Raw genomic sequence first — 57671 nt, forward strand, 5'->3', positions numbered from 1 at the left:
CCAGTGGTGGTCCATCGGTTGACGGTTTTGCCGTCTTCGGTTTTTTCGACGAAGTTGGCGTCACGGTCCGCCTTCATCAGTTTGGCGATGCGGTTGAGCGCTTCATCCCACGACATCGGCGACCAGTCGCTCGCACCTGGTGCGCGGTACTTCGGCGCCAGCAGGCGGTTGGGGGAGTGAATGAAGTCGATCAGGCTCGCGCCTTTCGGACACAGGGTGCCGCGGTTGACCGGGTGGTCGGCATCGCCTTCGATGTGGATGATGCTGGCCGAGGCGTTCTTGGCGCCGTCGCCCAGGCCGTACATCAGCAAGCCGCAACCGACGGAGCAGTAGGGGCAGGTGTTGCGGGTTTCGGTGCTGCGCGCCAGCTTGTATTGGCGGACTTCGGCCAAAGCCGTCGCCGGTGCAAAGCCAAGCAGCGCGATACTCGAACCCGCGATGGTCGCGCCAGTCACCCGAAGGAACTGGCGTCTCGACATCTGGTTCATGGTGTCCTCTCTTAGTCTAGTGACCGCTTGAGTTTACACCGAGCACAATTGAAACGTGCGTTCCGATTTGTATTAATTGTTGCTATTCGGCCAGAAGTGCCTTTTGGTATAGCGCATTTGATAATCTTGATGCTACTTATAGCAACGTTTCAACTTGCTGTAATCATAAAAATGGCTGGCGGGGGCGATTCTGGCGTCGTTGCAGGCGCTTTTGAAGTCCATTTCTTTTTCGTTGTACAGCATGCGCACCAGCGTGCGGCCGGCTGCATTTTTATACACATCCCACTGGATATTGGCGGCCATCGGCGCCACTTGCGCACCGCGCCACGGACTGGTTTCGTAACTATAGGTTGCGGCGCGCGGCAGCTGCCCGGACATGCCGGGCAGGCCCAGGGCGCTGGCAAACGGGATGACGATTTCTGCGTGGGCGAAGCGCAGCTTGGCGGCGTGCGACAGGTCGCCGTTGGCGATGGTGTCTGTCTCGGCGAAGAAATCGTCGAGCAGCGCACCTGCCATGCGCCAGGTGACGTCGCCGTTTTCCGCGATGCCCGGTCCCTTTTCGTAGAAGGCGATGGCGTCTTCCGCCTCTGCATACACGCGTGCCTGTTCGGCCGGGACGTAGCGCGTGAAGTCGGCTTTGAGTTCGGTCTGCATGTCGGCCGCCGCCGCATACAGTTCGTACAGCGCGAGTGCGGCGTCAGTGATGCTGGCGATTTTCATTTCGCCATCGCCGGTCAGGTCGCTGGTGAATTTGCCATCGGCGCTGGTGTAGCTGCGCGTGCCCGTGTTGGCCGCGCTGCGCTGGCCCCGGTCCAGCGCCTCAATGAAGGTGGGTGTGAACAGGCGTTCCAGCGTGGCGCGCGCCGTTGCTTGCAGGCGCGGTTGCGCGTGGACGGCTGCCTCGCGCGCTTTCAGCTCATCGCTTTTGGCCCAGCGCTGGTAGGCCAGGCTGGACTCCGTCACCAGCGTGTCCTGTTTGGTATTCAGCTTATGGAAGTAGAGCTGGAAGCGGTCGATGCTGGCGTCGATGAGCGGTTCCAGCGTGGGCTGCTGCTTCACCAGCGAGCGGCCGAAGAAATAGCCGCTATCCACGGCGCGGTCCTTGCCGGAGGTGACGATCAGCACGCGCCGCTTGGCCGCTGGTGCATCGCGGAACAGCTCCGGCAGGCGCGCACGCAGGCGCTGGGCCAGTTGCGTGTGCTCGGCCACGCCCTGTGCGGTCTCATTGCCATAGCCAGCCTTGGTGATGCCCGCCACGCCGTAGCCCAGCAGCGCATTGGCCTGCATCATCTGCTCCAGGTCCGGACCCAGCATGCGGCCCAGCGGCGTCAGCGCATCCTCGTTGGCGGCCAGCTGCCACAGGTTGTACAGCGCCAGGTCGGTCTTGAAGCTGCTTAGCCCGCGCGAGCCATGGCGGGCCAGCATCTGCGTGTACACCGCCTTGTAGCCGGACGGCGCCGCCTCGTAGCTGGCGCTGGCCTGCTGCGGCGCATACGGCGTCTTGGTTTGATAAAACTGCTCGCCGTAAGCGTTCAACAGCAACAAGGATAGCGCGGCGCCAGCCGCAAGGCGGTATGGTTTCATACCTTAGAAGTCTACGCGAACATTGACGCTTGCGGTGCGCGGTGCGCCGATGTTCAGGTAATTCTCCTGGTAGTAGGTCCAGTATTTGCGGTTGGCGATGTTGGAGATGTTGGCGCGTACGCTGATCATCTTGCCGAAATAGCGGTGACGGTAGTTGAAGCCCGCGTCAAACAGCGTGTAGGCCGGCAGCGTGTTCACATTGGCGGCATCCATCGGCAGCTCGCCCAGGTATTGGCTACCCACATGCAGCGCCAGGCCTGGCAGCACTTCACGCCAGGTTGCCTGCACCGACGCCTGGCGGCGCGGGGCGCCAACGGCACGCTTGCCGCTGTAGCCTTGCGCGGCATTTTCCAGTGTTGCATCCAGCAGCATGATGCCGCCTTCGATCGACACATTTTTCGCCGCCTGCACCACGGTATTGAATTCCGCGCCCTGATATTTGGTTTCGCCATCCATCACGAACACATTGGCTGCATTGGTGTACTGCGCGCCACGCTTGATGCTGAACAGCGAAGCGGTGGCGTTCCACCAGCTACGTTCCGTCTTCACACCCACTTCCGACTGCTTGCTCTTGATCGGCGCAAAAGTCTGGTTGGCGTTGAGCGTGGACGTCGGCGCGCTGGCCGACTGTTCCAGCGCTTCCACGTAGCTGGCGTACAGCGTGGTGTCGGCGGCTGGCTTGTACATCAGGGCCACGGTTGGCGTGGTCTTGTTGGCCGGGTAGCTGGCGGTGACCGTGCCCTTGGTCGAGTAGGCGACATCGCTGTAGCGCGTGTAGCGTGCGCCGGCGACGACCGACCAGCTGTCGTTCAGCTTGAGCGTATCGCTGGCAAACACGGCTTCCTGGCGCGTGGCTTCGTCCTCGTAGGTGCCGCCGCTGTAGTTGATGTTCGCGACGCTCATGATGTTGGGCGCGTACAGGTTGCCGGTGCCGATATAGGTTTTTGGCGTGGCGACCGAGGACGTCGACACCAGGTTCTGCGACATCACGCCAAATACCACCTCATGCACCAGGCCTGCGGTGTTGAACTTGCCGTTGACGGTGGCCTGCACCTGGTCAAAATGGTAGCCGTGCAGCTCCGATGTAACGCGGTCCTTGTAGTCGCCGTTGTTGGCGGTGATGTAGTACTGGTCCTTCTTGTACACGCGCGTCGAATCCGAGGTGCGGTAGGATGCGTTGAGCACCCAGTCCGGCGCCAGAACATATTCGATGCCGGTGGTGGCCAGCGTGTATTCCACATCGCTGCCGGCGCCGATGCTATTCAGTTTGCTCTCGCCATCGATCGGCGATGGCACCTTGAACGATGGCGCGATGATAATGTCGGTACCGCCCACGCTGCGGCGGCGCTGATAGATCGCATCATAGGTCAGCGCCAGATCCTTGGTCACGCGCCACTCCAGGTTCACGCCGGCGGCGTTACGCTTGATCGAACCGCTTTCCTGTTTCAGGTCGCCGTCTTCATGCAGCAGGTTGAGGCGGTAGCCGAAATCGCCTTCTTCGCCCAGGCGGCCGCCCATGTCGATATGCTCCTTGATTGCGCCGCCTTCCTGGTAGCCCATCGCCGCGCTGAAGCTCTGGCTGGTGGTCGGGCGTTTGCTCACGTAGTTGACGATGCCGCCCGGCGAACCGAAGCCGTACATATAGCCGGTCAGGCCTTTCAGCGCTTCTACGCTTTCAAACATCTCCAGCGGCATCTCGGTGCCACGGTTGATGTTGGCCAGGCCGTTGATCTTGTAGCCGTTCAGGTCATCCAGGCGCAGGCCGCGCATCTGGATGGTGGCAGGGTGGGTGGAGATGGGTGGCGAAATTGCCGTCACCGAAGCGTCGTACTTGAGCACTTCGGAAATGCTGGTGGCCAGGCGGTCTTCGATTTCCTCGCTGGAGACAGCCTTGGTGGAGAAAGGCGTATCCAGTTCCGACTTGCGGCCCAGTGCACCGCTGCTGACGCTATCGCCCAGCCGCTTCTTTTCAACCGTGGCCTTCACTTCCACCGTGGACAGCGCGCCGCCGACATCCTCCGCCGCGACAGCGGAAATATGGAGCACACACAGGCCAGCGGCGGCCAGCGCCAGTTGCAGACGGGATGGAGCGAAAGGATTTTTCGAGGACATGGGAACCTGAAGAAGTTGGACGAACGATAAAGCCCAACATCGTAGAGGCTTTATATGACGACCGTATGACGCAGCGACCGTCTCTTCTTCAGGTGGTTGAAGTTTACAGCAGTTTTTCGATATCGCTCAGCGATGGTGGTGACGCGCCTGCGCCAAGGCAGGCGGCAGCGCCGGCCGCTACCGAGAACTGCAGATGCTGCAAGGGCGCAGCGTCTGCACGGTGCATCATGCTCCACGCCAGCGCTGCAATGCTGGCGTCACCAGCACCCACGGTGTCGACCACGTCGATCTTCGGCGCGGGCAGTGACCATGACTGTTCGCCGATGTGCAGCTCGGCGCCGTTGCCGCCTTTGGTGTACAGGTAGGTGGCAGCAGGGTTCCAGCTGCGCAGCTTCTGGAATGCGGGCGCGATATCCTTGGTGCGGAACAGGCCTTCCAGATCTTCTTCAGATACTTTAATCACATCGGCCAGCTCCGTCATGTGGCGCAGCGTGGCGTCGTAGCTGGCGTCCATGAGCAGGCGGAAGTTCGGATCGTAGCTGATGCGCACTCCCTTCAGCTTAAGCTGCTCGGCCAGCGTCACCAGCTTGCCGGCCAGCGGCTGGCGCGCCAGGCTGATACCGCCGAAGTGAACCCACTGGCATCGCGTGATCCAGCCGTCCGGCAGCTGCGCCGCGTCGAAGTGCAGGTCTGCGCTGTCGTCGCCGATGAAGAAATAGCTGGGAGGATCGGTGCGGTGCACGATGGCCAGCAAGGGCGCGCGGTTGTAACGCTGCAGGAAGCGCAGGTCCAGCTGCGCTGCTTCACTGGCGTGCCACAGCGCGTCGCCAAATACATCGCGGCTGATGGCGCCCGCAAACGCGGACGGTTCATCCAGCCTGGCCATGGCGCGCGCCACGTTCCAGGTAGAGCCGCCGGTCTGGCTCAGCCACTGGGTCTGCGCGCCATCCTGCACAATCATGTCGGTCAGCGCTTCGCCCGCTGCTACAAATGACGGAAACATCTCAATCCTTCTTCAATACGTTGAGCACTTCATAGCAGGCGCCCATGGTGTGATAGTCGACTTTGCCGGCCGGGCTTTTCTCGTCGGTCAGCTTGCTGTTGTCGGTGCCGAGGATGCGGTACCAGGCGCCGTACTGGTGATCGACAAAATGCTCCCAGCTGTAGTTCCAGATTTTGTCATACCAGGTCCAGTAGCGCGACTCGCCCGTGCGTGCCGCCAGCAGGGCGGCCGTGGCCAGGCTTTCTGCCTGCACCCAGAAGTATTTGAGATCGTCGCAGATACTGCCGTCCGGCGCGAAGCCGTAGTAAATGCCGCCATGCTGATGGTCCCAAGCCTTGGCCAGCGCCGCATCAAACAGCTCCACCGCGCGCGGCAGCAGCCAGTTGGGATTGTTGGCCAGGTGCGCGCCATGGCGCTCCAGCAGCAGCAACAGCTTGGCCCATTCGGTCAGGTGACCCGGCTGGTAGCCCCATGGACGGAAGATATTGCTCTTGTCATGGCGGTTGTACTCCGTATCCACCGACCAGTCGGCGTGATAGTGTTCCCACACCATATTGTCGGCCAGCGCGGCCTGGCGCACCGTGATGTTGTGCGCCAGCTGTTCGGCGCGCAGCAGGTAGGCGCGGTCGTTGGTTGCTTCAAACGCGGCGATCAGCGCTTCGCATGCATGCATATTGGCGTTCTGGCCGCGGTAGCCGTCGAGGTGCGACCAGTCGGCGCTGGCCTCGTCGGCGTACAGGCCATATTTCGGGTCCCAGAAACGCTGTTCCATGAGCTCAAAGGTCTCGTTGATCCATGGGCCGGCCTGGGTTTCGCCCGCCATCAGTGCGTGACTGTAAGCCAGCAGCACGAAGGCCAGGCCGTAGCAATGGTTGGTGCCGTCGGTGACGTGGCGCTCGCCATTGTTCCAGTCCAGCTGCCAGGCGTAGCCGCCGGTGGCCGGATTGCGATGGGCATTGCGCAGGAAAGACAAGGCATGGCGCAGACGCTGACGATCCTCGACGTCGCCGAACTGCCGCCATGCCATCGCATAGTTAAACACGAAGCGCGTGCTGCTGACCAGATGGCGCGTATGTGCATCGTAGACCGTGCCGTCGTCCTTGTAGAAGTGATACAGGCCGCCGCTGGCGTCGATGCAGCGGCTGTCATAGAACTGCTTGGTGTGGCGGATGTGGTTGAGCAGGGTGGTGCGGGATCGGAAATCAGGGGCCATCTTCAGGTCCGTTTGAAAGTTACCAGGTTCTTGGGGCGCCAGCTGTCGATAACAGTGCTGGCGCGGATGATCAACTCCACCGGTGAGATCTTCTCCACCGGTACGTCGTGCGGGCCATTGAGCAGAAGTTCTACGCCCAATGCGCCCAAAGCTTTTTTGTCGATACGCAGCGTGGTCAGGGGACGGTGTCCCAGCATGGCATTCGAGATGTCGTCAAAGCCGACGATCGCAATATCGTGCGGCACCTTGAGTCCACGCGCCAGGCAGCAGCGCATGGCGACCAGCGCCGCGCTGTCGTTGTAGCAGAACACCGCATCCGGCGGCTCGGGCAGGTCGAGCAATTGCTCCATCGCCTCCCATGCGCCGGTTTCCAGGTCCACGCCATCCGGCATGCAGGCTTCCAGCGCCGGATCGGCAAGGATGCCTTCCCTGAACAGCGCCTGCCGGTAACCAAAGGCGCGCTTGCAGATGCTGTAGTGCGACATCGGTCCGGAGATGAAGCCCACGCGCGTGCGGCCGGTGTCGATCAGGTGTTTGGTGGCCAGGTAGCCGCCCATCATATTGTCCGGATTGACCGAGCTGTAGCCGCGCAGCTGCATGTCGATGAGCACCAGCGGCTTGCCGGTCGCGCGCAGGGCGCCCAGCATCTCAGGCTCGAAGAAGCCGGCGCAGACAATACCGTCGGTGGCGTGCAAAGGAATCTGGTCGATCAGGCCATCGGCCGGACGCACCGCGAGGGAGGACAGCACGATGCCCTGCTTGCGGCAGGCTTCCTCGGCGCCGTGCAGCACGGGCGAATAGAAAGGACTGGCGGCTGCGGTGTCGTGCTGGCGATGCAGCAGAAAGGTCAGGCGGCGCACCCGTTTGGTACGCAGCTTGCAAAAATCGTAACCCAGATTGCGTGCGGTTTCCACCACCATCTGGCGCGTCACTTCGGTCAGGCCGGGTTCATTTTTCAGTGCGCGTGAAATCGTCCCTGCCGATACTCCTGCGACGCGGGCGATGTCTCTGATCGTTATATTGGTGCCCACTTTTGTCTCCTCGCTGTGCAATCAGTCTTGCATAGCCGTCTATGGGCGGTCAAACGATCTGACGATTTTGTCCAGCAGTTTAGCGATGTTTTACTAAACAGGAAGAATCGGGCGCGATGGAAGGGGTTCCGTAGCAGCCTGCAAGGCTTGCCGGGTGTTTAGCGAAAAGCTGCTTACAGCAGTGGAAGGTGGCCCAGCGCGGGCGCCAGCAGCACCATGAGCACACCGCTGAAAATCATGGTCAGGCTGGCGACCGCACCTTCCTGCGGGCCAATGGCGCGCGCCTTGCTCAAGCCGAAGCCGTGGGCTGCCGCGCCATACGGGGCGCCGCGCGCAATCCGCATGCGCAGCGGCAGACGCGCCAGCAGCACCTGGCCAAGCAGCAGACCAAACAAGCCGGTGATGATGACAAACACACCGGTCAGCTGCGCCGAGCCGCCCAGGTGGCGCGTGGCCTCCAGTGCGAATGGCGTCGAAACGGAGCGCGCCAGCAGACTGTGCGCCATGCTGCCGTCCAGCCCAAGCAAGCGGTCCAGCAGCAGCGTGCTGCCCAGCGAGGCAATGATGCCGGCCACGCTGCCCAGGGTGAGCGCCAGCCAGTGCTTTTTCACGAGATCGCGATACTGATAAATCGGCAGCGCAAACGCCACGGTTGCGGGACCGAGCAGCCATGACAGCCAGCGCGTATCGCCAAAGTAGACAGGGAAGGGCGTGGACGAAAGCTGCACCACTGCGATCAGTACGGCGGATGTGGCAATGGCCGGTGTCAGCCAGACGCGCGGATAGCGTTTGTGCAAAGCCTGGTTGGCGTAGAACAGGCCCAGTGTCAGCAGCAGGAACAGCAGCGGCTTCATTGCGGCGCTCCGCGTTGTGCGCGCAGGCGGCGCAGACGGCGGCCGCGTTCAAAGCGGCAGACCCATTCCACGGTAAAGGCGGTAGCCAGCAGCACGCACACAAAGCCCAGGCCAATCGCCGCAAACAGGCGCAGGCCCTCGGCTTCCAGCAGGCCGGTGAACTGCACCACCGACACTACCAGCGGAATAAAGAACAGCAGCATATTGGACAGCAGCCAGTCGGCGCCGTGCTCGATGGCGGCGGGCCGCAGCACGCCGCTTTGCAGCAGCGCCACCATCACAATCAGGCCCACCACGCCGCCGGAAAAGGGCAGTCCGAGCCACGCGGAGGCACAGTCGGCGGCATACCACGCCGCGATCAGTCCCACCACCTGCATCAATGTAAAACCTATGCGTTTCATGGCGCCATTCTAGGTGCGCAAGGATTAAAGATAAAATGAATTAAATTTATAAAAATCATTCTCAATTGGAATAGATCATGGATATCCGCGCGCTGCGCTATTTTGTCGCCGTCGTCGAGCAGCAGAGCTTTAGCCGCGCGGCGGAGCACCTGCACGTCACCCAGCCTACTGTCAGCAAGATGATCCAGCAGCTGGAGCAGTCGCTGGAGCTCACGCTGCTGGAGCGTAGCGGCAAGCGCTTCACCTTGACCGATGCCGGCCAGGTGGTGCTGCAACGGGGCCGCGCGCTATTGGCCATGCACGAAGAAATGGGCGTGGAGCTGGAAGACTTGCAGCAGCTGCGGCGTGGCGATCTGCGCCTGGGCGTGACCCAGCAATCGCATGCTTCACTGGCGCCACTGCTGGCGGCCTATCACCGCCGCCATCCGCACATCGAACTCAAACTGTTTGAAGGCGGCTCGCATGGCATCGAGGCCGATTTGCGCAGCGGGGTGCTGGAGATGGGCACCTTGCTCGACCATCCATCCAACCAGCAGCTCTGGCAGGAATTCGATTCCTTCCCGCTGGTGCGCTCGCCCATGTGTTTGTTGGCGCCCAAGGACTCCGCCTGGCGCAGCCGCAAGCGCGTGGCCTTGCGCGAGCTGGCCGATAGTCCCTTCATCTTCTACGGCGAAGGCTTCGCGCTGAACGAGATCATCGCTGAAGCCTGCCTGCGTGCAGGCTTCAAGCCCCGCATTACCGGCCGCAGTGGTCAATGGGATTTCGTCGCCTCGCTGGTGCGGCTGGGCGTGGGCATCACGCTACTGCCCAAGGTCTTTTGCGACACGCTGACACCGGGCCAGTTCACCATCGCCAAACTGGAAGAACCGGCGCTGGACTGGAATCTGATGCTGGCGTGGCGCCGTGGCGGCCACCTGTCGTTCGCCGCGCGGGCGTGGCTGGACCTGGTGCGCAGCAAACCAACAACAGGTCGCTGACCTTTTTGTTAAGTTTTGTAAGTTTTTCTTACGTAGCGTTGCAGTTGAAAGTTTGTCTATACCCATCGTTGTTAGGAAATGTAATACCAGCTGCATACCAGATTGAGTGAAATCAAGGACTTAGCATTCAACCGGTCGCAAGTGCTGTTACGCAAAATGCAAGCTAGTATGGTCCCATCGTTGTAACGAAAGGGACACAAACATGCATTTCCGCCGGTTGGTTCGACACACACTGCTGCTCGCCATGCTCTCCGCAACGGCCGCCCGCTCTGGCACGCTGGTGATTGAAAGCTGGCGTGTGGACGACAAAACGCTGTGGGAAAAGGTCTTGATCCCGGCGTTTGAAAAAAACCATCCGGGCATCGAAGTCAAGTTCGCACCCACCGCACCAACCGAATACGATTCCAGCCTGGCCGCGCGCCTGGCCGGCGGCACGGCGGGCGACCTGATTGCCTGCCGTCCGTTCGACGTCTCGCTGTCGCTGTACAAAAAAGGTCACCTCGAAAAGCTGGATGGCAAACCGGGCATGCAGAATTTTTCGCCGACCGCCACCGTGGCCTGGCAGACCGATGACGGCAAAGACACGTTCTGCATGCCGGTCGCCTCTGTGATCCACGGTTTTTTATACAACAAGAAGATCTTCAAAAAACTGAACCTGCAACCGCCTAAAACGGTGGACGAATTCTTTACGGTGCTGGAGACGCTGAAAAAGAGTGGCGTCACGCCGCTGGCGCTGGGCACTGCCGACCAATGGGAATCGAGCCAAATGGTTTATACCAATATCGGTCCCAATTTCTGGCGTGGTGAGGAAGGGCGCAAGGCGCTCATCGCCGGCAAAGCCAGGCTGACCGACGCGCCGTTTGTCGAAGCGCTGACGTTTGAGCAGCGCATGGGCACCTACCTGGGACGCGGCGCCAGCGCACAGACCTATGGCGACAGCCAGAACCAGTTTGCCTTGGGCCGCGCGGCGATCTATCCCACCGGCTCGTGGGATATCTCGTACTTCAGCCAGACGCCGGGACTGGAACTGGGCGCGTTTGCGCCGCCGGTGCGCAAGGCGGGCGATGCCTGCTTTATCTCCGACCATATGGATATCGGCATCGGCGTCAACAAGAAAGCCAGGAACAAGGAAGACGCTTACAAGTTTCTGGCATGGGTGGGCTCGCAGGAGTTTGCCGACATCTATACCAACCGCGTGACCGGCTTCTTCTCGCTGTCGAATCATCTGATCTCCGTGCGCGACCCGGTGGCCAAGCAGATGGCGGAATGGCGCAATAGCTGCGCCTCCACCATCCGCTTCAACGCGCAGGTGCTGAACCGCGGCCAGCCCAGCATGGAGAGCGAACTTTGGAATATCAATTCACAGGTGTTGAACGGCAAGCTGGCGCCGAAGGACGCAGCGGCGCGGCTGCAAAACGGTTTTGCCAAGTGGTACAAACCACAGCAAAAGTAGCATCACACGGAAATCCCTCCCCTTGATGAAGTGTGATTCATTGCCGGCGCCGGGCGCGGCGCCGGCCTTTTTTTTAATCGAATTCTGGAGGCAGTCTTGAAGCATGTGGTGAATACGGTGCGGCCCTGGCAGTTGCTGCTGTTTCTGGCGCCGGCGTTGATTGTCTACGGTGTGTTCAGCGCGCTGCCGCTGGTGCAGACGCTGGGACAGGGCTTCTTCAGCGCCGATGATGGTGGCAGTGCGTCCTTTGTCGGCCTAGAGAATTTCCGCACAGTGCTGCTGGACCCCGACTGGTCGGCCGGTTTCTGGAACGCGATGGCCAACAACGCCAAATTCTTCTGCGTCCACATGCTGCTGCAAAATCCGGTCGGCCTGCTGCTGGCGACCTTATTCAGCCTGAAGGGGCTGCGTGGCGCGCGCACCTACCGCACGCTGATCTTTTTGCCGACATTGCTGTCGGTGGTCATCATCGGCTTTATCTGGCAATTGATCCTGTCGCCGCTGTGGGGCGTGGGTGAAAAGCTGATGGGCTTTGCCGGCCTGGCTGATTTCTTCGCGCCGTGGCTGGGCGAAGAGGAGAGTGCACTGACGGCGATTTCCATGGTCTCCGTGTGGCAGTACATCGGCATGCCGATGATGCTGATTTACGCGGCGCTGCTGGCCGTGCCGGATGAAATCGTCGAAGCCGCCCACGTGGAAGGCGCCAGTGCCATGCGTATCTTCTGGCAGATCAAGCTGCCGCTGATCTACCCGACGCTGGGCCTCGTCACTATCCTCACCTTTGTAGCAAACTTCAATGCGTTTGACCTGATTTACTCGATCAAGGGCGCGCTGGCCGGGCCGAATTATTCTACCGATATTCTGGGCACGCTGTTCTACCGCACGTTCTTTGGCTATCAGGCGCAGGTAGGCAATGCCTATCTGGGTTCTGCGGTGGCGACGCTGATGTTCCTTGTGATACTGGCGGGTGTCGGCGTGTACTTTGTCGGCGTGCAGCGCCGTCTGACGAGGTTTGCGCTATGAAGAACCGTCTGATGGTGCACGGCGCCCTGATGGCGTACACGGTGCTGGCGCTGTTCCCGATTGCGCTGATCCTGATTAATTCGGTCAAGACGCGTGAAGCGATTTTTGATGATCCGCTGGCGCTGCCGACCATGGAGTCGCTGACCTTCATCGGCTTCCAGAAGGTCCTGGCCAGCACCAACTTCCTGCTTTACTTCGGTAACAGCCTGGTGGTGACGCTGGCTGCGCTGTTCTGCATCCTGCTGTTTGGCGCCATGGCGGCGTGGGCGCTGTCGGAGTACCGCTTCATGGGCAACCGCGTGCTGACGCTGTTCCTGGCGCTGGGCATCATGATCCCGATTCGCCTTGGTACCGTGTCGATACTGGAGCTGATGGTCAAGCTGGATCTGGTCAACACGCTGACGGCGCTGGTGCTGGTGTACACGGCGCAAGGGCTGCCGCTGGCGGTGATGATCCTGTCCGAGTTCATGCGGCAAGTGCCGACGGAGCTCAAGGATGCTGCGCGTTGCGATGGCGTCGGTGAGGTCAGCATCTTCTTCAAGGTGGTGCTGCCGCTGATCCGTCCGGCGATGGCCACGGTGGCGGTGTTCACCATGATCCCGGCCTGGAATGACCTGTGGTTCCCGCTGATCCTGGCGCCGTCCGACCGTACCAAGACGGTCACGCTGGGCGTGCAGCAGTTTATCGGCCAGTACGTCACGGACTGGAACTCGGTACTGGCTGCGCTGTCGCTGGCGGTGATTCCGATGCTGATTCTGTATGCGCTGTTCTCGCGCCAATTGATACGCGGCCTGACGGCTGGCGCTGTGAAATAAGGAGAGGCCTCAATGGCAGGTGTAAGTTTACAAGAGCTGCGCAAATCGTATGACGGCAAGACCGACGTCCTGGCCGGCATCGACCTGGAGATTGCGCATGGCGAGTTCGTGGTGCTGGTCGGCCCTTCCGGCTGTGGCAAATCCACGCTGCTGCGCATGCTGTGCGGGCTGGAGAACATCACCAGCGGCACCATGAAGATCGGCGACCGTGTCGTCAATCATCTGCCACCGGCGGAGCGTGGCATCGCCATGGTGTTTCAGAGCTACGCGTTGTATCCGCACATGACGGTGTACCAGAACATGGCCTTTGGGCTCAAGGTGGCTGGCAAGGACAAGGCAGCCATCAAGCAGCGTATCGGTGAGGCGGCGGCGATCCTCAAGATCGACCATCTGCTGGAGCGCCTGCCGCGCGAGCTGTCCGGTGGCCAGCGTCAGCGTGTCGCCATCGGCCGCGCCATCGTGCGAGAGCCGCAGCTGTTCCTGTTTGATGAACCGCTGTCCAACCTGGACGCCGCGCTGCGCGTGCAAACGCGCCTGGAGATCGCCAAGCTGCATCGTCAGCTGGATGCCACCATTGTCTACGTCACGCACGACCAGGTGGAAGCCATGACCTTGGGTGACAAGATCGTCGTCATGCATGAGGGGCATATCCAGCAGGCCGGCACGCCGCTGGACCTGTATCAGCAGCCGCGCAACCTGTTTGTGGCGGGCTTCATCGGTTCACCCAGGATGAACTTCCTGGCCGCTACCGTGGTTGACGCCCATGCCCACGGCGTCACGGCACTGCTGAACAGCGGCGAAACCATACGCGCCGCAGTGGACGGCAGCGGTTTGCGCGCCGGGGACAGCATCACGCTGGGCCTGCGCGCGGAGCACATCAGCGAATCGCGCAGCGGTTCGGAAGTTTTCACCGGCGAGGTCAGTGTGGTCGAACACCTGGGCGAAGCCAATTACCTCTACGTCAGCCACGAGGGCAGGGAGGACGTAGTAATACGCGGGGATGGCGAACGCCATGTCGCGCCGGGACAGCGCATAACCTTCTCGGCCGAAAGTACTGCCTTCCACGTGTTTGACGAAAAGGGCCTGGCGCGGCGGCGCCTGCGCCCCGGAAATATGGTATCGGCGCCGCGCGGCTTGGTGCGCAGCGCCTGATATCACAGGAGCTTTTTTACTTTTTAATAAAAACAGGGAGAAGTTGATGAACAAGCCGGTACTCAAGAAAAAAATACTACCTCACGTAATCGCGTTAGCCATGAGCGGTGGCTTTGCCGCTTACGGCCACGCGGCAGAACCTGTCGCGGTTGACGCGCAAGCGCAAGCCAGCGACGCCGTACCGGCTGCAGACGCCAATACCGTGGAAGTGCGCGGCATCCGCGAACGCCTGAAGCGCAACCTGGCCGAGAAGCGCGACTCCGGCAATGTGATCGACACCGTCACGGCGGAAGAAGTGGGCAAGTTCCCGGACAAGAACGTGGCCGATTCGCTGCAACGCGTGCCGGGCATTTCGGTGGACCGCACCTGGGGTGAGGGCCGCGACATTTTCGTACGCGGTACCGACAAGAACCTCAACCTCACGCAGCTGAACGGCCAGGCCGTGGCCTCCGGTTACTGGTGGAAGAACGACTCGCAAAGCCGTGGCTTCAACTACGACATCCTGGCGTCGGAACTGGTGGGCAGCATTGACGTCTACAAGAGCCCATCGGCGGATCTGGACGAAGGTTCGATCGGTGGCCTGGTCAACGTAAAGACCCGCAAGCCATTCCAGCTCAAGTCCTTTGTAGCGCAGGCATCGGTGGAAGCGACCTACAGCGAACTGCCGAAGAAAACCGACCCGCAACTGTCTGGCCTGATCAGCTGGACCAATGACGAGAAAACCTTCGGCGCGCTGCTGGCCATCAGCAAACAGAAACGCACCATGCGCCGCGACGGCCTGGAAAACTTCACCGACTCGACCAAGTACAACATCGTTGACCAGAATGGCGCAGTCACGCCGGGCGCCTACGCCTCGTGGGGCGGCGGCTCGGCCATCTTCCGCCAGGACCGCGAGCGCACCACCGGCAACCTGACCTTGCAGGCGCGCCCGAACGTCAACACCGACATCACGCTGAACTACATGAACTCGGACATGAGCATGGACAACAGCAACCAGAACTACCTGTGGGAAGCAGGTGGCCTGGCCGATGCCAAGGGCAATATCCAGGTCACCAATCCAAAGTTCATCACCACGTCGGACGGTACCAAGGCCCTGGTTGGCGGCACCGTCGGCCCGACCGGCGGCGTGTCGTTCGAGCCTATCTTCCGCCAGTCCTACATCAAGTCGGAAGTGCTGGACCTGGAAGGCACCTACGATGGCGACAACTGGAAATTCCACGGCCAGGCCGGCACCACCAAAGGCTCCGGCGGCAGCGACCATGACCGCAACTTCTGGTTCGTCGGTAACACCCGCACCACCTTCAACATCGCGCCGGACACCTACGAAGTCAAATACCTCGATATGAGCCCGCTGGACCCGACCAAGCTCACGCTGCAAAGCGCGCGTGACTGGGTGCGCCGCATGGAGACCAAGGAGAACTACGCACAGGGTGATCTGACGCTGGACCTGAACGGTGATTTCTTCAAGTCGATCAAGGTTGGCGCCAAGTTCCGCGACACCACGGTGCAGAATCACCGCACCATCGGCACCGCTGGTCCGGGCAGCCCTGGCTGGCAGTCGTTCTCGCTGGCCGATTTGTCCAAAGGCCCTTCGCCGCTCCTGAGCCAGGAAGCGGCCAACGCCGGTTCGCTGACGCAGTACGCATGGGTGGATGATGGCCTGGCCTATTCCAAAGGTTTCCCGATGTATGACAAGGCCATGGTGTATGCGGAAGCCAAGGGCGAGTACTACAAGATCAAGGAAAAAATCTACGCCACCTATGTGCGTGCGGACTTCGCTACCGGCCAATGGCGCGGCGACTTTGGCGTCCGCGTTGTCAAGACCGACCAGAATTCCGAGGCCTACCAGGACCTGACCGGCAACGGCAATTACGCATTGGGTAGCGTATCGCGCAGCTATACCGACGTACTGCCTAACCTGAACGCGGTCTACAACGTCAGCAAAGACCTGCTGATACGCGGCGCCGTGGCGCGGGTGATGGCGCGTAACACCTACAGCGATCTGAGCGCCAGTACGGAAGTCAGCGGCACCACCAACGCGGCCACCGCCGGCAATCCGCTGCTCAAGCCTTTCCACGCCAACCAGGCGGAGATCGGCACCGAGTGGTACTACGCCGATGCGTCGCTGCTGTCCGCCACGCTGTTTGCCAAAAAGCTGGACACCTTCATCTACACGCAGACCGCGACCGAAAATGTGGCCGGCGTATCGCGTTCGGTGACGCGTCCTTACAACGCCGGCAACGGCGCTACCGTCAACGGCCTGGAAATCCAGTGGCAGCAGGCCTTCAGCAGTGGCTTCGGCGCCATCGTCAACTACACCTTCACCGATGCAAAAACCGGCGCCAACGCTGCCGGCCGCAAACTGAATGTGATCGGCAACTCGCGCAACCAGGCCAATATCACCGGCTTCTGGGAGAAGAACGGCTACAGTGCACGCCTGTCCTACAACTATCGCTCCAAGTCGTACGGCGCGCTGGATGAAGGTGGCCAGGACGTCACCAGCGCCTATGGCCAGTGGGATGCGTCGGCCAGCTGGGACATCACGCCGAAACTGTCGCTGTACCTGACGGCAGTGAACATCGGTAATGAAGTCATCCGCACCAATACCACCGACGGTCTGCCAGTCGGCGTGTATGAAAATGGTGCACGTTACAGCCTTGGTCTGAAAGCCAAGTTCTGATAACGCTTTCGTTTTGACACAAGCCCGATTGCCTGTTTGGCGTCGGGCTTTTTTCTATTACAATCGTGTCATTATTTCCGTTTGGGATGCTGTGTGATCCGGTTACATCTTCGTTCCATCTGCGGCCTGCTGGCCGCCTGCTTGTTGGCGCAGTCTGCGCAGGCGGCGGCGACTTTGCAGGTACTGCACTGGTGGACGTCGCCGTCGGAGCGCAAGGCAGCCAACGCGCTGGCCGCGCGTGCGGCCGACGAGGGCATCGAATGGAAGGATGCCGCCATCCCCGGCGGCGCCGGGCTGGGCGCCGGCAAGGTGCTCAAGAGCCGCGTGCTGGCGGGCGATGCGCCCGAAGTGTCGCAGATGATCGGCGTCTCCATCGCTGAGTGGGCCGACCTCGGCCTGCTGCTGGAAATCGATAATGTGGCCAGCAGCGGCAACTGGAATACCACGCTGTTCCCGACCATACAGACGCTGATTACGCACCGCAAGCACGTGGTGGCGGCGCCGGTGGGCATCCATCGCGTCAATACCCTGTTCTACAATCGCCAGCTATTCGCCCAGTTGAAGATCGCGCCGCCGCAAAGCTGGGAGGAGTTTGAGGCGGCGGCACAGAAGCTCAAGGCCGCAGGTGTTGTGCCATTGGCACAAAGCAGCGAGGCCTGGCAGGTGGCGGCGCTGTTCGAAAACCTGGTGCTGGCCGAGAGCGGGCCGGAATTCTATCGCCAGCTGTTCGTCAAGCGCGACCCGGCCGCTGCTGCGGACAAGCGTACCGCCGAAGCCTTGCAGCGCCTGCGCACCATCAAGGGCTGGGCCAATGGCCAGATCGATGAACGTTCGTGGCCGGATGTGGCCCGCCAGTTCGCCAGGCGCGAAGCGGCCATGATGATGATGGGCGACTGGGCCAAACCCGAGCTGCGCGACCTGGGTATGACGCTGGACGAGGACTTCGCCTGCGGCGTGGCGCCGGGGACAGCGAAGTATCACCTGTACAGCGTTGACAGCTTCACCATGTTTGCGGGCGATTACCGCCACATGGCTGCGCAGGAAAAAATGGCGCGGCTGCTGGTATCGCCGCCGGTGCAGGTGGAATACAACACGCTCAAGGGATCGGTGCCGGTACGGCGCGACGCCGATCCGTCACGCATGGACAGCTGCGCACGCGCCTCGTGGACCACGTTCGCGCTGGGTGCGGCGGTGCAGGCGCCCAGCCTGGTGCACCGCATGGCGACCGATGAAGCCAGCCGCGACGCCATCATCGCCGAAATACAACGCTATTTTCTGGACGACCGGACCACGCCGGCTGAGGCGCAACGCCGCCTGGGCGTGTTATTCCGCTTGTTTAACCTGAGAAGCCAAGGAGCATACGGTGCGCAAGATACTGATCGTAGACGATGACCAAAAAACCCGTGTCCTGCTCAAAACCTATCTGGAGAAAAACCAGTACGAGGTGGTGCTGTCGCATAACGGCGAAAGCTTCCTGGCCGAGCTGCAGACGCACGTGGACCAGCTGTCGCTGGTGATCCTGGATGTGATGCTGCCGGATACGGACGGCTTCGCGCTGTGCAAGCAGGTGCGCCAGCGCTCCAACGTCCCCATCATCATGCTGACGGCCAGCTCCGACGAGACGGACCGTATCGTCGGCCTGGAACTGGGCGCGGACGACTACATCGCCAAGCCATACAGCCCGCGCGAACTGCTGGCCCGTATCAAGGCCATCCTGCGCCGCACGGCCGTGGAGACGCCGGCCATCCGCTACTACCGCTTTGTCGGCTTTACGCTGGACCTCAAGGAACGCAAGGTCACCGATAGCGCCGGCACGCCGCTGGCGTTGACGGGCCTGGACTTCCAGCTGCTGAAGTATTTTGTCGAACACGCAGGCGTGATCCTCGACCGCAGCGTGCTGTGCGAGGAGACGCGCGGCCGCGACTCCGGCCCGCTGGACCGTTCGCTGGATGTGCAGATCAGCCGCCTGCGTGTGCGCCTCAACGACGACGGCAAGCAGCCGGCGTTAATCAAGACGGTGCGCGGCGCGGGCTATGTGTTCTCGGCCGAAGTGAACGTCTCCCATGCTTGAACGGCTCAAGCGCCTGTGGCCGGCATCGCTGCTGGGCCGTTTGACGCTGGTGATGGTGGCCGGCCTGCTGGTCACGCAGCTGGCGGCCAACGCCATCTGGGCCGGGCAGCTGCGCGCCAGGTCGCAGGTGGAAGCGCAATCCGCCGCGCAGTATGTGGCGCATAGCGCCGCTGCCGCGATCCGTTTTTACCGCAGCCTGCCGCTCAGCTACCGCGTGCTGATTATCCAGCAGATGCGCGAAATGGGCGGCACGCGCTTCTTCGTCAACCTCAATCACGAATATGTGCCGGTGAAGGAGATGGCGCCGCAGTCGCTGGCGGACAGCGTCAAGGCCACCGTCGGCGCCACGCTCAAACGCGACCTGCCGCATTCGCCGGGTTTCCATCTGGCGTTCGCCTGGCCGGAGGAACTGGAAGTGTCGGAAGGCGTGCACCTCAACGACCTGCCGGATGCGTGGGTGCAGCACATCCTTCTGGTGCAGCCCGCACCGGCGCCTATCCTGGTGATCCAGACCGAACTTGAACCGGGCAACTGGCTGTACATGGCGGCGCTGATGCCGAATCCTTATTTCCTGAGCGCGAATGATCCATGGGCCTGGGATCGCCTGGCGCTGCAAGGCCTGTCGCTGGCTGCTGTGCTGCTGCTGTGCCTATTGGTGGTGCGCTGGATTACCCGGCCGCTGGCGGCGCTGTCCGATGCCGCCGGCGCTTTCGGCCAGGGTGAGCACGCGCCACCGCTGCCGGAGACGGGCAGCCGCGAATTCATCAACACCGCGCGCGCGTTCAGCGCCATGCGCGAGCGCATACAGCGCTACATCGAGGACCGCGAGCGCCTGTTCATCTCCATCTCGCACGATCTGCGCACGCCGATCACGCGCCTCAAGCTGCGTTCCGAACTGCTGGACGACGAGGCCTTGCGCAATGAATTTGAAGAAGACCTCGACGAACTGGATATGATGGTGAAAGGCGCGCTGCAATGCGTGAAGGACAGCGATATCCACGAGAACCCGGCCGAAGTGAAACTGGATGCCCTGCTGGGCCGCCTGGTGCGCAGTGCACGGCTGGCGGGGCATGAGGTAGGCTATGAGGAAGCGGGACTGTCGGTGCGCGCCAAACCGCTGGCGCTGAAACGCGCGATCGGCAACCTGCTGGACAACGCGCTGTACTATGGCAAGCGCGCCGAAATCCGCACCCGCGCGGAAACGGACGCCGTGACCATCGCGGTGCGCGACCACGGGCCGGGCGTGCCGGAAGATGCGCTGGCCAGCCTGTTCGACCCTTACGTGCGGCTGGAGCATGGCCGCGAACAGAATGACAATGGCATGGGCCTGGGCCTCGGCATCGCGCGCGGCGTGATCGAGGCGCATGGCGGCCAACTGATATTGGAGAATCACCCGGAGGGGGGCTTGAACGCCACCATCCGTTTGCCCGCATGAGAGAGACAATGAAACTGATGACGAAAACCGTTGCTGCCTGCGCGCTGGCGCTGGCCTTCGGAGCCCAAGCCCAAGCCGCGCCAGCGACGGAGCCGCTGAAGATGCGCTGGGAAGTGCTGCGCAATGAATTCCCTACCGCGGATGGGCGCGGCCGTACCAAGGCACGCCTGAGCATGACGGCCACGCGCGGACAGCCGCTGCCGGCGAAGGGCTGGTCGCTGTACTTCAACTGCATGGATGACGTGGTCACCGGGCCACTGGCCGGCAATCTGCAACTGGAGCAGGTGGTCGGCGGCAGCTTGTTCCGTGTGCGCCCCACGGCTGGCTTCAAGGGCCTGCCGGCTGGCCGCACGCTGAATGTGGACTACTACTATCCGAGCATGTTGACCACCATGTCGCGCGCGCCGGTCGGGCCGTACCTGGTGTTTGATGCGGCGCCGGACGTCGCTTACGCCATCACGGACTTCCAGCAGCAGCTGCCGACGCGCCCGGAGCAACTGAAACGGCCCGCTGGCCGGCATGACCTGGTGACGGTGCAGGACACCTACCGCCGCAACGCGCGCGCGGAGGTGCTGCCGTTCAGCGCACTGCCGCCGGTGTTCCCGACGCCGCTGGAGCTGAAAGCGGGCAGCGGCCGCGTGCAGCTGGCGCGTGCGCCGCAAGTGATTTCCGGTCCCGGCCTGCAATACGAAACAGCTTATGCGCGCGAGCTGTTTGCGCGCTATCTGCCGCAGGGCGATGCCTCGCGCACGCCAGTGCCGCTGCGTCTGCGCATCGGCATGGTGGACGGACAGTCGTCGCCGGAAGCCTATGAGCTGACGGTGAGCAGCGATGATGGCATCAACATCGTCGGCAACACCGCCGCTGGCGTGGCGCGCGGCCTGCAGTCGCTGCACGACCTGCTGCCGCTGCCGTCGAATGCGGCGCAAATCGATTTGCCGGAACTGGATGTGATCGATGCGCCACGTTTCGCCTATCGCGGCTTCCAGCTGGACGTGGCGCGTAACTTCCAGCCCAAGGCGGTGGTGCTGAAGACGCTGGACCTGATGGCGGCCTATAAACTCAACAAGCTGCATTTCCACCTGACCGACGACGAAGGCTGGCGCCTGGAGATTGCCGGCCTGCCGGAACTGACCTCGATCGGCGCGGTGCGCGGCCACAGCACCAAAGAAGGCCAGCGCCTGCCGCCGACCTACGGCTCCGGCCCGCGCGCCGATGATCCGCATGGCAGCGGCTATTACACGCGTGCCGACTACGTTGAAATCCTGCGCTATGCCGCCGCGCGCCACATTGAGGTGATACCGGAAATCGAAATGCCGGGCCATGCGCGTGCCGCCGTCAAGGCCATGGAAGCGTGCTATCACCGCATGCAGGCAGCGGGCGAGGAGGGCGCGGACAAGTATCTGCTGAACGACTTCGACGACCGCTCGGTGTACCGCTCGCCGCAGGAATACACCGACCATGTGCTCAACCCCGGCCTGGAGTCGAGCTACGCGTTTGTCGAGCAGGTGGTGGCGCAGGTCGCCGCGCTGCACCGTGAAGCGGGCGTGCCGCTGAAGACCATGCATATGGGCGGCGACGAGCTGCCGCATGGCGCGTGGGAGCGCTCGCCCGTCAGCCAGGCGCTGATGCAGCGCGAAAAGCTGGCCAGCACCGCCGACTTGTGGGACTACTTCTACAACCGCGTGGACGGCATCCTGCGCAAGCATGGCATGTTCGCCTCGGGCTGGGAAGAGATGGGCGCGCGCCGTTCGGCGCAGGACGGCGCGCAGCAGTTGCCGAACCCGCGCTTCACCCAGCGTGGTTTCAGCCTGTATGTGTGGAATAACACGCCGGGCAACGAGGACTTCGCCTACCGCCTGGCCAATGCCGGCTACGATATCGTGCTGGCGCCGGTGACCAATATGTATCTGGACATGGCGACCAATCCCAATCCCGAGGAGCCAGGCGTCAACTGGGGCGCTTATGTGGACCTGGATACGGTGTTTGATTTCCAGCCCTATGGCCCGGCACTGACCGAGGCCGGCCGCCGTCATATACGCGGCATCGAGGCGACGCTGTTCTCGGAAACCATCCGCGATGTCGGCCGTCTCGACTACCTCATGATGCCGCGCCTGCTGGCGGTGGCGGAGCGGGCCTGGGCGCCGGATCCGGCGCTGGCGGCCGCCTCGCACCGGGCGGCATGGTCCGGTTTTGTGAATGTGCTGGGGCAGCGGGTGTTGCCGCGCCTGGACCTGGAGCGCGGCGACGTCCAGTACCGCATTGCGCCGCCGGGCATGGCGGTGGAGGGCGGCAAGGTGCTGGTCAATCACATTCTGCCGGGCCTGACGCTGCGTTATACCACCGACGGCAGCGTGCCGACGGTGCAGAGCAAGGCCGTCACCGGGCCGATCAGCGCCAGGGGCGTGATCCAGGCCGCCGCCTTTGACCGCAACGGCCGCTCCGGCCTGGTCGCCCGCATCGTCAACCGATAGCCGCCGCTCCCGCTTTCGCGGGAGTGACGGGTTTGACTTCCGTTCCTGCCTTTTTGTCGTCCAGTCGCCGTTTTGTGCAGTTCGTCGCAATCCGGGGCTGGCCGGCGACCGGCTTTAGGTATGATTGCTGTAACAACATCCGAGGATTTCCCCCATGAAGAAGCTTTTCCAATTTGGCCTGCTGTTTGCCGCTTTCTGTGCTCTGTTTGGCCGCGCCGACGCCGCCGACGACACTGAAACGCGCGTGGTCACCATTGACGCCCGCGTGGTCCGCGTCAAGCTGGACGGCGTCGTCGACCTGAAGTTGCGGCAGGGCGATGTGCCCTCGCTGCGCCTGATCGGCGAAAAGCGCTACCTGGACAAGCTGATGGCGTCGCAAAGCGGCGACACCTTGCATCTCGAAACCGAAGGGCGCGGCATCAAGATCGGCCGTGGCGCCACGCGCGCGGAACTGGTGCTGCCGATGCTGCGCGAGGTGGTGTCGGAAGGCGTGGGCTCGACCGAGATCAATGGCTTCAGCGGCGAGGAACTGGAGCTGACGATGGATGGCGCTGGCAGCATGAAGGTGGTGTGCGATTACCGCGTGGTCAAGGCCAATCTGGGCGGCGTGGGCAGCATGAATCTGTGGGTCAGCGAAAACGACCGTACTGACCTGGATTTGCGCGGCGCCGGCTACATCACGCTGGGCGGGCGCAGCAAGTTGCTCAAGGCGGATCTGGGCGGAGTCGGCGGCCTCAATGCGCAGCAGTTTCAGGCGGACTCCGTCAATGTCGAGCTGAGCGGCCTGGGCAACGCCACCGTCAACGCCAAAACGAATGCAACGCTGAACCTGAGCGGCCTGGGATCGGTCATTGTCTATGGCAAGCCATTGAACCGTAACGTCAGCGTCGACGGTTTGGGCAAGGTCAGCTGGAAATAAACATACCTACAAAATATAACGCGATATGAAAAAATTCATACTAGCGATCGCCATGGCGCTGGGCCTGCAACAGGCCGCCATGGCTGGATTCGCCGAAGGGGCGACTGCGTATAACAGCAAGAACTACGCGGTGGCATTAAAAGAAATACGGCCGCTGGCGCAAGCCGGCAACGCCGATGCTGAGCATCTGCTGGGCCTGATGTATTACATGGGCCGCGGCGTGCCGCAGGACTACAAGACGGCGCTGGAGTGGCACCGCAAGGCGGCGCTCAAGGGCAAGGCGGACGCGCAGTATGTGGTGGGCGCCATGTATTACACGGGCAATGCGGTGATCCAGGATCACAAGCAGGCCGTGGCGTGGTTCCGCAAGGCGGCCGAGCAGGGCCACCCGGACGCGCAGCAGGCGCTCGGCCTCATGTACCGCTATCACATCGGCGGCATGCCGCAGGATAATGTGATTGCCTACATGCTGTGGAATCTGGCGGCCGCCAATGGTTCGATGAACGCGGCCGAGCAGCGTACGGCCGTGGTGCGCATCATGACGCCGGAGCAGATCGAGGAAGGGCAGGCTCTGTCATCGGCCTGGAAGCCGAATACACCGCTGCCGCAAAAGTCGCGGACGGGCGGCGGCTGATCCCCCCAGGCGAGAGTGGGTCTGACCCCGTACGGGGTCAGACCCCGCAGCGGATCGCCGTGCGGGGTAGAATCGTGCTTTCCCTGTAAGAGGCAAGCATGCGCGCAATTGAAATTACCCAACCTGGCCCGGCCGATGTCCTGAAACTGTGCGAACGCCCCATGCCTGTCGTCAAGGCGGGCGAGGTGCTGATCAAGGTGCATGCGGCCGGCGTCAACCGTCCCGACGTGTTCCAGCGCATGGGCAATTACGCGCCGCCGCCGGGCGCATCCGACATCCCGGGCCTGGAAGTGGCCGGCGAGATTGTCGACGGCGATCTCGACTACACAACCCTCGATATTGGCGACCATGTCTGCGCTTTGGTGCAAGGCGGCGGTTATGCCGAGTATGTTGTTGCGCCCGTACAGCAAGTATTACCGGTACCAAAAGGGTGGTCGATGCTGGAAGCGGCCTCCATTCCGGAAAATTACTTCACAGTCTGGAGCAACGTGTTTGACCGTGCCCATTTGAGTGCCGGTGAGACCTTATTGGTGCAGGGCGGCAGCTCCGGCATCGGCGTCACGGCGATCCAGCTGGCCTCGGTCATGGGGCACCGCGTGTTCGCCACGGCGGGCAGTGACGACAAGGTCGCGGCGTGCATGAAACTGGGTGCCGAACGGGGCATCAACTACAAGACCGAAGACTTCGCAGCCGTGGTCAAATCGCTCACCAATGACCGCGGTGTGGACGTCATCCTGGACATGGTGGCAGGGGACTATTTGCCCCGGGAGATCGCATGTCTGGCCGATGACGGCCGTATTTCCATCATCGCCACGCTGGGCGGCGGCAAGGCCACGCTGGACATGGGCCAGGTGCTGCGCCGACGCCTCACCGTGACCGGTTCCACGCTGCGTCCGCGCTCGGCGGAATTCAAGGGCGCGATCGCGCGCAAGCTCAAGGAAAAGGTGTGGCCGATGATGGCCGAGCGCAAGGTCAAGCCCATCATCCACACCGTCTTCCCGCTGGAACAGGCCGCCGCCGCGCATGCGCTCATGGAGAGCAGTTCGCACGTCGGAAAAATCATGTTGCAGGTGATTTGAGGGGCAATTCGTTGTAAAATGCGTAGTAAATTTACGGTTTTCGCTAGCCGGGGATTCGCTTTGCCTGTTTGACCCTGCCTTTTTGGGCGCGGTAAAATGGCGAGCTTATTAACCTTTAGGTCAGCTATGCGTCGCAAACTCGTAATCGGTAACTGGAAAATGAACGGCAACCGCGCCGGCAATACGGCATTGTTGTCCGGCATAGTCGCCGGTCTGAACGATTTCGGCGCGGACTGCGCGGTGTGCGTCCCGGCGCCTTATCTGGCACAGTGCCAGGCGGCGCTGGAAGGCACGGCGGTGGCGTGGGGTGCGCAGGATGTGTCCACCCATGCCAGCGGCGCCTACACGGGGGAAGTGTCAGCTGATATGCTGCTGGACTTTGGCGCTACCTATGTGTTGTGCGGCCATTCCGAGCGCCGCGCGTATCATGGCGAGAGCAGTGAGCTGGTGGCGCAGAAGGCCGTGGCAGCATTGGAGGCCGGCCTGACGCCAGTAGTGTGCGTGGGTGAGACGCTGGAGCAGCGCGAAGCCGGGCAGACGGAACAAGTGATCTGCGCCCAGCTGCAGGCTGTGCTGGACGCGGTTAAGCCGGAACAGGTGGCCAAGCTGGTGCTGGCGTATGAGCCGGTATGGGCGATTGGCACCGGCAAGACGGCAACGCCGCAGATTGCCCAGGACGCCCACCGCTTCCTGCGCGACTGTGTGGCGAACAAGCATGCCGAGGCGGCAGCCACCGTGCAGATCCTGTACGGCGGCAGCATGAAGCCTGAAAATGCAACAGAATTGATGGCGCAGCCGGATATCGACGGCGGCCTGATCGGCGGTGCGGCATTAAAGGCGACTGATTTTCTCGGGATTATTCAGTCGGTTTAAAGCACTGTTTATGTGGTAGAAACAAAACGATACAAAACTTTTATTTTGGAATGGAATAACATGGGCAGCTTGTTCAATCTGGTTATCGTAGTACAGGTCGTTTCGGCCATCAGCATTATCGGCCTGGTGCTGCTGCAGCACGGCAAGGGCGCCGACATGGGCGCAGCGTTTGGTTCCGGCGCGTCCGGCAGCCTGTTCGGCGCTACCGGTTCGTCGAACTTCATGTCGAAATCGACGGGCGTGGCGGCAGCGATCTTCTTCAGCGCCACGCTGGCACTGTCGTACATCACCACCCACCAAAGCAGCAGCGTCAGCGGTGGTGTGATGGATAAAGCAGCGCCTGCCGCACCGGCTGCCAACCCTGCGGCTGCCCCTGCCGCACCGGCCGCGCCAGCCGCTTCGACCCCGGCGCCTGCAAACTCGATTCCAAAGTAATATAATCTCGCTGTAGTAATTTGTGCTGTTGATAATTTTTTAAGTTGTTTGCTCAATGTTTTAGCAGTATCTTAGCGAAACAGTTTTGAACGCAAAAATAATTAAGGATTTATCGTTTTTCTTCTTGTTTTGACGCAATACGGGATTAACAACCGCGTAAAAACGAAGTAAAATAACGGCCTTATGCCGACGTGGTGAAATTGGTAGACACGCTATCTTGAGGGGGTAGTGGCGCAAGCTGTACGAGTTCGAGTCTCGTCGTCGGCACCAGAATATAGGCCAGCAAGGGTGGTACCAAGCTGGCTTTTTTACGAGGATGTGTCGTTCGATCCTGGTCTAAGTAGTAATACGATTGGGGCGAACGTTAAGCGCACCGCATAGCACCGCGATGTGTCCTTTCAACTGACCGTTCAACATAAGCTCATCAATCGTGAACCTCGAAAATTATCTCCCCGTTCTCCTGTTCATCCTCGTCGGTCTCGGCGTAGGTATCGCTCCCCAAGTGCTTGGCCACATTCTTGGCCCGAAAAAGCCTGACGCAGCAAAACTGTCCCCGTATGAATGCGGCTTCGAAGCGTTCGAAGACGCGCGCATGAAATTCGACGTGCGTTACTACCTCGTCGCAATTCTCTTTATTTTGTTCGATCTGGAAACGGCATTCTTCTTCCCTTGGGGCGTATCCATGCGCGAACTGGGCTGGCAAGGCTTCGTTACGATGATGGTGTTCATCGCCGAATTCGTGGTCGGTTTTTGGTATATCTGGAAGAAAGGTGCCCTTGATTGGGAATAAGCCATGGCTATTGAAGGCGTATTAAACGAAGGTTTCATCACCACCTCGGCCGACAAGCTGATCAACTGGGCGCGTACGGGTTCGATGTTCCCGATGACGTTCGGTCTGGCCTGCTGCGCGGTTGAAATGATGCACGTGGGCGCAGCCCGTTACGACATGGACCGCTTCGGCGTGGTGTTCCGTCCATCGCCACGTCAGTCCGACGTGATGATCGTGGCCGGCACGCTGTGCAACAAGATGGCCCCGGCACTGCGCAAGGTCTACGACCAGATGCCAGAGCCACGCTGGGTCATCTCGATGGGTTCCTGCGCCAACGGCGGCGGCTACTATCACTACTCCTACTCCGTGGTTCGCGGCTGCGACCGGATTGTGCCGGTCGACGTGTACGTGCCAGGCTGTCCTCCAACTGCTGAAGCCCTGTTGTACGGCATCATGCAGCTGCAGAACAAGATCAAGCGCACCAACACCATCGCACGCTAACGGGGGCGCTACAAGAAATGACTACTCATCTGGAAAAACTCCAAACCGCCCTCGGCACTGCCCTGGGCGATCGCGTTACTACCATCGTTGCGCTGGGCGAAATCACGCTGGAAGTGAAGGGCGCCGACTACTACGGCGTCATGCAGACGCTGCGCGATGATGCAACGCTGGGTTTCGATCAGGCGATCGACCTGTGCGGCGTGGACTACCTGAACTATGGCGACGGCGCCTGGGACGGCCAGCGTTTTGCTGTGGTCGTCCATTTGCTGTCGGTAAAGCACAACTGGCGGGTGCGCGTGCGCGCATTCTGCGCCGACGACGACATGCCTTTGCTGCCGTCGGTGACGCCGCTGTGGCGTGCCGTCAACTGGTACGAGCGCGAAGCGTTCGACATGTACGGCATCCTGTTCGAGAACCACAACGACCTGCGCCGCATCCTGACCGACTATGGTTTCATCGGCCACCCGTTCCGCAAAGACTTCCCGGTATCGGGCTATGTCGAAATGCGCTACGACCCCGAGCAGAAGCGCGTGGTCTACCAGCCGGTCACGATCGAGCCACGTGAAAACGTGCCACGTGTGATCCGCGAAGAAAACTACGGGAAGTAAGAACATGGCAGAAATTAAGAACTACACCCTGAACTTCGGTCCACAACACCCGGCCGCGCACGGCGTGCTGCGCCTGGTGCTGGAGCTGGACGGCGAGGTGATCCAGCGTGCTGACCCGCACATCGGCCTGCTGCACCGCGGCACCGAAAAGCTGGCGGAACAAAAGACCTACCTGCAGTCGGTACCGTATATGGACCGCCTGGACTACGTGTCGATGATGTGCAACGAGCACGCCTACGTCATGGCCATCGAAAAAATGCTGGGTATCGACGTGCCGCTGCGCGCGCAGTACATCCGCGTGATGTTCGATGAGATCACCCGTATTCTGAACCACCTGATGTGGCTGGGCGCGCACGCGCTGGACGTCGGCGCCATGGGCCCGTTCCTGTACTGCTTCCGCGACCGTGAAGACCTGTTCGACTGCTACGAAGCGGTGTCGGGCGCGCGCATGCACGCAGCCTACTACCGTCCGGGCGGCGTCTACCGCGACCTGCCGGACAGCATGCCGCAGCACAAGCCATCGATCATCCGTTCGGCCAAGGCCATCGATAACCTGAACAAGGACCGCCAGGGTTCGATGCTGGACTTCATCGAGTCCTTCACCAACCGTTTCCCGACCTATGTCGACGAATACGAAACCCTGCTGACCGACAACCGTATCTGGAAACAGCGGACCGTCGGCATCGGCGTGGTGGCGCCGGAAGATGCACTGGCCATGGGCTTCACCGGCGCCATGCTGCGCGGTTCGGGTATCCAGTGGGACTTGCGCAAGCACCAGCCGTACGAAGTGTACGACCTGATGGACTTCGATATTCCGATCGGCACCAATGGCGACTGCTACGACCGCTACCTGGTCCGCGTGGAAGAACTGCGCCAGTCGAACAAGATCATCAAGCAGTGCGTTGAATGGCTGCGCAACAATCCAGGTCCGGTCATGACCAGCAACCGCAAGGTGGCGCCGCCATCGCGCGTGGACATGAAGACCAATATGGAATCGCTGATCCACCACTTCAAGCTGTTCACCGAGGGCTTCCACGTGCCGCCGGGCGAGGCTTATGCGGCGGTGGAGCATCCGAAGGGCGAATTCGGCGTCTACCTGATGTCCGATGGCGCCAACAAGCCATACCGCGTGAAACTGCGCGCTCCAGACTACGCACACTTGCAGTCGCTGGATGAAATGGCGCGTGGCCACATGATTGCCGACGCTGTGACCATCATTGGCACGCAAGACATCGTGTTCGGCAGTATTGACCGCTAAGTCCGAGAGGCAAAAGAATGTTGTTATCTGAGCAGTGCTACAAAAAAATCGATCGCGAGCTGGCCAAGTACCCAGACGATCAGCGCCAATCGGCCGTGATGGCCGCGCTGGCGCACGCCCAGGTTGAACTGGGCTGGGTCTCGCCTGAAACCATGCAGGAACTGGCTGACTACATCCGCATGCCGGCCATCGCCGTGCAGGAAGTCGCGACCTTCTACAATATGTACAACCTGAAGCCAGTTGGTAAGCACAAGATCACCGTGTGCACCAACCTGCCTTGCGCCCTGTCGGGTGGCGAGCGCGCGGCGCACCACCTGAAACAGAAGCTGGGCATCGACTACCGTGACACCACGGCAGACGGCGAGTTCACGCTGATGGAAGGCGAGTGCATGGGCGCCTGCGGCGACGCACCGGTGCTGCTGGTGAACAATCACCGCATGTGCAGCTTCATGTCCAACGACAAAATTGACTCCCTCGTGGAGGAACTCAAGAAATGACGTCACTCCACGACCGACACATTGATCCCGTCATCCTGGCCGGCCTGAATGGCGATAACTGGCATCTGGAAGACTACGTCAAACGCGGTGGCTACAGCGCGCTGCGCCGTATCATCGAAGAAAAAATCACCCCGGAACAAATCATCGCCGACCTCAAAGCGTCGTCGCTGCGCGGCCGTGGTGGTGCAGGTTTCCCTACCGGCCTGAAGTGGAGCTTCATGCCGCGCCAGTTCCCGGGCCAGAAGTACCTGGTCTGCAATACAGATGAGGGCGAGCCGGGCACTTTCAAGGACCGCGACATCATCCGCTACAACCCGCATGCGCTGATCGAAGGCATGGCCATCGGTGCGTACGCGATGGGCATTACGGTGGGCTACAACTATATCCACGGCGAGATCTTCCAGGAATACCTGCGCTTTGAAGAAGCGCTGGAAGAGGCGCGTGCCGCCGGCTTCCTGGGCGACAAGATCCTCGGCAGCGAGTTCAGCTTCCAGCTGCACGCGCACCATGGTTATGGCGCTTACATCTGCGGCGAAGAAACTGCGCTGCTGGAATCGCTGGAAGGCAAAAAAGGCCAGCCGCGCTTCAAGCCGCCATTCCCGGCGTCGTTCGGCCTGTACGGCAAGCCGACCACCATCAACAACACGGAAACCTTCGCAGCGGTACCGTTCATCCTGAACATGGGCCCGGAGAAGTACCTGGCGATTGGCCGTCCGAACAATGGCGGCTCGAAGATCTTCTCGATCTCGGGCGACGTTGAGCGTCCGGGCAACTACGAGGTGCCACTGGGCACGCCGTTCGCCAAACTGCTGGAACTGGCAGGCGGCATGCGCGGCGGCAAAAAGATCAAGGCAGTGATCCCTGGCGGTTCGTCCGCGCCGGTGATCCGCGGCGAGATCATGATGCAAACCGACCTCGACTACGATTCGATCGCCAAGGCGGGTTCGATGCTGGGTTCGGGCGCGGTCATCGTCATGGACGAAACCCGCTGCATGGTCAAGGCCATGGAACGTCTGGCGTACTTCTACTTTGAAGAGTCGTGCGGTCAGTGCACCCCGTGCCGTGAAGGTACCGGCTGGATGTACCGCATGATCCACCGTATCGAAAACGGTCAGGGCCGCAAGTCGGACCTGGACGTGTTGAACTCGATCTGCGACAACATCCAGGGCCGCACGATTTGCGCGCTGGGCGACGCGGCAGCAATGCCTATGCGTGCGTTCATCAAGCAATTCCGCGAAGAATTTGAACACCACATCGAGCACAAGCAATGCTGCGTGCCCGCTTACATCTAAGCGTCACAGGTAACGATCACCATGGTTGAAATCGAAATAGACGGCAAAAAAGTCGAAGTCCCTGCTGGTAGCATGGTGATGGACGCCGCCAACAAATTGGGAACCTACATTCCGCACTTCTGCTATCACAAGAAATTGTCGATCGCAGCAAACTGCCGTATGTGCCTCGTCGAAGTGGAAAAGGCGCCTAAGCCTTTGCCAGCATGCGCAACGCCGGTCTCGGCCGGCATGATTGTGCGCTCCGCTTCCGACAAGGCCGTGCAGGCACAGAAGTCGGTGATGGAATTCCTGCTGATTAACCACCCACTGGACTGCCCGATCTGCGATCAGGGCGGCGAGTGCCAGCTGCAGGATCTGGCAGTCGGCTACGGCAAGGGCGAGTCGCGCTACGAAGAAGACAAGCGCGTCGTGGCGCCGAAAGACGCCGGCCCGCTGGTCTCCATGCAGGAGATGGCGCGCTGCATCCAGTGCACCCGTTGCGTACGTTTCGGCCAGGAAGTGGCTGGCGTGATGGAACTGGGCATGATCGGCCGCGGCGAACATTCCGAAATTACCGCGTTTGTCGGCCAGACCGTCAACTCGGAAATGTCCGGCAATATGATCGACCTGTGCCCGGTTGGCGCACTGACCTCGAAGCCATTCCGTTACAGCGCCCGTTCGTGGGAACTGTCGCGCCGCAAATCGGTCTCGCCGCACGACGGCCTGGGCGCCAACCTGATCGTTCAGGTCAAGGGCGGCAAGGTCAAGCGCGTGCTGCCGCTGGAAAATGATGCGGTCAACGAATGCTGGATTTCCGACAAGGACCGCTTCTCGTACGAAGGCCTGGACACCGCTGACCGTCTGACCCAGCCGATGCTGAAGCAGGGCGGCGAGTGGAAAGAAGTCGACTGGCAAACCGCGCTGGAATACGTCGCGCACGGCCTGAAAAACATCAAGCACGAACACGGCGCCAACGCGCTGGCATCGATCGCGACCCCGCACTCGACGCTGGAAGAACTGCACCTGCTGCAAAAGCTGACCCGCGCCATGGGCTCGGACAGCGTGGACACCCGCCTGCGTCAAAGCGATTTCGCGCTGGACGTGACCCCATGGCTGGGCATGTCGATCACCGAATTTGGCGCGCTGAACCGCGCCTTCGTGATCGGCTCGTTCCTGCGCAAGGATCACCCGCTGCTGGCCACCCGTCTGCGTACCGCGGTCAAGGGCGGCGCCAAGCTGTCGCTGCTGAGCGCAACCGACGACGACCTGCTGATGAACGTCGCGAACAAACTGATCGTTGCTCCGTCGGAGTGGCTGTCGGCGCTGTCGCAAGTGGTGGTGGCTGTCGCCAAAGCCAAAGAGATCGCTGCACCGGCCGGCTTCGAAGGCGTACAAGCCAACGATGCTGCTGCTGCCATTGCTGCTTCGCTGCTGTCGGGCGAGAACAAGGCTGTGTTGCTGGGTAACGCTGCTGCGCAGCACCCGCAAGCCAGCGCGCTGCACGCCGCTGCACAGTGGATCGCTGAACAGACTGGCGCCAAGCTGGGCTACCTGACCGAAGCGGCCAACACCGTGGGCGCGTACATCGTCAACGCCAACGGCGGCAAGGTGCCAGTGTTCACCGAACCGAAGTCGGCTTATCTGCTGCTGAACGCCGAGCCGGAACTGGATGCGTACAACCCGCAAGCTGCTACCGCCGCGCTGAAAAAAGCCGAGATGGTGGTAGTGATGTCGGCGTACAAACATGGTCTGGACTACGCTGACGTGCTGCTGCCGGTTTCGCCATTTAGCGAAACCTCAGGCACCTTCGTCAACGCCGAAGGCCGTGCACAAAGCTTCAACGGCACCGTCAAGCCGCTGCTGGAAACCCGTCCTGCGTGGAAAGTGCTGCGCGTACTGGGCAACATCCTGGGTCTGTCGGGCTTTGACTACGACACCTCGGAAGCGATCCGCGACGAAGTACTGGGCGCTGGCGTGACCGATGTTTCGGCCAAGCTGAACAACGTGACCAAGGTCGCGCTGACTGCAGCGACCGCCGTGTCGACCGGCACCGAGCGTATCGCTGACGTCCCGATCTACTTTGCCGACGCCGTTGTGCGCCGTGCCGAGTCGCTGCAAAAGATGGCCGATGCGGCTGCGCCAAAAGCGCACCTGTCGAGCGCACTGGCACAGCAACTGGGTGTGGCCGCGGGCGACAGCGTCAAGGTCAGCCAAGGTTCCGGCAGTGCGATCCTGGTCGCCGCTATCGATGCCAAACTGCCAGCCAACGCCGTGCGCGTGGCCGCTGCTCACGCATCGACCGCTGCACTGGGCGGCATGTTCGGCTCCATCACCGTTGAAAAAGCAGGAGAGGTGAAATAATGGCGCTGCCTGAATTCGTCACTACCATCAATACCCTGGGCGCCAACAGCGTGCTCGGCCCTGTGTGGCCGGTCGTCTGGGCCCTGATCCGCATTATCGTGGTGCTGCTGCCACTGATGGGTCTGGTTGCTTACCTGACCCTGTGGGAACGTAAGTTCATCGGCTGGATCCAGATTCGTGTGGGTCCGAACCGCGTCGGTCCGATGGGCCTGCTGCAGCCGATCGCTGACGCGCTGAAACTGCTGTTCAAAGAGATCATTACCCCGGCCAAGGCCAACCCTGGCCTGTTCGTGATCGGTCCGATCATGACCATCATGCCGGCGCTGGCATGCTGGGCTGTGGTGCCGTTTGGTCCGGAAGCTGTGCTGGCCAACGTCAACGCCGGCCTGCTGCTGCTGATGGCGATTACCTCGATGGAAGTCTACGGCATCATCATCGCCGGCTGGGCGTCGAACTCGAAGTACTCGTTCATGGGCGCGATGCGTGCCTCGGCACAGATGATTTCCTACGAAATCCCGATGGGCTTCGTACTGGTGGTCGTGCTGATGGTGTCCGGTTCGCTGAACTTCGGCGACATCGTGGCTTCCCAGCAAAAGGGCATGATGGTTGAGCATGGCCTCAACTTCCTGTCGTGGAACTGGCTGCCGCTGCTGCCGCTGTTCGTGGTGTACCTGACCTCCGGCCTGGCCGAGTGCAACCGTCACCCGTTCGACGTGGTGGAAGGCGAGTCCGAGATCGTTGCCGGTCACATGGTGGAATACTCGGGTATGGCCTACGCCATGTTCATGCTGGCCGAATACGCCAACATGATCCTGATTGCGACCCTGGCATCGATTATGTTCCTGGGCGGCTGGTCGGCGCCATTTGCCTTCCTGGAATTCTGGGGCGGTTTCGGCGGCTTCTTCTGGTTGTTCGCCAAAGCGTTCTTCCTGGTCTCCGTGTTCATCTGGGTGCGTGGTACTTTCCCGCGCTACCGTTACGACCAGATCATGCGTCTGGGCTGGAAAGTGTTCATCCCGCTGACCCTGGTGTGGCTGGTGCTGGTTGCTGGCTGGATGCAGACCTCCTGGAATATCTGGAAGTAAGGATTAAAGAAAATGGAACGATTAAAAGATTTCGTCAGCAGCTTCATGCTGACCGAGCTGATCAAAGGGATGGCGCTGACGGGCAAGTACATGTTCTCGCGCAAGATCACGGTGCAGTATCCGGAAGAGAAGACGCCTATGTCGCCGCGCTTCCGCGGTCTGCATGCGCTGCGCCGCTATCCGAATGGCGAAGAGCGCTGCATCGCCTGCAAACTGTGCGAAGCAGTGTGCCCGGCGATGGCAATTACCATCGAATCGGAACAGCGTGACGACGGTTCGCGCCGTACCACGCGTTACGACATCGACCTGACCAAGTGCATCTTCTGCGGTTTCTGCGAAGAGTCGTGCCCGGTGGATTCGATCGTTGAAACGCATGTGCTGGAATACCACGGCGAAAAACGCGGCGATCTGTACTACACGAAAGAGATGCTGCTGGCCGTTGGCGATCGTTACGAAGACGATATCGCCGCAGCGCGCGCAGCCGACGCTCCTTATCGCTGAGGCATGCGGGCCAAGCTTCGGTGCGGCCCGCTTCAGTGATGTGATCAATAAACTGTACGTCTCTTGGGTTAGTTATGGAATTTAAAACTGCTTTGTTCTACGTCTTCGCGGCCATCATGGTATTGGCCTCGACGCGCGTAATTACGGCCCGCAACCCGGTGCACGCAGCACTGTTCCTGGTGCTGGCGTTCTTCAACGCCGCCGGCATCTGGATGCTGCTGGAGGCCGAGTTCCTGGCCATCGTGCTGGTGCTGGTCTACGTCGGCGCCGTGATGGTGCTGTTCCTGTTCGTGGTGATGATGCTGGACATCGACACCGAGAAACTGCGCGAAGGCTTCTGGAGCTACTTGCCGGTCGCTTCGCTGGTCGGCGTGGTGATCGTGCTGGAAATGGCCGCCGTGCTGTGGCGCTCGTTCCTGTCGTTCGACCAGCAAGCTGTTGCAGCCGGCAATATCGGCGGCACCAAGGAACTGGGCATGCTGATCTACACCAAATACATCTACGGCTTTGAGATTGCCGCCGCCATTCTGCTGGTCGCGATCATTGCAGCCGTAGCGCTGACCCTGCGCAAGCGCAAGGACACCAAACACTTCGACCCAGCCGACGCCGTGCGCGTCAAGCGCAATGACCGTCTGAAGATCGTCAAGATCGACCCGGTCACCACCCGTGGCCAGGCCGAAACTGAAGTTAAGGAGGCACCATGACTTTATCCCTGGCTCACTACCTCGTTCTGGGCGCGATCCTGTTCGCGATCTCGATCGTGGGTATTTTCCTGAACCGCAAGAACATCATCATCCTGCTGATGGCCATCGAACTGATGCTGCTGGCAGTGAATATGAACTTCATCGCGTTCTCGCATTACCTCGGTGATGCGGCAGGGCAGATCTTTGTCTTCTTCATTCTGACCGTGGCGGCCGCCGAATCGGCAATCGGCCTCGCGATCCTGGTGGTGCTGTTCCGTAATCTGGACACCATCAACGTAGAAGACCTGGACAGCCTGAAGGGCTAATTTAAAACCTCTCGAAAAATAACGATTAAGGTTCATCATGGCGGTTACACTTAACCCTAATCTCCTGCTAGTCGTACCACTGGCGCCCTTGGCGGGCGCCGCTGTGGCAGGCTTGTTAGGAACTAAATTCTTCGGCAACGTAGTCGGTCGCAAGACCTCGACTGCGGCGACCATCCTGGGCGTGCTGGTAGCATTCATCATTTCGGCAATGACGCTGAATGATGTGATCAACGGCGCAAGCTTCAACGGCACCATCTATAACTGGATGACCGTGGCTGGCATGAAGATGGAAGTCGGTTTCCAGATCGATTCGCTGTCGGCGATGATGATGTGCGTGGTGACCTTTGTGTCGCTGATGGTGCACATCTACACCATCGGCTACATGGCGGAAGACGAAGGCTACAACCGCTTCTTCTCGTACATCTCGCTGTTCACCTTCTCCATGCTGATGCTGGTGATGTCGAACAACTTCCTGCAACTGTTCTTCGGCTGGGAAGCCGTGGGCCTGGTGTCCTACCTGCTGATCGGTTTCTGGTACACCCGTCCGACCGCGATCTTCGCCAACATGAAGGCCTTCCTGGTCAACCGTGTGGGTGACTTTGGCTTCATCCTGGGTATCGGCCTGCTGCTGGCCTATGCCGGTTCGATGAACTACCAGGACGTGTTTGCCAAGCGCGAAGCGCTGGCCGCACTGACCCTGCCAGGCACCGACTGGATGCTGCTGACCGTGGCCTGTATCTGCCTGTTCATCGGCGCGATGGGTAAATCGGCGCAGTTCCCGCTGCACGTATGGCTGCCGGACTCGATGGAAGGTCCTACCCCGATCTCCGCACTGATCCACGCGGCCACCATGGTGACCGCAGGTATCTTCATGGTGTCGCGCATGTCGCCGCTGTTCGAACTGTCGGACACCGCGCTGAGCTTCATCCTGGTGATCGGTTCGATTACCGCGCTGTTCATGGGCTTCCTGGGCATCATCCAGAACGACATCAAACGCGTGGTGGCTTACTCGACGCTGTCGCAGCTGGGCTACATGACCGTTGCACTGGGTTCGTCGGCCTATTCGGTGGCCGTGTTCCACCTGATGACCCACGCCTTCTTCAAAGCGCTGCTGTTCCTGGGCGCCGGTTCGGTCATCATTGGCATGCACCACGACCAGGACATCCGCAACATGGGTGGTCTGCGTAAATACATGCCGATTACCTGGATCACTTCGCTGCTGGGTTCGCTGGCGCTGATCGGTACGCCGTTCTTCTCGGGCTTCTACTCGAAAGACTCGATCATCGAAGCCGTGGCCGAGACCCATATCTGGGGCGCAGGCTTTGCCAACTTTGCCGTACTGGCAGGTGTCTTCGTGACCGCGTTCTACTCGTTCCGTATGTACTTCCTGGTGTTCCACGGTAAAGAGCGTTTCGGCCAGGCGCATGCCCACGGCCATGACGACCATCACGCTCCGGCTGCCGCCCATGGCGCGCACGACGACCACGCCCACGATGACCACGGTCACGACGAGGAAGACGATCACGGCCACCACGGCCTGGCCCCAGGCCAGAAGCCGCACGAGTCGCCATTCGTGGTCTGGTTCCCGCTGGTGATGCTGGCCATCCCATCGGTGATCATCGGCGCGCTGACGATCGGCCCTATGCTGTTCGGCGACTTCTTCAAAGGCGTCATCTTCATCGGCGAAAACCACAAGGCGATGGAACTGCTGGCAGAGGAATACCACGGTCCGGTGGCGATGGCGATTCACTCGCTGACGTCGGTGCCACTGTGGCTGGCGATTGCTGGTGTCGCATTCTCGTACTACTGCTACATGATCAATCCACGCGTACCGGCATGGTTCTACGCCAAGTTCAAGGCGATCCATACCCTGCTGGACAACAAGTACTACATGGACAAGTTCAACGAGATCGTGTTCGCAGGCGGCGCCCGCCTGCTGGGCAACGGCTTGTGGAATGTCGGCGACAAGACCCTGATCGACGGCCTGCTGGTCAACGGCAGCGCCAAAGTAGTCGGCTGGTTCTCCTCGCTGACCCGCCTGGCGCAGACTGGTTACATCTACCACTATGCGTTCGTCATGATCCTCGGCATTCTGGGGTTCCTGGTCTACTTCCTGCCGTTTTGGCACGCTTAATTAGCTGATACGCAAAGAGATAACGATAACCATGATGTCAACAATATCTTCATTACCTCCGTACCTGAGCCTCTCGATCTGGCTCCCGATCCTGTTCGGCCTGATCGTGCTGGCCACAGGCCGCGACAGCAACGCCGGCTTTAGCCGCGTGCTGGCGTTGATCGGCTCGATCGTCAGCTTCGGCGCGACGATTCCGCTGATCACCAACTTCAGCAATGCCGCCCACGGCATGCAGTTCGTGGAAAAAGCGCCGTGGATCGAGCGCTTCAACATCTTCTACTCGCTGGGCATTGACGGCCTGTCGCTGTGGTTCGTGCCGCTGACCGCCTTCATCACCATCATCGTGGTGATCTCGGCCTGGCAAGTGATCCAGAAACGCGTAGCCCAGTACATGGGCGCGTTCCTGATCCTGTCCGGCCTGATGGTCGGTGTGTTCTGCGCCATGGACGGCCTGCTGTTCTACTTCTTCTTTGAAGCGACCCTGATCCCGATGTACATCATCATCGGTATCTGGGGCGGCGACAACCGCGTGTACGCGTCGTTCAAGTTCTTCCTGTACACCTTCTTCGGCTCGCTGCTGACGCTGGTGGCGATCGTCTACCTGTACAACCAGACCGGTAGCTGGGACATCCTGCAGTGGCACAAAACGCCGCTGACGATGAAAGAGCAGATCTTCATCTTCATCGCCTTCTTCATGGCGTTTGCCGTGAAAGTGCCAATGTTCCCGGTTCACACCTGGCTGCCGGACGTCCACGTGGAAGCGCCAACCGGCGGTTCCGCCGTGCTGGCCGCCATCATGCTGAAACTGGGCGCGTACGGTTTCATCCGTTTCTCGCTGCCGATCACGCCGGATGCATCGCACTACCTGTCGGGCTTTGTAATTACCCTGTCGCTGATCGCCGTGATCTACATCGGCCTGGTGGCGCTGGTACAGAAAGACATGAAAAAGCTGGTCGCCTACTCGTCGATCGCGCACATGGGCTTTGTGACCCTGGGCTTCTTCGTCTTCAATAACATGGCAGTGCAGGGCGCCATCATGCAAATGATCTCGCACGGTTTCGTGTCGGGCGCGATGTTCCTGTGCATCGGCGTACTGTACGACCAGGCCCACTCGCGTCAGATCGCTGACTACGGTGGTGTGGTCAACAAGATGCCGCGTTTCGCTGCCTTCTTCATCCTGTTCTCGATGGCTAACTGCGGTCTGCCAGCTACCTCCGGCTTCGTCGGCGAGTTCATGGTGATCCTGGGCGCCACCCAGTTCAACTTCTGGATCGGCCTGCTGGCAGCAACCGCACTGATCTTTGGCGCAGCGTACTCGCTGTGGATGGCCAAGCGCGTCATCTTCGGTAAAGTGACCAACCACCATGTGGCTGAACTGGTTGACCTGAACGGCCGTGAATTCTTCATGCTGGGCATTCTGGCAGTCGCCACGCTGTACATGGGCCTGTACCCAGCACCATTCACCGACACGATGCAAACCTCGGTCGCTGACCTGCTGGCACACGTCGCACACAGCAAGCTGCCTTAAGAAGAACGGAAACACATAAATGACTACACCTATGATACAAGAGGCCGTCAACCTGGTCCCGGTCTACGCCGAGATCGCAGTGCTGATCGGCGCCTCGGCCATCCTGCTGATCGACATGTTCCTGTCCAAGGCACAGCGTTCGATCACTTACGTGCTGTCGCTGCTGACGCTGGTGCTGTGCGCCGGCCTCAGCTACTGCGACTTCGCTTCGGGCGCGACGACCTATACCTTCCACGGTATGTTCGTCTCCGATCCGATGGCCAACCTGCTGAAACTGTTCACCTACCTGACCGTGGGCATGACGCTGGTGTATTCGCGCCAGTACGCGGATGACCGTGGCATGCTGAGCGGTAACCTGGGCGGCGAGTTCTACGTGCTGGCGCTGTTCGCCATGCTGGGCCAGCTCATCATGATTTCCGGCTCGAACTTCCTGTCGATCTACCTGGGCGTGGAACTGATGTCGCTGTCGCTGTATGCACTGGTGGCGATGCGCCGCGATAACGTGCGTGCCACCGAAGCAGCGATGAAGTACTTCATCCTGGGTGCCCTGGCTTCCGGCTTCCTGCTGTACGGTATGTCGATGCTGTACGGCGCGACCGGCACGCTGGACATCCGTGGCATCTCGGCAGCGATCGATGCCGGCACCATCAACAAGACCATCCTGGTATTCGGCATCGTGTTCCTGGTGGCTGGCCTGGCCTTCAAACTGGGCGCCGTGCCATTCCATATGTGGGTACCGGACGTCTACGACGGTTCGCCGACGGCAGTGACCCTGCTGCTGGGCGGTGCGCCGAAGATCGCCACCTTCGCCATCTGCATCCGCCTGCTGGTGGAAGGCCTGCTGCCTATGGCATTCGACTGGCAGCAGATGCTGCTGGTGCTGGCCGTGCTGTCGCTGGCCATCGGTAACATCACCGCGATCGCCCAGACCAATATCAAGCGTATGCTGGCGTACTCGACCATCGCGCAAATCGGCTTCGTGCTGCTGGGCCTGCTGTCGGGCGTGGCAGGCACCACCGACCGCAGCGGTATCGCTGCGGCTTACAGCGGCGCCATGTACTACGTCATCACCTACGTGCTGACCACCGTTGGCACCTTCGGTACGCTGATGCTGCTGTCGCGCGCCGGTTTCGACGCCGACAACATCGCCGACTTCAAAGGCCTGAGCAAGCGCAGCGGCTGGTTCGCAGTGGTCATGACCATCCTGCTGTTCTCGCTGGCCGGCGTGCCACCGATGATGGGCTTTGCCGCCAAGTTCGCCGTACTGAACTCGGTGCTGGGCACCGGCCAGATCTGGCTGACCGTGTTTGCGGTGATGTTCTCGCTGATCGGCGCGTTCTACTACCTGCGCGTGATCAAGGCCATCTGGTTTGATGAGCCGGCCGACAATACCCCAATCGCCGCTTACGGCGACGTCAAGCTGGTGCTGAGCCTGAACGGCCTGGCCATCGTGGCACTGGGCATCCTGCCTGGCCCGCTGCTGGCAGCCTGCCTGACCGCCATCAAAGTGACCCTGGCCACCTGATGGATACCGCCACCGCCGGCTGGTTGGTGATCGCAATTGCTATTGCGGCCGCCAACCTGCCGTTCTTCAACGACAGGATCTTCGCCATCGTCGGCGGCAAATGGCAGCGCAAGCCGCTCGCCATCCGCCTGCTGGAAATGACGGCGCTGTATCTTGTTGTTGGTGCGCTTGGCTTCACGCTCGAAGCCAACATCGGCACCCGCTTCCCGCAGACCTGGGAGTTCTACGCGATCTCCGCCTGCATGTTCCTGGTACTCGGCTTTCCCGGTTTCACCGTTCGTTACCTGCGCAAGCCTCACGGCTGATACACTATCGTTCTTCAACGATGTGGAGCAGGAATGGACAATCTCAAAGAAACCCGTGTAGACGGTGAGCTGGCCTACCAGGGCCGCTTCCTCAAAGTCCAGCGCGACACCATACAACTCCCGGACGGCAAACGCACCACGCGTGAATACATCCTGCACCCCGGTGCAGTGGTGATTTTGCCGCTGCTGGATGACGGCACCGTGCTGATGGAACGCCAGTACCGCTATCCGCTGCACGACGTGTTCATTGAATTCCCGGCCGGTAAAATCGACCAGGGCGAAGACCCGCTGCTGGCCGCCAAGCGCGAGCTGGAAGAAGAAACCGGCTACACCGGCGGCGAATGGCAATTCGTCACCAAGATCCATAACGCGATTGCGTATTCGGACGAGCACCTCGACCTGTACCTGGCGCGCGGCCTCAAAGCCGGCGCAGCCAAACTGGATGAAGGCGAGTTTCTCGAAACCTTCACCGCCACCATCGACGAGCTGCTGCAGTGGGTGCGCGAAGGTAAAATCACCGACGTCAAAACCGTCATCGGCATCTTCTGGCTGGACAAGCTGCGCGCGGGTGACTGGAAGCTATGAGACTCTGGCTGGCGTTCGTCTGCCTGCTTGCCGCTGCCGGTGCGCAGGCGGCGGAGCGCACGCCATTCCAGGTCCGCTGTGAAGATACGATACGCAAATCGGTGTCGGTGCTGTCGGCCAGGCAGGAAGGCTACACCATCAACAACCAGCTGCCATACCGCGCACTGACCGCGCGTACCGGCAGCATGGACCGTCGCATGGAGACACTGGGCCTGACCATCACGCAGGGACAGCACCGGGCCAAGGTCAGTGGCGTGGTGCTGCAGGACCCTGCCAGCGGCTATGAGTGCATCGCACCGCAGGTCGAGATCGAGCTGTATTATTCGCCGGTGCGGATTTACGTCGGCAACGAGTTCGCGCCGGGCACCTGTGCGTACAAGGAGATCCTTGACCACGAGATGCGCCACCTGAAAGCGCACACCGACAATCTGGCGCGCGTGGAAGCATTGGTGCGCGATGCGCTCAACAAGCGTTTCGGCGGACAGCCGATGTACGCACCTTCCGGCACCGCGCGTTCGGCGCTGGAGCATGAAGTGAACAGCACCTGGTTCAACTTCATCCGCGATGAATTTGAGAAGGGCAAGGCCGAGCAGGAAAAGATCGACTCGCCCGCAGAATACGCCCGCCTGGGCAAAGCATGCAATGGCGAGATCGCCGCGATCCTCGCGCGCCGCCGCAGATAAAGAGAGTTATGACTACGCATCAACCACCGCAACAACGACGCTATTTTGCGCTGCTGCCGGCCGCCGGCGTCGGCGCGCGCATGGCGGCCAACGGGCCGAAACAATATCTGACGGTCGGCGGCAAGCCGATGCTGCGCCACGCGGTAGACGCGTTCCGCGCCAGCCCGTTGGTCGCCCACACCTACGTGGTGGTCAGCCCTGACGACGGCGTGATCGACTCCGTGCTGCCTGCTGATCTGGAGGGCGTCACCGTCCTGCGCTGCGGCGGCGCCACGCGCATGGACTCCGTGCTGAACGGCCTGCGTGAACTGGCCGGCGCCGTGGCCGGGCATGACCTCATCATGGTGCACGATGCCGCACGTCCCGGCCTGACGCCGGCCCTGATCGCAAAACTCATTGACGGCGTCGGCGACGACCCGGCGGGCGGTCTGCTGGCACTGCCGGTGGTGGACACCATGAAACGCAGCGCCCCTGGCGCCGACGGCATCAGCGTCAGCGCCGCGACCGTGCCGCGCAACGGCCTGTGGTCCGCGCAGACGCCGCAGATGTTCAGCTACGCGCTGCTGCTGCGTGCCCTGGGCAGCGCGCCGGACGCCAACGCCATCACCGATGACGCCAGCGCCGTCGAAATGCTGGGCTATGCACCGCGCCTGATCGAGGGCCATCCACGCAATCTGAAAGTAACGCTGCCAGCGGACATCCGCATCGCCGAGATGTACCTGGCCAGCAATGAGGACTAAGGAAGACTGATATGAGCAAACTCCCATTCCGCATCGGCCAAGGCTACGACTGCCACGCGCTGGTGGAAGGCCGCAAACTGATTATCGGCGGCGTCGACATCCCGCATCATCTGGGCCTGCTGGGCCACTCAGATGCCGACGTGCTGCTGCACGCGATTACCGACTCCATCCTGGGCGCTGCCGCGCTGGGCGACATCGGCAAGCACTTCCCGGACACCGACCCTGAATTCAAAGGTGCAGATTCGCGCAAGCTGCTCAAGGAAGCCGCCAAACGCGTGGTCGCCACCGGCTACAGCATCGGCAATATCGACTGCACCATCATCGCCCAGCGTCCAAAAATGGCGCCGCACATCATGACCATGCGCGCCAACATTGCGGAAGACCTGGGCGTGGACATCAGCCAGGTCAACGTCAAAGCCAAGACCAATGAAAAACTGGGCTATCTGGGACGCGAAGAGGGCATCGCCGCCGAATCGGTCGCCTTGCTGATCGCCGCGTAAACAGCGAGCCGTCCTTGATCGACAGCCTGCCCATACGTTCGCTACGCGCCGCGCTGCACCGGCGCATGGAGGCGCTCGGGCGGGGCGATCAAGGCTTGCAGGACTGGCGTAACCGTTTGCTGGATGGCTTGTGCGCGGTGGCGTTCTGGCTTGGCCTGTTCGCCATGCTGCCCAGCATGTGGGCCAGCGCGCGCCAGGGGCATTGGACGCTGGTCGCGACCGACGTCATCTCGGTCGCCGGAATGGCGGTGCTGAACTACCGGCGCGATATCCCTTACCGTTTGCGGGCTTCCGCGATTCTGGGCATCGCCTATCTGATTGCGGTGGTGCTGCTGTTTTCGATTGGGCCGCTATCGCAGATCTATCTGTTGGCGGTGCCGGTACTGTGTACGGTATTAATCGGCACCGTGGCTGCGATGGCGGCGCTGCTGTGGTGTAGCGCGACGCTGTTCGTGGTTGGTTATTTCGGCGGCATCGAGCCCGGTCTGGCGGTGGTGGTGGTGAGCCAGGCCGCGCACTGGGCCATCCTCAGTGTGAACTTCCTGCTGATCTCCACGGTGCTGACCGTGTCCTGCACCTATCTGCTGCATGGACTGGACCGCGCACTGGCGCGTCAACGCGCGATCCATGCGCGCAGCCTGGACAATGAGGTGCGTTACCGGCAAACGCTGGAAGCGCAAATTCTTACGCTGCATGCGCGCGAAGCGGACCTGCGCGCATCGCAGGCGCGCTATGCGGAATCGCTGGCGGCGCAGCGGGCGGCCGAAGTGTCGAATCAGCTCAAGAGCGATTTCCTGGCGATGATCAGCCATGAAGTGCGTACGCCGCTGGGCGGCGTGATCGGCATGCTGCGCTCGTCGCTGAAGGATACCCAGCTTGTCTCCAACACGCGTGACAAGCTGCGTCTCAGCTTGAGCAATGCGGAAGTGCTGCTACAGATCATCAACGACATTCTTGATTTCTCGCGTCTGGAAGCCGGCAAGATGCCGCTGGAGACGCTGGACTTCGACCTCCACACGCTGCTGCATGACGTCGTCGGCTTGCTGGCCGACCGTGCGGAAGCCAAGGGCATCTCGCTGATCGCCGAAATCGGACCGGCGCTGCCGGCCTGGTGGCGCGGCGACCCGACAAGACTGCGGCAGATCATCGTCAACCTGGTCGGCAATGGCATCAAGTTCACCGAGCATGGCGAAGTGCGCGTGAGCGCGGCCGAGCACAGTGGCGGCATTGTCCTGACCATCAGCGACAGCGGTATCGGCATTGAAGCGGAGGCACTGGGCCGGCTGTTCCAGAAATTCGAACAGGCCGATGCCGCCACCTCGCGCAAATACGGCGGTACCGGCCTGGGACTCGCGATCTGTAAAAACATCGCTGTTGCGATGGGCGGACGCATCGAGGCCAGCAGCGAACCAGGCGTCGGCAGCGTGTTCCGCGTGTACCTGCCGCTCGAACGCGGCACGCCAACGGCGGCGCGCGCGGAAGAGCAGCGACGCCCCCACTCGGCGCGTCTGGCCGTGCTGTGTGCCGAGGATGGGACTACCAATCAAATCATACTGCGCGAACTGCTGGGCGATATGGGCCACATGGTCACCATCGCCGAAGACGGTCAGGCGGCACTGGAACAGCTGGCAGCGCACGATTACGACCTGGTCATCATGGACGGCCGCATGCCGCGCATGGACGGTATCGCCGCCTTGCAGCGCCTGCGCGCGGGACGCGATGGCGTGCGCAATCCGGCGATGCCGGTGATTGCGCTGACAGCCAATGCAACCATCGAGGACCGTCAGCGCTTTCTGGCTGCGGGCGCCAGCGGCTTCCTGGCCAAACCGATAGACGAACACGATTTGCATGCGGAGGTCGCACGCCAGCTGGAAGCCTTGCTGGCACAGGGCGAAGCGCTGGTGGGGGAGCAGCGCGCCATGGCTGCAGGGGCGCCGGCACTGGCGGAGCTGGACGCCATGTTTGGCGTAACCGGGCTGCCTGCGGATGGCGCGGACAAATTATTCAGCGCGATCCAGGCCGCATTCCTGATTGAAGGCCCGCGCCTGTTGGCCGCGGCGGAGCAGGGCGCCAACGATGACGATGCCAAGGCAGTCGCACTGGCAGCGCATAGCCTGATGGGCGCTGCCGCCTATCTGGGCGCGGACACGCTGTACGCGCGCTGCGCGCAAATCGAAAAGCTGGCCGACATCGGCGAGCTTGATGCAGTGATTCCGCAACTGGTGAAACTTGCACAGGAGCTGGCGCAGACATTGGCCGAAATGAGGTCATAAAAGTAGAATTGTAATAACAATAATGTTTTATAATCTGTTTTAGGTTTTGATGATTATTTAATATGACGTTTACTCTTCTACGATAGGGCTAGCCATGCATCTGATACCACTCCGTCCGACCGCCTGCGCGGCAGCATTGCTGTTACTCAGCGCACCACTGGCGCATGCCAGCATCGTCGCCTATGACTTCACCGCGACGGTCACCGACATGACCTATTACGCGCACACCTCGCCGACCGGCCCTGGCCCCGGCGTGGTTGTTGGTTCGTCCAGCTATGCGGGTAGCCTGATTACCAAGGGCGATCAGGTGCATGGCCACTTCTTTTATGACACCACGCTGGGTCAGTTCCTGGCGATACCGCCAGCCTTGCCCGACGCCCAGTCGGCGCTGTATGGCGGCCCGGGTTATGCCAACACGCTGGCCGGCGTCAACTACACGGTGGGCAACAACGGCGTGAAATTTGCGTCGGTGGATACGCCGGTGATTTCGGTCATCAACAACCCCTACGTCGATGCGGTGCACATCGTTGCACTGGCGGCCAATGGCCAGACCGGCCTGCAGCAGGAAGTCGGCATCGACTTCATCGATAGCCGTCACCGGGCGCTGAATTCCTATACGCTGCCAGGAGAGATCCGGCCAGCTGACTACACCCAGATGGCCGTCTATAACAGCTTTACCTACGCCTTACGTGACGATGCGCTGAACGTGACAATGGCCATCAATACGCTGACGGCATCGACATACGGCCCTGGACCAGGCCCGACTCCCCCAGTACCCGAGCCGGAAACCTACGCCATGCTGCTGGCTGGCCTGGGCGTATTGGCGCTGCTGGCGCGGCGCAAGGCATAAGCATCTGGCCGTGGTTCTTACATCCTCTTGTAGACGTACAATGGAATGACGACCGGGATGGTGTCGCTTGCTGCATCAGAAGCGATGACCACCCGGTTCGAGTCCCATCTTGTCCACCTGGCGCTTTTGTACGTGAAGATTTTTTGCGCCTCGGAGTCAGCCGACAACCGAAATCCCTGGTTAATGATCTGCGTCTTGAATTTGACAAAATCATCTTTGGCGATCCACCCGTGTACCGGCAGGCACATCACCATCGCAGGCAGACTGCCGACGAAAGCGCCGATCAGGATGGACGGAATCGCCGCAGCGTTTAAATGCAACGCGCTGATGATGAGGTAAGCAACGACAGGCGCGGATAGGTAAATGGCGAGAAAAATACCCCAATCCCGCATGCCAAGAAACGGGTTGTATCCAACGCGGGTTTTGTGAAACATTCGTGACCTTTACGTGCGGTTAAACTGGGCGCGCCCAGCATAACATCTTGCTCGCCTGCAAAATCCTCGGATTCTCACCTTGCGCTACATTGCGCAGTGCTGCCTGGCTCAATCGTGCGGTTTGCATTTTGACGCTTTGGATGCGGGCGCCAGATCGACTTGCGACTCTTTGCCCGCACTGACACCGACCTCGCGCGCGGCATGGTGAGGGCCGCCCTCGATAATCTGGTAGCGGCCGGGCTTCAGGCCTTCCGCGCGGTAGCTGCCGTCGCACTTGGCCATGATGCCGGTGATTTCGCCAGTCGCCAGATTGGTGACGACGATCTGTGCGCCGGCATCGGCAGCGCCGGCAATGCTGCCGGTGTTGTCTGCGGCCAGGGTGGAATTGGTGAGCGCGAACAGCGCAGCAAAGATCAGTTTTTTCATGATTCAGTGTGATGGAGTTAAAAGAAGTTGTAAGCGATCCTTTGCGCCGGAAATCCGCTCCAGTTGCGGATAGCGCAGTGAATCAAAATAGGGGATGCTGACGGTGCGGGACGCACCATCCGCTTCAAAGCTCAATTCGATCGGCTGCTTGAGCGCAGCCGCATCGCGGATGGCCTGTTTCAGCAGCTCGTCGGTGTATGGCTGGCCACCCACAGCGACCAGTTTCGCGCCCAGGCTGATGCCCGCCTTGAATGCCGGCCCCTCCCACGCCACGCTTTTCACCGCGCCTTTCCTGCCCACGAATAGCCCGATTGAAGTCGACAGGTCCATGCCGCCCAGATCCGCTTCGTACTGCGTGAAGAACGCGGTAGGCTGATCGCTGTACACCAGGCGGTAGCCAGCGCGTTTCAGGCCGTCCAGCAGATACCTGTCGTCATGCGCGTTCAGGCGCGTGTTGAAGTAGGCGGGCCAATCGTAAGGCGCAATCCGGTTCAGCGTGTTGCAGACATCTTCAATGGTGTAGGTGCTGATCGTGCGCGTGTTCTGGCCGGCGCCGAAAAATACAGCCGCGAAGTCTTCCATGCTCTTGCGCCCGTCCGTCAACTCCCGCAGCAGCATATCGACATCCAGCCATAACATGACGCCTTCCGGGTAGTAGTCCTCGCGCCGCTGCCAGTCGCGCCAGTGCACAGGTTTGGCTGGCATGTACAGCGCGTCAACCGTGCTGTCTTGCAGCGACTTCCAGGCGCGGCCAGACCGGTGCGCCATCAGCGATGCGTCTACGGCCAGCGCGTCCAGACTTTGCTGGAACGAGCGCATGCCGAGGCGCGGCGTCATCACGTGCGCCCAGAATTCTGTCTGGCCCTCGTAGACCCATAGCAGGCTGCCGCGCATCGGCAGATTCAGATTGGGTGTCCACAAATCGGCGGGCTGGCGCGTACGACCGTTCCAGGAGTGAATGAATTCATGCGCCACCAGATTCGCCAGGAACATCTGCTCCGCCGGATCATGCGCGTAATTGGCCGAGACGTTGATCTCGGTCGATTCCTGATGCTCGACGCCACCGCCGGCCGGCAGCACATCCGACAGCGACATCAGGAAATCAAAATGCCGGTAATGCTGCGAGCGGAAGAGTTGCGGCACAGCCGACGCCATCGCGCTGAATTTGCTGACTAACTCTGGCGGCAGATCCAGCGCCGTCGCCGTGTCGCCGAACAGGTTGAGGTGGACGGCTGGTGCGAGATCCACGCGCTTGTAGTAGCGGCCTGCGTAGACCGGCGCGTCCACCAGTTCTTCAAAGCTGGTGGGCTTGAATGCGACGCGGTTGGCCTGTGCGTTGGCGCTTTCAAGCGAAGTCGCAAACTGGAAGCCGTCGGGTAGCGTCAATGACGCCTGCACGGCGATATTGCGGATGAACCAGCCGGCAGGGTAGAGCGCGACCTTCTGCCACGGTAGCATCAGCATGTCGCGCGACATCAGCTGCGGGCCGGTGGCCGCAGGCAGGTACTGGAAGCTGATCTCCAGCTCGCGCACGCCTGCCGGTACGTCCACATGAAACGCAAATGGATTGACGACATCGCGCTGCCACGCCAATAGCCGTGTTCCAGCTTGGATGATGAGGCCCGCCAGCGGCGCGGCTTCCTGCGTGGCGGAGTGGCTGCCCGTTTCCCATTGCGGATACAGCAGCACGAGCTTGCCCGCTGTCTGCACCGGGATGGTTTCACGCACGCGGAAGATCTTGTGAACGCTGTCGGTCGCATCGACCTGCAGTTTGATCGTGCCTTTAAAAGGGATGTCGCGCGGCGCCTGGATTGCGGGTGCTGGCGGCGCAGGCTGAGGCCCGACGCTGGCAAGCGCCGGTGCGATGCACGCCGTGACCAGCAGGGAAAGGATGGTTTTTTTGATCATGCGGCCTGACTTGCAATATGTATGCCACGTGATAAGCCCTTGGTGCCAGGGCGATGGTGCTGTCCGCGCGGCCTGAAAGCGTCCGCGCGGACGTCCGCTTAGACCAGCAGCGCGCCGCCATCGACCACGTGGGTCTGGCCGGTGGCAAAGCCGCTGGTCATCAGGAATACATAGGCAGCGGCGATGTCCTCGGCCGAGCCGACGCGTCCCACCGGCAGCATGTCGCCTGCATCGGCAAACATGCGTTGGCGATCGGTGTCAGTCATGTCGGTCCACAGCTTGGTGGCCACCAGTCCCGGCGAGACAGCGTTGACGCGGATCGGCGCCAGTTCCACCGCCAGCGCGCGCGTCAACGCTTCCACCGCGCCGCAGACGCTGGCCGCCAGCGCCCAGCCAGCGCGCGGGCGCTGCGCGGCGATACCCGTCGTGAACGTGATGGAGCCGCCAGCCCGCACGTTGCGCACACCATGCCGGGCCGTCGCCAGCGCACCCCAGTAGCGCAGGTCGAAGGCTGGATGCGCGGCGGCGACACCGGTATCCCGCAAAGCACCCAACTGCAGCGTATCGCCAGCCGTGTACACCAGATGATCGAATTCGCCGATGCCGTTGAAGAAGCGCTCGATGGCCCGCTCATCGCGCAAGTCCAGCGTGCAGCCCTGCGCCTTGTGGCCCAGCACCGCCAGCGCTTGCTCGATGCGCGCCATCTGGCTGGAGACGATCATCACTTCCGCATCCTCGCGTAAGGCCTCGCGCGCCACTGCTAGGCCGATGCCGGATGAGCCGCCGAGCACCAGCACACGTTGGCCGCGCAGGCGGCCGCTCATGCAGGCACCCGTGCCAGCAGGCCGGCGATGGCGGTGTCCAGCGTGACCGAGCCCTTGCGCGAAACGCCTTCAAATTCAATCCAGCCTTGATTGAACCCGTCCAGCATCTGCATGCGTGGCGTCGGATTTTTCATGCCCTGCGATGCGAACAGTTCCTGCCACGCGCCGCGTTGCACGGCGTGTGCCTGCACGCTGCGGCCCAGCAGGCGGCTGAAGCTGGCCGCGATGTCATTCGGGCTGATACGTACAGGTCCTTCCAGTTCGACCACGCGCACGCCGTGCCCGTGCTGTTGCAGCAGTTCCGCCGCGAGGGCCGAGATATCGGCGCATGCCACCATCGGCACGGCGCGATCCAGTGGTTGCAGGAAGCTCGGAATGCTGCCGGTCGCACGTGCCGACGCCACATCCCACAAACTGTTCTCGATAAACCAGCCAGCACGCAGGAAGGTGACAGGCAGATCCAGCGTACTCAATTCGCGCTCCATGATGCCCAGCTGATTCAGCAGATTCGGCTGGGTAGCCTGCGCACCAATGGTTGACAGCACCACCACGCGTGACGGCCGCGCAGCAGCCAGCGCCTGGCGCAGCGCCGCGATGGTGCGGCGCGCTTCCGGAAAGCCTTCGGAGGGATCGAAGGTGGGCGGCAGCAGCACAAATGCCGCCTCGGCGCCGGCGAATGCTTGCGTCAAGGCGGCAGCGTCGCTGATGTCGGCCAGTACGACATCGGCCCCGCGTGCAGCCCACAGCTCCCCCTTGGCCGCATCGCGCACGACCGCACGCACTGGCAGACCTGCTGCCAACAACTGTTTGCCCAGCGCCGAACCTACCTGGCCAGTGATACCGGTAATTGCATACATCTTCTTCTCCTTGATAGTCGATGGAGAGGATTTTGATGCAAAACCGCCCATACTCCGATAGCATGGGACTCATATCATTAATGACGAATTGGCATATATGGGATTCGACGAACGGGTAGTGAACGGCATGCGGATACTGGCCGCGATTGTGGACAGTGGCAGTTTTGTGCGTGCTGGCGAGGCGCTGGAGATGTCGCAGTCCGGTGTGAGCCGTGCCATCGCCAGGCTGGAATCGCGGCTCAATATCAGGCTGTTTGACCGCACCACGCGCAAGGTCGCGCTGACGGATGAGGGCCGGCGCTTCTATGCGCAGGTGAGCCCCTTGCTGGCGGGGCTGGAAGACGCGGTGGCCACGGCGGGCGAGGGTGCGGTCAAGGTGCGTGGAAAGCTGCGCGTGAATACCGATCCGCTGTGCGCGCGGCTGTTGTTCGGCGCTAAGCTGGGCGGCTTCCTGAAACGCTATCCGGAGCTGGAGCTTGATCTGATGGCGCGCGACCATCTGGGCGATCTGGTGGGCGATGGTTTCGATCTGGCCATCCGCCTGGGCCAGCCGCAAAGCTCTTCGCTGATCGCGCGCAAGCTGATGGACACGCGCGTGCTGACTGTCGCCACGCCTGCCTATCTGCGCAAGCACGGTACGCCGAAGAAGCCGGCGGATCTGGAAAGCCCGGATCACGTGTGCATCCACTTCCGCAACCCGGCCACGGGGCGGCCGTTTGACTGGGAGTTTCATCGCGGCGGCAAAGTCACGATTGTCAATCCGCGCGGCCAGATCACGCTCAACGATGGCGGCACCATGGAGAGCGTGCTGCTGTCGGGCTATGGTCTGGCGCAGGTGATCGATATTGCGGTTGAACCCATGCTGCGTTCCGGCGCGCTGATACCGGTATTGACGGCATGGCCGGATGAGCGCTTCCCGCTGTATGCGCTGTATCCGTCGCGTCATCATCAGCCAGCCAAGACGCAGGCCTTCCTGACATTCGTCCAGTCTCTGCTACCATGACGGCTTTCAAGGAGAGATGATGGCGCGTGATACTTACGCCTACCGGCAAGTCGCCGTGGAATCGGTGGAATGGAATGGCCGGGTAGAGATCCATCCGGTGTCCGGCCAGGCCTATGCGACGGAGCTGAATGTGCAATGCTCGCGCCGCATGAGCGACACCAGCATCTACCCGCTCGGCACCATTTTCCTGGTCAGTGCCAAGCTGACTGACCGCATGGGTGGACCGCAGTACCTGTATGTCTGGCACGGCGACGAGATCAAGGTCATGGCGGAGCAGGACGCCGAAGTATTCCTCGGCGCCTATCGCCGCGTGCGGCTTTAATGGACGGCGTGCAGTTTCACTGAAGACTTGCCGTCTTCGCGTGCCCGCAGCGCCGTCACCAAGGCCATTGCCAGAGCCAGTACGCCGCCGACCAGCATGGCGCTCGACACACCGAAGTGGTCAACTGCCATGCCGCCCACCAGCGCGCCGCTGGCCAGCGCCACCTGCGCCGTGGCGACAAACACGGCGCCGCCGCTTTCCATCGCATGCGGTGCGGCCTGGAAGATCCAGGTCTGTACTGAAATCGGCATCATGCCAAATGCGATACCCCAGATCACCACCAGCGCGGTCGCACCCCACAGGCCATGGCCCAGCAACGGCATCGCTGCAGTCGACAAGCCCATGATGAGACCCGTGGCGATCAGCGAGGTACGCACGCTGCGCGCCACTACTGCGCCGCCAATCAGATTGCCGGCAAAGCCTGCAGCGCCATACGCCAGCAACAGCATGCTGATGGTCTTGGCACTGAGCGCTGCCTCCTGCACCAGGAACGGCGTGATGTAGGTGTAGGCGGCAAACTGGCCAACGAAAATCAGCAGCGTAATAATCATGCCCAGGCGCGCTTTCTGCACACGCAGCAGCTCCGGCAACTGGCGGAAGGTGATCGCCTGCTTGGCCGGCAGTTTAGGCAGCAGCCACATTTGCGCCAGCAGCACCAGCAGCGCGACAGCGGCGCCGGCATGGAAGGCGACGCGCCAGCCGAACAGCTCACCGACCAGCGCACCGGCCGGTACACCCGCCACTGTGCCGACCGACACGCCGGCAAACACCAGCGAGGTGGCGCGCGTTTCCGAACCGGCCGGCACCAGCCGCGTTGCCAGCGCCGGGCCGATGGCCCAGAATCCGCCCACGCCGATGCCGAGCAGTGCGCGGCTGGCCAGTACCACCGGGAAGGATTGCGAGAGCGCCACCAGCACGTTCGACAGCAGCAGCATGCCGGTCAGGCTCCAGATGACGTAGCGGCGATCGGCCTTGCCGATGCCGACCGTGACCAGAATCGCGGCCAGCGCGGCCACCAGTCCGGGCACGGTGACCATCATGCCGGCCACGCCTTCCGTCACGCCGAGTTCTGCGGCAATCGCAGGCAGCAGGCCGACGGGCAGGAATTCGGTGGTGACCAGCGCAAAGGCGCCGATGGAGACGGACAGCACGGCCAGCCATGGCGAGCCGTGTGTGTGAATGGGGGAGGGCGCGGGCGCCTCCTTCGGGAGTGCGGCCTGGGTATTGGTTTGATTTTGCATGGAAAGTCCTTGAGCGGTAAAAATACTTGAATTTTTTACTGGTCGGTTCATAATGTGCGTAACAGAGAACTTTGTCAATGAATTTTTAACCGATCGGTATGAAAGAGCGAAAACTAGGCCGTCCACGCACCTTTGATGCGGACAATGCGCTGGAGAAGGCCATGAAAGTGTTCTGGGAGAAGGGTTACGAAGGCAGCTCGCTGCCGGAGCTGACCGAAGCCATGGGCATGAACCGGCCCAGCCTGTACGCCGTGTTTGGCAACAAGGAGAACCTGTTCCGCATGGCGCTGGAGCGGTACGGCGCCGCCCATGATCCTTTGTTTGAGGCGGCGCTGGAGCTGCACACCGCACGCGAAGTGGTGGAGCATTTCCTGCGTGGGAATGCCGATGCCCAGACCGAGGAGGAGAATCCGCACGGCTGCCTGGTCATCAACGGCGCGCTCGCGTGCAGCGATGACGCGCTACCGATCCGCAATTCCCTGATCGAACGCCGGGCCGCCGCCGAGGTGCGTCTGCGCGACCGCTTTGACCGCGCCAAGCGGGAAGGCGACCTGCCGGCCGACTTTTGCGCCAGCCAGATGGCGCGTTATGTGATGACGGTGTCCAACGGCATGGCGGTGCAGGCCGCCGCTGGCGCTACGCGCAAGCAGTTACAGGAGGTGGTGGACCAAGTGCTGCGTGGCTGGCCGGGCTGACAGCTGATGTGAAGAGTGTTGCGAGTGTTGCTTTAATTTCACAAACTTTGTCAAATTGAAATTTATGTTGTAATTCTGAAATTGTCGAGTACAATGCTGATATCGTACTTTCCAACGTCAGGACCCCTATCATGAAAACCGCCCGTCTGATTCAAGCCGCTGCCATCGCAGCCCTGTTTGCTTCCGGTGCTGCTTCGGCCGCCGCCACCAACATCATCGTCAATGGCGACTTCGAGTCGTACACGGGCTATGTGCCTAACGGCGGCTATACCATGATTGCCGCGGGTTCGAACGCGATTACTGGCTGGACTGTGGGCGGCGTATCGGTTGACCTGATCAAGAACAGCTATGGCTCGGTGAGCGGCACCAGCGTAGACATGCTGGGCACGCCAGGTCCGGGCGTGTTGTCGCAAGCGTTCAATTACGCCGCCAACACCACCTACACCCTTTCGTTTGATGTGAGCCGCAATCCGAACGGCAGCTACACCGCCGTGCAAGTGGATGTGAATGGCATTCAGAATCTGTACGTTGGCACCGGCACCCCGACCAACCACAGCTTCACCTTCACCACCGGTAACAGCGCGGGTTCGCAACTGCTGACCTTCAGCAGCGTCGGCGGCGACGGCTACTCGGGCGCGGTGCTGGACAACGTCAGCCTGACCGCCGCCGTGCCAGAACCGGAAACCTACGCCATGCTGGTTGCCGGTCTGGGCCTGCTGGGCTTTGTAGCCCGCCGCCGCAAGCAGGCTTAATCGGCGCTGCTGTCCTCTTCGTCGTCCTCGGTCTCGGGGGCGCCATTCTTCACAGACTGCATGCGGGCTTCGTCCAGTGCAGTCTTCAGCTTGGCAGCGTTGGCCATGAACTGGTCGACGCTGCGATTCTCGCTATGCCGCACTTCCGGCGGCAACAAGACCGACATATAGAGCTCGTCCGAAGCGCGGCCCGTGCTTTGCAGGTTGGTCATCACCACCAGTCCTGATCCCGCCAGCAGCATCACGGTCGCCGTGATCAGGAAGCGGCGCGGATGGTGCGGCTTGATGGTGATGAGGTGGAAGAACACCATGCCGCACGCGATACCCAGCGTGACCAGGTTGCCGTAGCGCGTCAGCGATTCGGCCGACCAGGCGTAAGCCAGCAGCGAGCTGCCCGCACGCCACAAGCCCACCGTCGCCAAGGCGCTGCCAAGGATGAACAGGTGACGTCCCATGCGCGCGTGACTGCCGAACAGACGGTTGGCCAAGCCCCACACACCCGCCCACAGCAGGCCCGCCGCCAGGCTGGACGCCAGCACCAGCAGATAACGGATCAGCGCAAACGGCTCGACGTCGGACAGCCACGTTTCCAGGCAGGAGAACACGGCGATCAGCACCAGGCCAATGGTGGCGGGCGTCGTGCCTTCCCAGCCGTGCATGGTGGTGTCGGCGATTTCCGCGGCCACCGGGAAGTCGGCGCCGCGCACGCGCAGGCGCGTGTGGCCCAGGCGGACCACGGTGTCGCCATCCAGCGTCACGCTGGTCTGGCGGCGGCCCTTGTAGACCGTGCCGTTCTTGCTGCCGAGGTCACGCAGCACCACCTGGTTGTGATCGTCCGTTTCGACGATGGCGTGGCTGGCGGCGCTGTGCGCGTCGTCGAGGATGATCTCGTTGTCGTAGCCACGTCCGATGCGGATGGGCAGCTGCGTGATTTTATGACGGTGCAGCACATCGCCATTGCGCGCCAGGATTTCGATGAAGTAGGGGGCTTTCATTTCGCACCGCCTTTCTTCGGCGCCAGTGACAGCGAGTCGAGGAAGACCTTCGACAGGCGCATGCCGTTTTCATACGAGACGCCGCGCGCATCGAGGCGGCTTTGCAGGCTCATCAAGCCCTGGTCGGTGCTGGCGGTCAGCAGCGCGAAGTCGTACAGGCCGGAGAATTTGCGGTAGGCGCGCACGCACAGCACGGCGCGCAGCGGCAGGTCTTTGTTCTTGACGAAGTCTTCAGTGCAGTTGGGGCCGGTCAGGCGTGCATCCTTGTTGCTGCCGAAGTGTTCGTTCTTGAACGAGGCGCTGGCCAGCTGGGCGAAGCGCAGCTTGTCGAGGCCGGTACTGCGCAGGAACTGGTGGCGGATGCTGATTTGTCCCGTCTGTAGCGAGCCGCTGACGAAGATGGCCGCTTCCATGGCGCAGCTGGCATCGTCCACCGTGAACGGCTTGTCGGCCTTGACGTTGGAGCGGCCCCAGCAGCGCATCTGTTCCGACTCACGCACCGGTACCTGATACGGTCCCATCGGT

The 57671-nt window shown here is 61.4% G+C and carries 56 protein-coding genes and 1 tRNA gene (2 of these 57 cut by a window edge); 41 read left to right on the top strand and 16 right to left on the bottom strand.

Features of this window, described 5'->3' with window-relative positions; genetic code table 11:
• The 8 genes from fdnG to GTP58_RS02695 all read right to left on the bottom strand — a co-directional run.
• Positions 1-488, bottom strand: the 5' portion of a protein-coding gene (gene fdnG, locus GTP58_RS02660; RefSeq protein WP_161076164.1) for a formate dehydrogenase-N subunit alpha. It extends 2584 nt beyond the left edge of the window; the window shows 488 of its 3072 coding nt (coding positions 1-488); the start codon lies at positions 486-488; its stop codon lies off the left edge, out of view.
• 132 nt (positions 489-620) lie between these two features.
• Positions 621-2072, bottom strand: coding sequence for a histidine-type phosphatase (locus GTP58_RS02665; protein ID WP_161076165.1), 1452 nt, complete (start codon positions 2070-2072; stop codon positions 621-623).
• Positions 2073-2075: 3 nt separating this feature from the next.
• Positions 2076-4184: a TonB-dependent siderophore receptor gene (locus GTP58_RS02670; RefSeq protein WP_161076166.1), complete on the bottom strand. Its 2109-nt coding sequence runs from the start codon at positions 4182-4184 to the stop codon at positions 2076-2078.
• 103 nt (positions 4185-4287) lie between these two features.
• The gene (locus tag GTP58_RS02675; RefSeq protein ID WP_202413458.1) at positions 4288-5187 is read right to left on the bottom strand and encodes a carbohydrate kinase; all 900 of its coding nucleotides are present in this window, start codon (positions 5185-5187) and stop codon (positions 4288-4290) included.
• A gap of 1 nt (position 5188) precedes the next feature.
• The gene (locus GTP58_RS02680; protein ID WP_161076167.1) at positions 5189-6400 is read right to left on the bottom strand and encodes an AGE family epimerase/isomerase; all 1212 of its coding nucleotides are present in this window, start codon (positions 6398-6400) and stop codon (positions 5189-5191) included.
• A 2-nt stretch (positions 6401-6402) separates the two neighbouring features.
• A complete protein-coding gene (locus GTP58_RS02685; protein WP_072781530.1) occupies positions 6403-7431 on the bottom strand; it encodes a LacI family DNA-binding transcriptional regulator in 1029 nt (342 codons plus the stop codon).
• Positions 7432-7604: 173 nt separating this feature from the next.
• Positions 7605-8285 (bottom strand): LrgB family protein, encoded by a 681-nt coding sequence (locus tag GTP58_RS02690; RefSeq protein WP_161076168.1) that lies wholly within the window; start codon positions 8283-8285, stop codon positions 7605-7607.
• Entirely contained in the window at positions 8282-8686 is a 405-nt protein-coding gene (locus GTP58_RS02695; RefSeq protein ID WP_161076169.1) for a CidA/LrgA family protein, read from the bottom strand. The genes GTP58_RS02690 and GTP58_RS02695 overlap by 4 nt, the downstream gene beginning before the upstream one ends.
• A gap of 77 nt (positions 8687-8763) precedes the next feature.
• Here GTP58_RS02695 and GTP58_RS02700 point away from each other — a divergent pair, with 77 nt between their 5' ends.
• The 37 genes from GTP58_RS02700 to GTP58_RS31220 all read left to right on the top strand — a co-directional run bounded on the left by GTP58_RS02700 (position 8764) and on the right by GTP58_RS31220 (position 47689).
• A complete protein-coding gene (locus GTP58_RS02700; protein ID WP_161076170.1) occupies positions 8764-9663 on the top strand; it encodes a LysR family transcriptional regulator in 900 nt (299 codons plus the stop codon).
• 202 nt (positions 9664-9865) lie between these two features.
• Positions 9866-11116 (top strand): ABC transporter substrate-binding protein, encoded by a 1251-nt coding sequence (locus tag GTP58_RS02705; RefSeq protein ID WP_161076171.1) that lies wholly within the window; start codon positions 9866-9868, stop codon positions 11114-11116.
• Positions 11117-11224: 108 nt separating this feature from the next.
• Positions 11225-12139: a carbohydrate ABC transporter permease gene (locus GTP58_RS02710; protein WP_161077238.1), complete on the top strand. Its 915-nt coding sequence runs from the start codon at positions 11225-11227 to the stop codon at positions 12137-12139.
• On the top strand, positions 12136-12954 hold the full coding sequence (locus GTP58_RS02715) for a carbohydrate ABC transporter permease (RefSeq protein WP_161076172.1): 819 nt from the start codon (positions 12136-12138) through the stop codon (positions 12952-12954). The genes GTP58_RS02710 and GTP58_RS02715 overlap by 4 nt, the downstream gene beginning before the upstream one ends.
• A gap of 12 nt (positions 12955-12966) precedes the next feature.
• Positions 12967-14106, top strand: coding sequence for an ABC transporter ATP-binding protein (locus GTP58_RS02720; RefSeq protein WP_161076173.1), 1140 nt, complete (start codon positions 12967-12969; stop codon positions 14104-14106).
• Positions 14107-14152: 46 nt separating this feature from the next.
• On the top strand, positions 14153-16786 hold the full coding sequence (locus GTP58_RS02725; protein WP_161076174.1) for a TonB-dependent receptor: 2634 nt from the start codon (positions 14153-14155) through the stop codon (positions 16784-16786).
• Positions 16787-16879: 93 nt separating this feature from the next.
• Positions 16880-18178 (top strand): ABC transporter substrate-binding protein, encoded by a 1299-nt coding sequence (locus GTP58_RS02730; protein ID WP_373924683.1) that lies wholly within the window; start codon positions 16880-16882, stop codon positions 18176-18178.
• Positions 18150-18857 carry a response regulator gene (locus tag GTP58_RS02735; protein ID WP_072780625.1) on the top strand — a complete coding sequence of 236 codons (708 nt, stop codon included), beginning with the start codon at positions 18150-18152 and terminating at the stop codon, positions 18855-18857. Before GTP58_RS02730 ends, GTP58_RS02735 begins: the two co-directional genes overlap by 29 nt.
• On the top strand, positions 18850-20292 hold the full coding sequence (locus tag GTP58_RS02740) for an ATP-binding protein (protein ID WP_161076175.1): 1443 nt from the start codon (positions 18850-18852) through the stop codon (positions 20290-20292). Before GTP58_RS02735 ends, GTP58_RS02740 begins: the two co-directional genes overlap by 8 nt.
• A gap of 8 nt (positions 20293-20300) precedes the next feature.
• Positions 20301-22766 (top strand): family 20 glycosylhydrolase, encoded by a 2466-nt coding sequence (locus tag GTP58_RS02745; protein WP_229215400.1) that lies wholly within the window; start codon positions 20301-20303, stop codon positions 22764-22766.
• Positions 22767-22920: 154 nt separating this feature from the next.
• Complete coding sequence (locus GTP58_RS02750) at positions 22921-23685, top strand: GIN domain-containing protein (protein WP_072780621.1); 765 nt, start codon at positions 22921-22923, stop codon at positions 23683-23685.
• Between the two features lie 25 nt (positions 23686-23710).
• Positions 23711-24319: a tetratricopeptide repeat protein gene (locus GTP58_RS02755; protein WP_072780619.1), complete on the top strand. Its 609-nt coding sequence runs from the start codon at positions 23711-23713 to the stop codon at positions 24317-24319.
• 98 nt (positions 24320-24417) lie between these two features.
• Positions 24418-25398: an NAD(P)H-quinone oxidoreductase gene (locus tag GTP58_RS02760; RefSeq protein WP_072780618.1), complete on the top strand. Its 981-nt coding sequence runs from the start codon at positions 24418-24420 to the stop codon at positions 25396-25398.
• A gap of 126 nt (positions 25399-25524) precedes the next feature.
• Entirely contained in the window at positions 25525-26271 is a 747-nt protein-coding gene (tpiA, locus tag GTP58_RS02765; protein WP_161076177.1) for a triose-phosphate isomerase, read from the top strand.
• A gap of 60 nt (positions 26272-26331) precedes the next feature.
• Positions 26332-26706, top strand: coding sequence for a preprotein translocase subunit SecG (gene secG / locus GTP58_RS02770; RefSeq protein WP_072780615.1), 375 nt, complete (start codon positions 26332-26334; stop codon positions 26704-26706).
• A 185-nt stretch (positions 26707-26891) separates the two neighbouring features.
• Positions 26892-26976: transfer RNA gene (locus tag GTP58_RS02775), tRNA-Leu, on the top strand.
• A 160-nt stretch (positions 26977-27136) separates the two neighbouring features.
• Positions 27137-27496, top strand: coding sequence for an NADH-quinone oxidoreductase subunit A (locus GTP58_RS02780; protein ID WP_072780614.1), 360 nt, complete (start codon positions 27137-27139; stop codon positions 27494-27496).
• 3 nt (positions 27497-27499) lie between these two features.
• Entirely contained in the window at positions 27500-27976 is a 477-nt protein-coding gene (locus GTP58_RS02785; RefSeq protein WP_008450353.1) for an NADH-quinone oxidoreductase subunit B family protein, read from the top strand.
• Positions 27977-27993: 17 nt separating this feature from the next.
• Positions 27994-28584 (top strand): NADH-quinone oxidoreductase subunit C, encoded by a 591-nt coding sequence (locus tag GTP58_RS02790; RefSeq protein WP_161076178.1) that lies wholly within the window; start codon positions 27994-27996, stop codon positions 28582-28584.
• Positions 28585-28588: 4 nt separating this feature from the next.
• Positions 28589-29842 carry an NADH-quinone oxidoreductase subunit D gene (locus GTP58_RS02795; protein WP_161076179.1) on the top strand — a complete coding sequence of 418 codons (1254 nt, stop codon included), beginning with the start codon at positions 28589-28591 and terminating at the stop codon, positions 29840-29842.
• A gap of 17 nt (positions 29843-29859) precedes the next feature.
• On the top strand, positions 29860-30339 hold the full coding sequence (gene nuoE / locus GTP58_RS02800; RefSeq protein ID WP_072780611.1) for an NADH-quinone oxidoreductase subunit NuoE: 480 nt from the start codon (positions 29860-29862) through the stop codon (positions 30337-30339).
• The gene (gene nuoF, locus GTP58_RS02805) at positions 30336-31631 is read left to right on the top strand and encodes an NADH-quinone oxidoreductase subunit NuoF (protein WP_161076180.1); all 1296 of its coding nucleotides are present in this window, start codon (positions 30336-30338) and stop codon (positions 31629-31631) included. Before nuoE ends, nuoF begins: the two co-directional genes overlap by 4 nt.
• Positions 31632-31652: 21 nt before the next feature.
• Positions 31653-33971 (top strand): NADH-quinone oxidoreductase subunit NuoG, encoded by a 2319-nt coding sequence (gene nuoG, locus GTP58_RS02810; protein ID WP_161076181.1) that lies wholly within the window; start codon positions 31653-31655, stop codon positions 33969-33971.
• Positions 33971-35056, top strand: a complete 1086-nt coding sequence (gene nuoH / locus GTP58_RS02815) for an NADH-quinone oxidoreductase subunit NuoH (RefSeq protein ID WP_161076182.1) — start codon at positions 33971-33973, stop codon at positions 35054-35056. Before nuoG ends, nuoH begins: the two co-directional genes overlap by 1 nt.
• A 12-nt stretch (positions 35057-35068) precedes the next feature.
• Positions 35069-35557: an NADH-quinone oxidoreductase subunit NuoI gene (gene nuoI / locus GTP58_RS02820; RefSeq protein WP_154373036.1), complete on the top strand. Its 489-nt coding sequence runs from the start codon at positions 35069-35071 to the stop codon at positions 35555-35557.
• 74 nt (positions 35558-35631) lie between these two features.
• Positions 35632-36261 carry an NADH-quinone oxidoreductase subunit J gene (locus GTP58_RS02825; protein ID WP_072780606.1) on the top strand — a complete coding sequence of 210 codons (630 nt, stop codon included), beginning with the start codon at positions 35632-35634 and terminating at the stop codon, positions 36259-36261.
• Positions 36258-36566 carry an NADH-quinone oxidoreductase subunit NuoK gene (gene nuoK / locus GTP58_RS02830; RefSeq protein ID WP_072780604.1) on the top strand — a complete coding sequence of 103 codons (309 nt, stop codon included), beginning with the start codon at positions 36258-36260 and terminating at the stop codon, positions 36564-36566. The genes GTP58_RS02825 and nuoK overlap by 4 nt, the downstream gene beginning before the upstream one ends.
• A gap of 37 nt (positions 36567-36603) precedes the next feature.
• Positions 36604-38700, top strand: coding sequence for an NADH-quinone oxidoreductase subunit L (nuoL, locus tag GTP58_RS02835; RefSeq protein WP_161076183.1), 2097 nt, complete (start codon positions 36604-36606; stop codon positions 38698-38700).
• A gap of 31 nt (positions 38701-38731) precedes the next feature.
• Positions 38732-40228, top strand: coding sequence for an NADH-quinone oxidoreductase subunit M (locus GTP58_RS02840; protein ID WP_161076184.1), 1497 nt, complete (start codon positions 38732-38734; stop codon positions 40226-40228).
• A gap of 19 nt (positions 40229-40247) precedes the next feature.
• Positions 40248-41753: an NADH-quinone oxidoreductase subunit NuoN gene (gene nuoN, locus GTP58_RS02845; protein WP_072780599.1), complete on the top strand. Its 1506-nt coding sequence runs from the start codon at positions 40248-40250 to the stop codon at positions 41751-41753.
• A complete protein-coding gene (locus GTP58_RS02850; protein WP_072780598.1) occupies positions 41753-42058 on the top strand; it encodes a DUF2818 family protein in 306 nt (101 codons plus the stop codon). Before nuoN ends, GTP58_RS02850 begins: the two co-directional genes overlap by 1 nt.
• Before the next feature lie 33 nt (positions 42059-42091).
• Entirely contained in the window at positions 42092-42643 is a 552-nt protein-coding gene (locus GTP58_RS02855; RefSeq protein ID WP_072780596.1) for an NUDIX domain-containing protein, read from the top strand.
• Positions 42640-43326, top strand: a complete 687-nt coding sequence (locus tag GTP58_RS02860) for a hypothetical protein (protein WP_161076185.1) — start codon at positions 42640-42642, stop codon at positions 43324-43326. Before GTP58_RS02855 ends, GTP58_RS02860 begins: the two co-directional genes overlap by 4 nt.
• An 8-nt stretch (positions 43327-43334) precedes the next feature.
• Entirely contained in the window at positions 43335-44066 is a 732-nt protein-coding gene (gene ispD, locus GTP58_RS02865; RefSeq protein ID WP_161076186.1) for a 2-C-methyl-D-erythritol 4-phosphate cytidylyltransferase, read from the top strand.
• Between the two features lie 11 nt (positions 44067-44077).
• Entirely contained in the window at positions 44078-44566 is a 489-nt protein-coding gene (gene ispF, locus GTP58_RS02870) for a 2-C-methyl-D-erythritol 2,4-cyclodiphosphate synthase (RefSeq protein ID WP_072780593.1), read from the top strand.
• A gap of 14 nt (positions 44567-44580) precedes the next feature.
• Positions 44581-46839, top strand: a complete 2259-nt coding sequence (locus GTP58_RS02875; RefSeq protein ID WP_161076187.1) for an ATP-binding protein — start codon at positions 44581-44583, stop codon at positions 46837-46839.
• Between the two features lie 94 nt (positions 46840-46933).
• Positions 46934-47689: a PEP-CTERM sorting domain-containing protein gene (locus tag GTP58_RS31220; RefSeq protein ID WP_229215401.1), complete on the top strand. Its 756-nt coding sequence runs from the start codon at positions 46934-46936 to the stop codon at positions 47687-47689.
• A gap of 17 nt (positions 47690-47706) precedes the next feature.
• Here GTP58_RS31220 and GTP58_RS02885 read toward each other — a convergent pair whose 3' ends face one another.
• The 5 genes from GTP58_RS02885 to GTP58_RS02905 all read right to left on the bottom strand — a co-directional run bounded on the left by GTP58_RS02885 (position 47707) and on the right by GTP58_RS02905 (position 52138).
• On the bottom strand, positions 47707-48123 hold the full coding sequence (locus GTP58_RS02885; RefSeq protein WP_161076188.1) for a hypothetical protein: 417 nt from the start codon (positions 48121-48123) through the stop codon (positions 47707-47709).
• Positions 48124-48231: 108 nt separating this feature from the next.
• Positions 48232-48549, bottom strand: a complete 318-nt coding sequence (locus tag GTP58_RS02890) for a carboxypeptidase-like regulatory domain-containing protein (RefSeq protein ID WP_161076189.1) — start codon at positions 48547-48549, stop codon at positions 48232-48234.
• A gap of 3 nt (positions 48550-48552) precedes the next feature.
• A complete protein-coding gene (locus GTP58_RS02895) occupies positions 48553-50457 on the bottom strand; it encodes a M61 family metallopeptidase (RefSeq protein ID WP_161076190.1) in 1905 nt (634 codons plus the stop codon).
• Positions 50458-50555: 98 nt separating this feature from the next.
• Positions 50556-51281 carry an SDR family oxidoreductase gene (locus GTP58_RS02900; RefSeq protein WP_161076191.1) on the bottom strand — a complete coding sequence of 242 codons (726 nt, stop codon included), beginning with the start codon at positions 51279-51281 and terminating at the stop codon, positions 50556-50558.
• Positions 51278-52138: an NAD(P)H-binding protein gene (locus GTP58_RS02905; protein WP_161076192.1), complete on the bottom strand. Its 861-nt coding sequence runs from the start codon at positions 52136-52138 to the stop codon at positions 51278-51280. The genes GTP58_RS02900 and GTP58_RS02905 overlap by 4 nt, the downstream gene beginning before the upstream one ends.
• A 97-nt stretch (positions 52139-52235) precedes the next feature.
• On the opposite strand from GTP58_RS02905, the gene GTP58_RS02910 reads away from it, so the two are divergent.
• On the top strand, positions 52236-53141 hold the full coding sequence (locus GTP58_RS02910) for a LysR family transcriptional regulator (protein ID WP_161076193.1): 906 nt from the start codon (positions 52236-52238) through the stop codon (positions 53139-53141).
• A 16-nt stretch (positions 53142-53157) separates the two neighbouring features.
• Positions 53158-53463: a hypothetical protein gene (locus tag GTP58_RS02915; RefSeq protein WP_229215402.1), complete on the top strand. Its 306-nt coding sequence runs from the start codon at positions 53158-53160 to the stop codon at positions 53461-53463.
• Here the strand turns inward: GTP58_RS02915 and GTP58_RS02920 are convergent.
• Positions 53460-54704: an MFS transporter gene (locus GTP58_RS02920; protein WP_161076194.1), complete on the bottom strand. Its 1245-nt coding sequence runs from the start codon at positions 54702-54704 to the stop codon at positions 53460-53462. The two genes, GTP58_RS02915 and GTP58_RS02920, sit on opposite strands and share 4 nt — an antisense overlap.
• Before the next feature lie 98 nt (positions 54705-54802).
• Here GTP58_RS02920 and GTP58_RS02925 point away from each other — a divergent pair, with 98 nt between their 5' ends.
• Complete coding sequence (locus GTP58_RS02925) at positions 54803-55399, top strand: TetR/AcrR family transcriptional regulator (protein WP_161076195.1); 597 nt, start codon at positions 54803-54805, stop codon at positions 55397-55399.
• Positions 55400-55530: 131 nt separating this feature from the next.
• A complete protein-coding gene (locus GTP58_RS02930; protein WP_161076196.1) occupies positions 55531-56151 on the top strand; it encodes an FxDxF family PEP-CTERM protein in 621 nt (206 codons plus the stop codon).
• On the opposite strand, the gene GTP58_RS02935 is transcribed toward GTP58_RS02930, so the two are convergent.
• Both GTP58_RS02935 and GTP58_RS02940 read right to left on the bottom strand, forming a co-directional pair.
• On the bottom strand, positions 56148-57146 hold the full coding sequence (locus tag GTP58_RS02935; RefSeq protein WP_161076197.1) for an FHA domain-containing protein: 999 nt from the start codon (positions 57144-57146) through the stop codon (positions 56148-56150). The genes GTP58_RS02930 and GTP58_RS02935 overlap by 4 nt on opposite strands.
• Positions 57143-57671, bottom strand: the 3' portion of a protein-coding gene (locus tag GTP58_RS02940; protein WP_072780576.1) for a serine protease. 914 nt of this gene lie beyond the right edge of the window; 529 of the gene's 1443 nt are visible here — the last part of the coding sequence; its start codon lies off the right edge, out of view — the gene reads right to left on this strand; its stop codon occupies positions 57143-57145. The genes GTP58_RS02935 and GTP58_RS02940 overlap by 4 nt, the downstream gene beginning before the upstream one ends.

Source organism: Duganella sp. CY15W (assembly GCF_009857555.1).
GTDB classification, from domain to species: Bacteria; Pseudomonadota; Gammaproteobacteria; order Burkholderiales; family Burkholderiaceae_D; genus Rugamonas; species Rugamonas sacchari.

Excerpts from the sequence above, each read along its gene's own strand:
- GTP58_RS02665 (WP_161076165.1), bottom strand. The coding sequence starts at position 2,072 with ATGAAACCATACCGCCTTGCGGCTGGCGCCGCGCTATCCTTGTTGCTG.
- GTP58_RS02670 (WP_161076166.1), bottom strand. The coding sequence starts at position 4,184 with ATGTCCTCGAAAAATCCTTTCGCTCCATCCCGTCTGCAACTGGCGCTG.
- GTP58_RS02675 (WP_202413458.1), bottom strand. The coding sequence starts at position 5,187 with ATGTTTCCGTCATTTGTAGCAGCGGGCGAAGCGCTGACCGACATGATT.
- GTP58_RS02680 (WP_161076167.1), bottom strand. The coding sequence starts at position 6,400 with ATGGCCCCTGATTTCCGATCCCGCACCACCCTGCTCAACCACATCCGC.
- GTP58_RS02690 (WP_161076168.1), bottom strand. The coding sequence starts at position 8,285 with ATGAAGCCGCTGCTGTTCCTGCTGCTGACACTGGGCCTGTTCTACGCC.
- GTP58_RS02695 (WP_161076169.1), bottom strand. The coding sequence starts at position 8,686 with ATGAAACGCATAGGTTTTACATTGATGCAGGTGGTGGGACTGATCGCG.
- GTP58_RS02700 (WP_161076170.1), top strand. The coding sequence starts at position 8,764 with ATGGATATCCGCGCGCTGCGCTATTTTGTCGCCGTCGTCGAGCAGCAG.
- GTP58_RS02705 (WP_161076171.1), top strand. The coding sequence starts at position 9,866 with ATGCATTTCCGCCGGTTGGTTCGACACACACTGCTGCTCGCCATGCTC.
- GTP58_RS02715 (WP_161076172.1), top strand. The coding sequence starts at position 12,136 with ATGAAGAACCGTCTGATGGTGCACGGCGCCCTGATGGCGTACACGGTG.
- GTP58_RS02720 (WP_161076173.1), top strand. The coding sequence starts at position 12,967 with ATGGCAGGTGTAAGTTTACAAGAGCTGCGCAAATCGTATGACGGCAAG.
- GTP58_RS02725 (WP_161076174.1), top strand. The coding sequence starts at position 14,153 with ATGAACAAGCCGGTACTCAAGAAAAAAATACTACCTCACGTAATCGCG.
- GTP58_RS02740 (WP_161076175.1), top strand. The coding sequence starts at position 18,850 with ATGCTTGAACGGCTCAAGCGCCTGTGGCCGGCATCGCTGCTGGGCCGT.
- GTP58_RS02745 (WP_229215400.1), top strand. The coding sequence starts at position 20,301 with ATGAAACTGATGACGAAAACCGTTGCTGCCTGCGCGCTGGCGCTGGCC.
- GTP58_RS02750 (WP_072780621.1), top strand. The coding sequence starts at position 22,921 with ATGAAGAAGCTTTTCCAATTTGGCCTGCTGTTTGCCGCTTTCTGTGCT.
- GTP58_RS02755 (WP_072780619.1), top strand. The coding sequence starts at position 23,711 with ATGAAAAAATTCATACTAGCGATCGCCATGGCGCTGGGCCTGCAACAG.
- GTP58_RS02760 (WP_072780618.1), top strand. The coding sequence starts at position 24,418 with ATGCGCGCAATTGAAATTACCCAACCTGGCCCGGCCGATGTCCTGAAA.
- tpiA (WP_161076177.1), top strand. The coding sequence starts at position 25,525 with ATGCGTCGCAAACTCGTAATCGGTAACTGGAAAATGAACGGCAACCGC.
- secG (WP_072780615.1), top strand. The coding sequence starts at position 26,332 with ATGGGCAGCTTGTTCAATCTGGTTATCGTAGTACAGGTCGTTTCGGCC.
- GTP58_RS02785 (WP_008450353.1), top strand. The coding sequence starts at position 27,500 with ATGGCTATTGAAGGCGTATTAAACGAAGGTTTCATCACCACCTCGGCC.
- GTP58_RS02790 (WP_161076178.1), top strand. The coding sequence starts at position 27,994 with ATGACTACTCATCTGGAAAAACTCCAAACCGCCCTCGGCACTGCCCTG.
- GTP58_RS02795 (WP_161076179.1), top strand. The coding sequence starts at position 28,589 with ATGGCAGAAATTAAGAACTACACCCTGAACTTCGGTCCACAACACCCG.
- nuoE (WP_072780611.1), top strand. The coding sequence starts at position 29,860 with ATGTTGTTATCTGAGCAGTGCTACAAAAAAATCGATCGCGAGCTGGCC.
- nuoF (WP_161076180.1), top strand. The coding sequence starts at position 30,336 with ATGACGTCACTCCACGACCGACACATTGATCCCGTCATCCTGGCCGGC.
- nuoG (WP_161076181.1), top strand. The coding sequence starts at position 31,653 with ATGGTTGAAATCGAAATAGACGGCAAAAAAGTCGAAGTCCCTGCTGGT.
- nuoH (WP_161076182.1), top strand. The coding sequence starts at position 33,971 with ATGGCGCTGCCTGAATTCGTCACTACCATCAATACCCTGGGCGCCAAC.
- nuoI (WP_154373036.1), top strand. The coding sequence starts at position 35,069 with ATGGAACGATTAAAAGATTTCGTCAGCAGCTTCATGCTGACCGAGCTG.
- GTP58_RS02825 (WP_072780606.1), top strand. The coding sequence starts at position 35,632 with ATGGAATTTAAAACTGCTTTGTTCTACGTCTTCGCGGCCATCATGGTA.
- nuoK (WP_072780604.1), top strand. The coding sequence starts at position 36,258 with ATGACTTTATCCCTGGCTCACTACCTCGTTCTGGGCGCGATCCTGTTC.
- nuoL (WP_161076183.1), top strand. The coding sequence starts at position 36,604 with ATGGCGGTTACACTTAACCCTAATCTCCTGCTAGTCGTACCACTGGCG.
- GTP58_RS02840 (WP_161076184.1), top strand. The coding sequence starts at position 38,732 with ATGATGTCAACAATATCTTCATTACCTCCGTACCTGAGCCTCTCGATC.
- nuoN (WP_072780599.1), top strand. The coding sequence starts at position 40,248 with ATGACTACACCTATGATACAAGAGGCCGTCAACCTGGTCCCGGTCTAC.
- GTP58_RS02850 (WP_072780598.1), top strand. The coding sequence starts at position 41,753 with ATGGATACCGCCACCGCCGGCTGGTTGGTGATCGCAATTGCTATTGCG.
- GTP58_RS02855 (WP_072780596.1), top strand. The coding sequence starts at position 42,092 with ATGGACAATCTCAAAGAAACCCGTGTAGACGGTGAGCTGGCCTACCAG.
- GTP58_RS02860 (WP_161076185.1), top strand. The coding sequence starts at position 42,640 with ATGAGACTCTGGCTGGCGTTCGTCTGCCTGCTTGCCGCTGCCGGTGCG.
- ispD (WP_161076186.1), top strand. The coding sequence starts at position 43,335 with ATGACTACGCATCAACCACCGCAACAACGACGCTATTTTGCGCTGCTG.
- ispF (WP_072780593.1), top strand. The coding sequence starts at position 44,078 with ATGAGCAAACTCCCATTCCGCATCGGCCAAGGCTACGACTGCCACGCG.
- GTP58_RS31220 (WP_229215401.1), top strand. The coding sequence starts at position 46,934 with ATGCATCTGATACCACTCCGTCCGACCGCCTGCGCGGCAGCATTGCTG.
- GTP58_RS02885 (WP_161076188.1), bottom strand. The coding sequence starts at position 48,123 with ATGTTTCACAAAACCCGCGTTGGATACAACCCGTTTCTTGGCATGCGG.
- GTP58_RS02890 (WP_161076189.1), bottom strand. The coding sequence starts at position 48,549 with ATGAAAAAACTGATCTTTGCTGCGCTGTTCGCGCTCACCAATTCCACC.
- GTP58_RS02895 (WP_161076190.1), bottom strand. The coding sequence starts at position 50,457 with ATGATCAAAAAAACCATCCTTTCCCTGCTGGTCACGGCGTGCATCGCA.
- GTP58_RS02900 (WP_161076191.1), bottom strand. The coding sequence starts at position 51,281 with ATGAGCGGCCGCCTGCGCGGCCAACGTGTGCTGGTGCTCGGCGGCTCA.
- GTP58_RS02905 (WP_161076192.1), bottom strand. The coding sequence starts at position 52,138 with ATGTATGCAATTACCGGTATCACTGGCCAGGTAGGTTCGGCGCTGGGC.
- GTP58_RS02910 (WP_161076193.1), top strand. The coding sequence starts at position 52,236 with ATGGGATTCGACGAACGGGTAGTGAACGGCATGCGGATACTGGCCGCG.
- GTP58_RS02915 (WP_229215402.1), top strand. The coding sequence starts at position 53,158 with ATGATGGCGCGTGATACTTACGCCTACCGGCAAGTCGCCGTGGAATCG.
- GTP58_RS02920 (WP_161076194.1), bottom strand. The coding sequence starts at position 54,704 with ATGCAAAATCAAACCAATACCCAGGCCGCACTCCCGAAGGAGGCGCCC.
- GTP58_RS02925 (WP_161076195.1), top strand. The coding sequence starts at position 54,803 with ATGAAAGAGCGAAAACTAGGCCGTCCACGCACCTTTGATGCGGACAAT.
- GTP58_RS02930 (WP_161076196.1), top strand. The coding sequence starts at position 55,531 with ATGAAAACCGCCCGTCTGATTCAAGCCGCTGCCATCGCAGCCCTGTTT.
- GTP58_RS02935 (WP_161076197.1), bottom strand. The coding sequence starts at position 57,146 with ATGAAAGCCCCCTACTTCATCGAAATCCTGGCGCGCAATGGCGATGTG.